The sequence below is a fragment of the Streptomyces sp. NPDC002574 genome (assembly GCF_042889545.1).
Taxonomy (GTDB): domain Bacteria; phylum Actinomycetota; class Actinomycetes; order Streptomycetales; family Streptomycetaceae; genus Actinacidiphila.
The window spans coordinates 1-55,570 of the sequence record NZ_JBIARB010000018.1 but is presented as its reverse complement, the minus strand read 5'-3'; the positions used below and the strand labels follow the sequence as shown (position 1 = coordinate 55,570).

Sequence of the window (55,570 nt, the reverse complement as noted above, 5' to 3'; positions counted from 1 at the left end):
GATCGTCCGGGCGACGTACGGGTCGAGCATGGCGTTGCCGCCGAGCCCCAGGTTCACCAGCTCGGCCCCGGCGAGGCTCGCGGCCAGGGCCGGCCAGGTACCGGTGGGGGAGTCGGCGGCGGCGCAGTGGCTGATGGAACTGCCGTGGTGGACCCAGCGCGGGCGCCCGGTCGGCCGGGGCGGCAGTACCTCGGCGTCGGCCCGCAGCCCGACCACTTCGGTACGGGTCTGCTGGGGCAGCCACAGTTCGAGGTCCTTCTCGCCCTCCGGCAGCCCCTCGAAGCGCACCCGGCCGGGCGGCCCCGGCTCCCGGCGCGCGGGCGGCGCGAAGAGGTCCGGCTTGTGCAGGACGTGACCGCACGGGGCGGGCCGCGTCCCCGCGTACACGCCGTCCACGGTCAGGTCGACCGCCCCCGCGGGCAGCGGCTCCGTGCTCCCGTCGAGCTGCCACACCGAGGTCAGCAGTTCCAGTTCGACGGCGCGGGCCGCGGTGCGGAACGCCAGCCGCACCCCGGACGGCAGCGCGGTGACCTCGTCCATGAAGGCGTCCGGGTACTGCGGGCGGGTCCAGGCGGGCAGGCGGCGCGGCAGCAGGCCGGCCTCCGTGCGCTCCAGGTCGAGGGCGCCCCGGAACTCCACGGGTCCGCCGTCGAGCGGGATCTCACGCAGGGCACGCAGCGCGGTTGTCACGATTTCTCCCTGCCCGCGACCTGTGCCCGGTACACGGGGTGACCGGCTCCGGTGGGGGACGGCGGACCTGCCGTTCCCCACCGGCGCGGGTCAGGGGATCAGGACGACCTTGCCCGTGGTGCCCCGGGTCTCCAGCGCGGTGTGGGCCGCGGCGGCGTCCACGAGCGGGAAGCGGTGGACGCCCGGCCGCAGCCGTCCGGCCGCCGCCTCGGCCAGGGCCGCCTCCTCCAGGGCGCGCAGTCCGCCGGGGCCCCCGGCCCGTGCCATGGCCGGGCCGAGGACGACCGCCGAGGTGATGCCTCGTGCCGCCCGTTCCTCGTCGGACAGTTCCCGTGCCCCGCCGGAGGCCCACCCGTAGACCACGTGCCGCCCGCCCCGGCCGAGCAGGTCCACCGCCCCGCGCCCGAGATCCCCGGAGACCGCGTCGAAGACGACGGTGGCGGCCCGCCCGCCCAGGGCGGCCCGGGCGGAGTCCGTCCAGCCGTCGGCCGTGTAGTCGACGGCCGCGTCGGCGCCGAGCTCCCGGACCCGTGCGGTCTTCGCAGGGCCGCCGGCGAGGCCGAGCACGGTGGCCCCCGCATTCCGGGCGGCCTGGACGAGCAGGGTGCCGATGCCGCCGGCCGCCGCGGTCACGACGGCGACGTCGTCGGGGCCGACCGGTGCCTGGCGCAGGATGCCCATCGCCGTACGCCCGGTGCCGACCATGGCCACGGCCTCGGCGAAGCCCAGTCCGTCCTGCAGTACGTGGGGCCTGTCGACGGCGGTCACCGCGCGTTCGGCGTAGCCGCCGGGCACCATCCCCAGGTGGGCGACGACACGCCGGCCGAGCCACTCGCGGCCGACGCCCTCCCCGACGGCGTCGACGGTGCCGGCGACCTCGCGGCCGGGGACGGTCGGCAGGGCGGGCAGCGGGTACGGGCCGTCGAAGTCGCCCGAGCGCAGTGCGGTGTCGATCAGGTGGACCCCGGCGGCGGCGACCGCGATCCGCACCTGACCCGGGCCGGGCTCGGGGTCCTCGGTCCTCTCGTACCTCAGGTTGGCGGCCGGGCCGAACGCGTGGAGACGGATGGCGTGCACGAAGTGCCCCCTACGGAGATGCGCGGAAACGTGAGCGGGCGGCCGGACCGGGTCCGCACCGCCCACTGTTCGTCCTCAACCGGGGTTGAGGTCAACCGCGTCACGCCAGGATCTTCGTCTTGGCCCGCTGGTACTCCTCCTCGCTGAGGTGGCCGTTGCTCTTGAGGTCGGCGAGCTTGGCGAGCTGGTCGACCGGGCTCCCGGCCGCGCCGTGCGGCCCCGCGGCGGCCGTACCCGAACCGCCCGCGGCGGCGTCGCGGACGTACTGCTTGAAGGCCGCGTCCGCCTCCTTGACCTGCTTCTGGTCCCGTTCGGCCATGCTCTTGCCGCGGGCGATCACGTAGACCAGCACGCCGAGGAAGGGCAGGAAGATGAGGACGATGATCCAGCCGGCCTTGGCCCACCCGCCCAGCGAGTGGTCACGGAAGAGGTCGCCGATGATCCGGAAGAGCAGGAAGAACCACAGCACCCAGCAGAAGATCAGGAGCATGGTCCAGAACAGGTTCAGCAACGGGTAGTCGTCCATGCCCCCAAGTGGACGACGGCCAAATGGGTCCCGCACGCCGGACGGGGCCGTCCGGGCGACGCGTCCGCCTCGGTCACACCCGCGGGAAACGGGCCTGCAGGTCCCATATCGCGGGGTTGGCGTCCAGGCCGTCGTGCATGTCGGTGAGGTCGGCGATCAGGTCGTGCAGGAAATCGCGGGCCTCGCGGCGCAGCTCCGTGTGGGCGAAGGCCAGCGGCGGCTCGTCCGGCGCCCAGTCGGCGGTGACGTCCACCCAGCCGAAACGGCGCTCGAAGCGCAGGCGGTCGGTGGACTCGGTGAAGTCCAGCTCCGCGCGCTGGGGGCGGGCCGCGCGGCCGCCGAGCGGGTCGCGGTCCAGGTGCTCGACGATGGCGCACAGCGCCCACGCGAAGTCCAGGACCGGCACCCATCCCCAGGCTGTGGACAGTTCGCGGTCGGCCTTCACGTCCGCCAGGTAGACGTCCCCGCAGAACAGGTCGTGGCGCAGTGCCCGCACGTCCGCGGTGCGGTAGTCGGTCTGCGGGGGGTCGGGGAAGCGGCGGGAGAGCGAGTAGCCGAGGTCGATCACCCGCCGATGGTACGTGGCGGCCCCGGCGGCAGGTCCTTGTGCAGGACGGCGCAGGGGCGGCCCATCTGGCGGTCCTCGCGGTGGTCCACGATCCGGTAGCCCAGCGAGGTCCAGAACGCGAGCGCGCCGGGGTTGCCGTCGAGCACCGCCAGGCGCGCGCCGTCCCGTCCGGCGGCCCTCAGCCGCGCCTCGACGCGTCCGGCGAGCTCCCGGCCCAGGCCCGCCCGCTGCCGCCCGCCGTGCACCATCAGCAGGCCGATCCAGGGGTACGGATCGAGGGGGTCCGGGTGCTCGGCCAGGGTGACGGCGATGCCGGCCAGGCTGCCGTCGGCGCCGTCGCGGGCGAGCAGCACCTCCACGGCGGGGTGCGCCAGTTCGGCGTTGAGGGCCGAGGCGACCTGCTCCGGGGTGACGTGGTCGGGGTCCGGGAAGTCCCCGCTGACGCGGTGGAAGGCGGCGTTGGAGGCGTACAGCTCCGTCAGCTCGTCGAGCAGACCGGGCGGCAGGGCGCCGTCCCGCGGGGCCAGGACTTCGAGGGGGGCGAGGGACTCGGACGAAGGCATGCCCCGCACGCTAGTCGCGTGCGGGGCACGGGGCGCCTGATGAAAGGCTCGCTCAGAGACCGACACCGAAGTCGGTGGCGATGCCGGCCAGGCCCGAGGCGTAGCCCTGGCCCACGGCGCGGAACTTCCACTCGGCGCCGCTGCGGTAGAGCTCGCCGAAGACCATGGCCGTCTCGGTGGCCGCGTCCTCGCTCAGGTCGTAGCGGGCGATCTCGGCGCCGCCCGCCTGGTTGACGATGCGGATGTAGGCGTTGCGGACCTGGCCGAAGTTCTGGGTGCGCGTCTCGGCGTCGTAGATGGAGACCGGGAAGACGATGCGGTCGACGTCGGCCGGCAGCCCGGCCAGGTTGACGTTGATCGCCTCGTCGTCGCCCACGCCCTCGCCGGTGCGGTTGTCGCCGGTGTGGACGATGGTCTGGTCGGGCGTCTGCTTGTTGTTGAAGAAGACGAAGTGGCCCTCGGAGTAGACCTTGCCGCTCGGGTTGAGGGCGATGGCGCTCGCGTCGAGGTCGAAGTCCGTGCCGGTGGTCGTGCGGACGTCCCAGCCCAGGCCGACCGTGACGGCCGTCAGGCCCGGAGCTTCCTTGGTGAGCGAGACGTTGCCGCCCTTGGACAGGCTTACAGCCATGGGAGTCCCCTCCGTGATGTCGGTCGTACGTGCCGACGATGACGCTACCTTCACAGGGGTGAACGCGGTCAGGGGCGCGCACGGTTCCTCAACGGCGCGAAAACCCTGTGACGTGGGCGCCCCCGGCCGGGATCATGGGGGCATGTCCGGATCGCTGCCGCTCGTCGTCCGCGGCTCGGTCTCCGTCCCGGAGGCCGAGCTCCAGTGGCGTTTCTCCAGGTCGTCCGGGCCGGGCGGCCAGCATGTCAACACCTCCGACAGCCAGGTGGAGCTGCGCTTCGACCTGGCCGCCACGGAGTGCCTGCCTCCGGTGTGGAAGGAACGCGCCCTGGAGCGCCTCGCGTCCCGCCTGGTGGGCGGTGTGGTGGTCGTACGGGCCTCGGAGCACCGCTCGCAGTGGCGCAACCGGGAGACGGCGCTGACCCGTCTCGCGGCGCTGCTCGCGGAGGCCACGGCGCCGCCGCCGAGGGTGCGCCGGCCGACGAAGATCCCGCGCGGGATCAACGAGCGGCGGCTGCGGGAGAAGAAGCAGCGCGGCGAGACCAAGCGCGGGCGCGACGCGCGGGGCTGGAACTGAGCCGTGCGGGCCGGGTGGCGCCGGGCCCCCGCGGGGCGCCGGTGTCAGCTCAGGTGCCGGTAGCGGCCTCGGAAGTACACCAGGGGCGCGCCGTCGGCGCTGGGCGTGCGGGCGGTCAGCACCCGTCCGACGACCAAAGTGTGGTCGCCGGCCGTGACGCGCTGGTCGGTCTCGCACTCCAGGACCGCCAGGCCGCCGCCGAGGATGGGGGCGCCGGACGCCTCGCCGCGGTAGTAGGCCACGTCCTCGAAGAGCAGGCGGTCGCTGATGCGGCCGCGCATCGCGAAGCGCCCGGCGATGTGCCGCTGGCTCTCGCTGAGCACGGAGACGGCCCACCGCGGGCAGCGCTCCAGCACGTCGTCCATCCGGGAGTCCTCGCGCAGGCTCACCAGCACCATGGGCGGGTCCAGGGAGACCGAGATGAAGGCGGTCGCGGTCATGCCGACGTCCTCGCCGTTCGGGCCGTCCTCGGGGTCGTGGGCGGTCACGAGGACGACACCCGCGGCGAGTCGGCTCATGGCGGCGCGGAAGGCTTCGCCGTCCACGACCGGGAGCTCTGGCTCGGAACCGTCGGGCACGGTCCCAGGATGCGGGATGAGGGGCGGGGAGGTGATTGACTGTGGCACGCCACGACGCTAGCCGTACCGGTGCCGCACCCGCATCGGACTTCGGATCGAGCCTGGTCCTAGGACCTCCCCCCGCACCCCGGTTCCGCCGTCCGACCCCCGCTCACCTGGCCGCTTGTGTTCAATGGGTGAAGGCAATCCCCCGGCGAGCTCTACGCTGCGTGATCGGAACACGACAATCATCTGTGACTTGAGTCACAGGTGGCATGAATTGTTGACCCTGTGTACCGGTCGTGGTGCTCGCTGTGATTCAGTTGCGGTGGGAATCGGACCACAACGGACCACAAGCAGTCTCAGGAGTTGTCGTCGAGGGCCCGGGAGAGCGCATGGACACCGAGTCGGAGCCGTATGTCCGTCTCGCGACCCTGCGCCAGGTGCACCAGGTGGTGGCGGACCTCAACACCGGGCGCAGCCTCGCCGACACCCTGCAGGCCGTCGCCGACGGGGTGGTCAAGGGCTTGGGCTTCGAACTGGCCGTGGTCAACCTCGTCCGCCCGGACGGCGACCTGGTGGTCGCCGCCGTCGCCGGGAGCGCCGCCGCCGAGGCCCTGATGGCCGGACGCGTGGGATCGCGCGCCTCCTGGGAGCGCCGGCTGACCATGGGCGAGCGCTGGGGCACGCTGCGCTTCATACCCCACCACGAGGGCTGGGTGCTGGACGGCGACGACGTCCCCGGCTGGCCCGGCGACGGACCGCTGCCCCGCTTCCCCGACGAGTGGCACCCCGAGGACCGGTTGATCGCCCCGATGTACGCCAATCCCTCCGGGGCCGGCGAACTGATCGGCGCGATCTCCGTGGACCGCCCGGTGGGCGGCCGCCGCCCTGGCCCCTGGGGCCGCGAGGCACTGCAGATGTACGCCTTCCAGGCCGCCATCGCGATCAGCAACGCGCGTCTACGCGCAAATATGCAACGCGCGCTGGTCCGCCTCGAGCGTGAGCAACAGGCGCTGCGGGCCAGCGAGGAGAGCTTCCGGCAGGCCTTCGAGTACGCCCCCAGCGGCATGGCCATCGCCGAGATGGGCGGGGACCAGCACGGCAAGCTGGTGCGGACCAACGACGCGCTGTGCCGGCTGCTCGGCCGTCCCGCGGCCCTGCTGCGCCGCCACTCCTTCTCCGACCTGGTCCACCCCGAGGACGTCGGCGTGCTGCTGCGCACCAGCGCCGAGGGCGGCCGCGCCGAGCTGCGACTGCAGCGCCGCGACGGCTCCTACCTGTGGGTCAACCTGCGCAACTCCGTCGTCGCCGACACCGCCGACGGACCCCGCTTCCTGCTCACCCACGTCGAGGACATCGAGGAGCGCAAGGGCCGCGAACTGGCCCTCGCCCACCGCGCCAGCCACGACTCGCTGACCGGCCTGCCCAACAGCGCCGAACTGCGCGCCCGGCTGTCCGGGCGGATCTGCTCCCGGCCGCAGGCCCCGGACGCCGACGGCCACACCGCGGCGGACGGGGGCGGCGACGAGTTCGCGTACAGCTACGGCTTCGACCCCATCGAGGGCGGCGTGCCGCCGCTGGCCGGCTACGACCACCACACGCACACCCTCCCGCCCGCCGACGACCCCGAGGGCGGCAAGGGCCTCGCGGTGCTCTTCTGCGACCTGGACGGCTTCAAGTCGATCAACGACCGGTTCGGCCACCACACCGGCGACGCGGTCCTCATCGAGGTCGCCCGCCGGCTCACCAGCGCCGTGCGGGACGGTGACACCGTTGCCAGGCTCGGCGGCGACGAGTTCGTCGTCCTCGCCGACGGCCTGGGCCGCGAGGACGCCGAGGACCTCGCCGTCCGGCTGCGGAACGCGATCATCCCCCCGATCCGCTTCGAGGGGCGCGCGGTCCGGGTCGGGGCGAGCTTCGGCATCGGCTGGGCGGGCTGCGGCATGACCGCCGACGAGGTGCTGCACTCCGCCGACCAGCGCATGTACATCGAGAAGCGCTCCCGCAACGGCACGCGCAGCCACCGCCGCGCGGGCTGAACGACCGCGTCCACCGCCCCCGGCTCGTCCTCCGGAACAGGGTCCGCGTCCAACCTGCGGAGTACCCGGGATCGCTCTGCCGGTTGACTCCCGCACGCATCCACCGTGCCTACGCTGGGTTACGTGCAGCGCCTCTACGACTTCCTCCGCCGGCACCCGACCTGGGTCGACACGTTCTGGGCCGTCGCCCTGCTCGGGCTGTCGTGCCTGTGGATGGCGGCGGGGAGCATCGGGACGGACTCACGGGCGACGGCCGCCACGCTGTGCGTGGCGCTGTCCCTGGTGGTGGCGCTGCGCCGCCGGGCGCCGGAGCGGATGCTGCTGGTGGCGATCCTGGTCGGCGTCCTCCAGCTGGTGGCCGATGTCCGGGTGAACCCCGGCGACTTCGCCCTGCTCGTGATCATCTACACCGTCGCCGCGAACAGCGCCCTGTGGGCGTCCCGGCTGGCGCTCATCGGCGGACTGCTGGCCTCCCCCATCGCGTCGGTGCGCTGGCCCACCGCGCACCAGAGCGGCTGGAGCCAGGTCGTCGGGGCGTTCTTCCTGGCCATCCCCTTCGCCCTGGCCTGGGTCATCGGCGACAGCCTGCGCACCCGTCGCGCCTACTACGCGGAGCTGGAGGAGCGGGCGGCCCGCCTCCATCGGGAACGCGAGGCCCAGTCGAAGGCCGCGGTGGCGGCCGAGCGCGCCCGGATCGCCCGCGAGCTGCACGACGTCGTCGCGCACAACGTCTCGGTCATGGTGGTCCAGGCCGACGGCGCCGCCTATGTGCTGGACGCCTCCCCCGAGCAGGCCAAGCAGGCCCTGGAGACCATCTCCAGCACCGGCCGCCAGGCGCTCACCGAGATGCGCCGGCTGCTGGGCCTGCTGCGGGCCGGGGACGCCGTCGGCGGGGAGTACGTGCCGCAGCCCGGCGTCGACCAGCTCGGCGACCTCGTCGAGCAGGTGCGCGGGGCCGGGCTGCCGGTGGTCTTCGAGGTCGAGGGCGACTCCCGCCCGCTGGCCAGCGGCGTGGAACTCACCGCGTACCGGATCGTCCAGGAGGCCCTGACCAACACCCGCAAGCACGGCGGCCCCGACGCGCGGGCCAATGTGCGGCTCACCTTCCGCGACAGCGAACTGGCCCTGCTGATCGAGGACGACGGGCGCGGCGCCCAGCAGGAGCTGTACGAATCGGGCGGCGAGGACGGGCAGGGCCAGGGCCTGATCGGCATGCGCGAGCGGGTCGGCATGGTCGCCGGCACCCTCGACGCCGGCCCGCGGCCCGGCGGCGGCTTCCGGATCAGCGCCGTGCTGCCCGTGAAGGCCGCGCGGTAGCCGCGGATGTGACCGACGTGACCGACGTGCCGGGAGCGGTCGGCACGGACCAGACAGCGTTCGACCAGACACAGGGAAAGAGGCACCGGTACCCATGGCGATCCGCGTGATGCTCGTCGACGACCAGGTGCTGCTGCGCACCGGCTTCCGCATGGTGCTGCAGGCGCAGCCGGACATGGAGGTCGTCGCCGAGGCGGGCGACGGCGCGGAGGCGGTGGAGACGCTGCGCACCGCAGAGGTGGACGTCGTGCTGATGGACGTCCGCATGCCGAAGCTCGACGGGGTGGAGGCGACCCGGCTGATCTGCGCCGCCCCGGACGGCACCGGGGCCCGCGTACGGGAGCCCGGCGACGGCCCCCGGGTGCTGATCCTGACCACCTTCGACCTCGACGAGTACGCCTTCTCCGCGCTCAAGGCGGGGGCCAGCGGCTTCATGCTGAAGGACGTCCCGCCGGACGAGTTGCTGGCCGCCATCCGCGCCGTCCACAGCGGCGACGCGGTCGTCGCGCCCAGCACCACCCGCCGCCTGCTGGACCGCTTCACGCCCCTGCTGCCGAGCGTGTCCCAGCCCAGCCACAAGGAGCTGGACCGGCTGACCGACCGCGAGCGCGAGGTGCTGCTGCTGGTCGCCCAGGGCCTGTCCAACGGGGAGATCGCCGCGCAGTTGGTGCTGAGCGAGGCGACCGTGAAGACGCACGTCGGCCGCATCCTCACCAAGCTCGGGCTGCGCGACCGCGTCCAGGCCGTCGTCCTGGCCTACGAGACCGGCCTCGTCCGGGCGGGCGGCGGCGCGGCATAGTGCCCGCCCGGCATCGGCCTGTACGTCGCCGATGACGACGGCGGCCCGGCCCCCGGGACGTCCGCGATCGTGCGGGGCAGCACGGTGGGCCGCGGGCCCCGCGCAAGCTGCGGCCGAGGGGGCCGGCGCTCGATGTGGTCCGCACATCGAGCAGCGCCGGGCGGCTTGCCCGGGCGGGGTGATGAAGAACGGCGACAGCGAGGACCCGCTCCACCGCCTCGGCCGGGGCACCCGGCGGCGCCCGCCCGCACCGGGCGGACGACCCGCGTACACCTGCCGTACGAACGGCTGGGGCAGCGTGACGGCCATGAACCGGGATCAGACACCGTCCGCCGCGGCCGCTCCGCGGTCCGTGGACGGGCTCATGGCACTGCTGGCCGACTGCGCGGACGCCTGGGACACCCCGGACCGCTCGGGCGACCCGGTGGCCATCCTCGACCACGGCCTCCAGGTCGCCGCGGTCCTCGCCGAGCGCCATCCCGGTGACGAGGAGCTGCAGGTCGCCGGGCTCGTCCACGACATCGGGCACTACCTGTACCCCGGGGACGAGGCCGGCCACGGCGAGCACGCCGCCGCGGCCGTCGCCGGGCTGCTGGGCGAGCGGGTGGCCCGCCTGGTCGCCCTGCACATCCCCGCCAAGCGCTATCTGGCGGCCACCGACCGCTCCCTCGCCCTCTCCCCGGAGAGCGCCCGCACCCTGGGCTGCCAGGGCGGCCCCATGACGCCGCGGGAGGCCGCCGACTTCGAGGCCGCTCCCGACTCCGAGGCGGCGGTCGCCCTGCGCCGCGCCGACGACGCGGGCAAGGTCGTGGGCCTGCGCGCACCGGGCCTCGACCACTGGCGGCCCGTGGTGGAGCGGGTCGCCGCGGCGGTCCGGGGCGTCTAGCAGCGGGCTACGACTCCTTGCGGACCTCGCGCACGTAGCCGAGGAAGTCGTCCACGGCACCGGCGACGTCGTCCGCGTCCCACTCCAGGGCGGAGGCGGCGACCGTCACCTCGGTCATGGACGTTCCCGGCGCCTCGCCCGCGGACCAGCGGCCGAAGAGCGCGCGGCGGGTCTCCTCCGCCTGCCGCACGCCCGCCTCGTTGAGCACCTCGGGCGCCTCGAGGAGCCACAGCTGGAACTGGTGGGTGTGCGGCACGTCCGGGTGCACCCGGGCCCATCCGGCCTGGGCCAGGCTCCGGCGCAGGGCCGCCGCGATCGTCTTGGCGTGGGCGACGTACTCCGGCAGCCGGGGCAGTTCGCGGTCCAGCCCGTCCAGCGCCGCCAGGACGGTCGGCCACTGCTGGAAGAGCAGGCCGCCGTAGCGGTGGCGCCAGGCGCGGGCCTCGGCGGCCGGCCCGGACGGCGCGGCCAGCGCGGCGCCCGCGACTCCTCCGAGTGATTTGTAGAACGACACGTAGACGCTGTCGGCGAGCCCCGCGATCTCCTCCAGCGGCTTCCCGAAGTGCGGCGGGCACTCCCACAGCCGGGCGCCGTCGAAGTGGACGACCGCGTCGCGCTCGCGCGCGGCCTCCACGGTCGCCGTCAGGTCCTCCCACGAGGGCAGCACGAAACCGGCGTCGCGCAGGGGGAGTTCCAGCATGAGCGTGCCGAAGGGCTCGTCCAGTTCGCGTATCTCCTGGGCGTCCGGCAGCCGCCGCGCGGTGGTCGGGTGCACGGTCCGCAGCCCGCTGAGCGCCGACAGCGCCCCGCGCTCGTGCCGCTCGGGGTGGGCCAGCGGGTGCAGGGCGACGGTCGGGTTGCCGGTGCGGCCCGCCCAGCAGCGCAGCGCGACCTGCTGCGCCATGGTGCCGGTCGGGAACCAGACCGCCTCCTCGGTGCCGAGCAGCCGGGCCACCCGCTGCTCCACCTCGGCCACGACGCCGTCGCCGTACATGTCGGTGGGGCCGTCCAGTCCGTCCCGGGCGGCCAGCCGGGCCAGCCGGTCCCGCATGGTCGGGTACTTGCCGTGCGACAGCACCTTGTCGCAGGCGTTGACGGCGGCTATCCGCCGCGCCTTCTCGTCGTCCGCAGAGGTCATGCCCCGATCCTGCCGTGCCGGAGGGCGCCGGGGAACATTCGCGTAGCATTGACGAGAACGTCCGGTACCCCCGCGAGGACTGGAACGGAAGGCAAGCCAGCGTGAACGCATCGCACTCCCCGGGGCCCGTGCCCCCCGACGTGGAGGCCCGCCCCGCGCGGCTCACGGTCGGCGTCGTCGGCGCGGGCCGGGTCGGTCCCGCGCTCGCCGCCGCGCTGCGGATGGCCGGGCACCGCCCCGTCGCCGCGTCGGGCGTCTCCGACGCCTCCCGCCGCCGGGCCGCCGCCCTGCTGCCCGACGTACCGCTCGTGGAGCCCGCCGAGGTGCTGGCCCGCGCCGAGCTGGTGCTGCTCACCGTCCCCGACGACGCGCTGCCGGACCTGGTGACCGGGCTCGCCGAGACCGGGGCGGTACGGCAGGGCCAGCTGCTGGTGCACACCTCCGGCCGGTACGGCACGGGTGTCCTGGCCCCGGCACTGCGCGCGGGCGCGCTGCCGCTCGCGCTGCACCCGGCGATGACCTTCACCGGCACCTCCGTCGATGTGCAGCGGCTGGCCGGCTGCTCCTTCGGCGTCACGGCCCCGAAGGAGCTGCGGATGGCCGCCGAGGCGCTGGTCATCGAGATGGGCGGCGAGCCGGAGTGGATCGAGGAGTCCGCCCGGCCGCTCTACCACGCGGGCCTGGCCATCGGCGCCAACCACCTGGTCACCCTCGTCGCCCAGTCCATGGAACTGCTGCGCGCCTCCGGGGTCGCCGAGCCCGGCCGCATGCTCGGCCCGCTGCTCGGCGCCGCCCTCGACAACGCGCTGCGCTCCGGCGACGCCGCACTGACCGGCCCGGTGGCCCGCGGCGACGCCGGCACGGTCGCCGCCCATCTGTCCGAACTGCGCGAGCACGCGCCGGAGATGGCGGCGTCCTATCTCGCGATGGCCCGCGCCACCGCGGACCGCGCGCTGGCGGGCGGCCTGCTGAAAGCCGAGTTCGCCGAGGCGTTGCTCGGCGTACTCGCCGACGGGGCCGGCGGAACCGGCGGCAGCGGCGGCAACGGGCCGTCCGGCGGCGGAGAACGGGGAGAGCGATGACCGAACTGGTCCACACCGCGCGCGAGCTGAGGACGGCCGTCGAGGGCCGGTCCGGCGCGACGGGCGTCGTCATGACGATGGGCGCCCTGCACGAGGGCCACGCCACCTTGATCCGTACCGCCCGCGAACGGGTCGGCGACGGCACCGTGGTGGTCACCGTCTTCGTCAACCCGCTGCAGTTCGGCCCGAGCGAGGACTTCGACCGCTACCCGCGCACCCTCGACGCCGACCTCAAGGTCGCCGAACAGGCGGGCGCGGACGTGGTGTTCGCCCCTGCCGTGGACGAGGTCTACCCGGGCGGCCGGCCCCAGGTGCGGATCGGCGCCGGGCCGATGGGCGAGCGGTACGAGGGCGCGTCGCGCCCCGGCCACTTCGACGGGATGCTCACCGTCGTCGCCAAGCTGCTCCACCTGACCCGGCCCGACGCCGCCTTCTACGGCCAGAAGGACGCCCAGCAGCTCGCGCTGATCCGGCGCATGGCCACCGACCTGAACTTCCCCGTCGAGATCGTCGGCGTCCCCACCGTGCGCGAGCCGGACGGCCTGGCCCTGTCCAGCCGTAACCGCTACCTCTCCGAGGGGGAGCGCCGTACCGCCCTGGCCCTTTCCCGCGCCCTGTTCGCCGGCCGTGACGCGGCCGGGCGGGGGCCGGAGGCCGTACGGGCCGCCGCCCGGGCGGTGCTGGACGGCGCCGAGGGCGTGAGCGTGGACTACCTCGCCCTCGCCGACCCCCGCGACTTCTCCGAGGCGCCCGCGGACCACACCGGACCCGCGGTGCTCGCGGTCGCCGCCCGGGTCGGCGCGACCCGCCTGATCGACAACCTGCCACTCGACTTCGGAGGCGCCCTGTGAGCACCACCGGCATACGGCTGCTCGCCCCCGCGCCCGGCTGGGCGCACGAGGCCGACGTGGTGGTGGTCGGGTCCGGCGTCGCCGGGCTGACGGTCGCGCTGCGCTGCGCCGCGCAGGGGGCCCGGGTCACCGTCGTGACCAAGGCCCATCTCGACGACGGCTCCACCCGCTGGGCCCAGGGCGGCATCGCCGCGGCCCTCGGCGAGGGCGACACCCCGGCGCAGCACCTGGACGACACCCTGGTGGCGGGTGCCGGGCTGTGCGACGAGGAGGCGGTCCGCGTCCTGGTCACCGAGGGACCCGACGCGGTGCGCCGGCTGATGGCGACCGGCGCGCACTTCGACACCAGCGAGACCACCGGCGAGATCCTGCTGACCCGCGAGGGCGGCCACCACCGCCGCCGCATCGCGCACGCGGGCGGCGACGCGACGGGCGCGGAGATCTCCCGGGCCCTGATCGAGGCCGTGCGCGCGGCTGGGATCGAGTTCATCGAGAACGCCCTGGTCCTGGACCTGCTCACCGACGCCGAGGGCAACACCGCCGGGGTGAGCCTGCACGTCATGGGCGCGGGGCAGCGCGACGGGGTCGGCTCGGTCCGGGCCCGGGCCGTGGTGCTGGCCACCGGCGGCATGGGCCAGGTGTTCTCCGCGACGACCAACCCGTCGGTGTCGACCGGTGACGGCGTGGCGCTGGCGCTGCGGGCCGGGGCGGAGGTCTCGGACCTGGAGTTCGTGCAGTTCCACCCGACGGTGCTGTTCCTCGGCGCGGACGCCGAGGGCCAGCAGCCGCTGGTCTCCGAGGCGGTGCGCGGCGAGGGAGCGCACCTCGTGGACGCCGACGGCGTGCGCTTCATGCAGGGGCAGCACGAGCTGGCCGAGCTGGCCCCGCGGGACATCGTCGCCAAGGGCATCATGCGCCGGATGCAGGAGACCGGCGCCGACCACATGTACCTCGACGGCCGCCACTTCGGGGCCGAGATGTGGAGCAAGCGCTTCCCCACGATCCTGGCCGCCTGCCGCGCCCACGGCATCGACCCGGTGACGGAGCCGATTCCGGTCGCCCCGGCCGCGCACCACGCCTCCGGCGGGGTGCTCACCGACCTTCACGGCCGCACGACCGTGCCGGGCCTGTACGCCTGCGGCGAGGTCGCCTGCACCGGTGTGCACGGCGCCAACCGGCTGGCGTCGAACTCCTTGCTCGAAGGGCTGGTCTTCGCCGAGCGGATCGCCGCCGACATCGCCGCCCACCCGGCGGACCCCGGTATCCCGGTGGTCCCGGCCGCCGGCCGCTTCCCGCTGCTGCCCTCCGAGGCGCGGTACGCGATCCAGCGGATCATGACGCGCGGGGCGGGTGTGCTGCGCAGCGCCGCCGGCCTGGAGGAGGCGGCCGGGGCGCTGCACCGGATGTACGCCGACGCCGCCGAGCTGCTGGAGCGCGACGGCAAGACCGCCGAGCCCTGCGTGGAGACCTGGGAGGCGTCCAACCTCTGCCTGGTCTCCAGGGTGCTCGTCGAGGCCGCCCGGCGCCGTGAGGAGACCCGCGGCTGCCACTGGCGCGAGGACCGCCCCGCGCGGGACGACGACAACTGGCGCCGGCACATCGTCGCCACCCTCGATCCCCCCGCCTCCCACGGCCTCCGGCCGGGCGGGGCGGTGCCCGCCGCACCCGCTACTCTCACCATCCGCACCACCGACACAGCGGACTTCGCCCCCGGCCCCCGGCCCGGGGGACCCCACCCGACCCGCCCTGGAACGGAGCAGCAGCGATGAGCACGCCCGACCAACCCCTCCTGCAGATCGGCGGCCCGAGCGGCGGCGGAGGCGGTGGCTGCGGTGACGGCTGCGGCTGCGGCGCCGGCGAGGAGCACGCGTACGACCCGAACGAGTGCGGTCTCGACCCGGGCCTGGCCCAGCTGCTGGCGGACGCCGACCTGGACCCGGTGCTGGTCGAGGACATCGCCCACATGGCGATCGAGGAGGACCTGGACGGCGGGGTGGACGTCACCACCGTCGCCACCGTCCCCGAGGACGCCTTCGCCACCGGCGACTTCACCGCCCGCGAGGCGGGCGTGGTGGCCGGCCTGCGGGTCGCCGAGGCGATCCTGTCCGTCGTCTGCACCGACGAGTTCGAGGTGGAGCGGCACGTCGAGGACGGCGACCGGGTCGTGGCGGGCCAGGTGCTGCTCTCCGTCCGCACCCGGACGCGGGACCTGCTGACCGCCGAGCGCAGCGCGCTCAACCTGCTGTGCCGGATGTCCGGCATCGCCACCACGACCCGCCGCTGGACGGACCTGCTGGAGGGCACCAGGGCCCGGGTCCGCGACACCCGCAAGACGACCCCGGGCCTGCGCGCGCTGGAGAAGTACGCCGTGCGCTGCGGCGGCGGCGTCAACCACCGCATGTCGCTGTCGGACGCGGCCCTGGTCAAGGACAACCACGTGGTCGCCGCGGGTGGCGTCGCGGCCGCCTTCAAGGCCGTGCGGGACGAGTTCCCGGACCTGGCCATCGAGGTCGAGGCCGACACCCTGCACCAGGTCCGGGAGGTCCTGGAGGCGGGCGCGGACCTGATCCTGCTGGACAACTTCACCCCCGCCGAGACCGAGGAGGCCGTCGCGCTGGTCGCCGGCCGCGCCGCACTGGAGTCCTCGGGCCGGATCACCCTGGAGACCGCCCGGGCCTACGCCGAGACCGGCGTGGACTACCTGGCCGTGGGCGCCCTGACCCACTCCTCGCCGATCCTCGACATTGGCCTCGACCTGCGCGCCGCGGATGCCGCCGGCCCCGCGGGCGACGGACCGGAGCGGGACTGATGCTTCTCACCATCGACGTCGGCAACACCCACACCGTGCTGGGGCTGTTCGACGGGGACGAGATCGTCGAGCACTGGCGGGTCTCCACCGACCCGCGGCGCACGGCGGACGAGCTGGCGGTCCTGATGCAGGGCCTGATGGGCATGCACCCGCTGCTCGGCGAGGAGCTCGGCGACGGCATCCACGGCATCGCGATCTGCTCCACGGTGCCCTCCGTGCTGCACGAGCTGCGCGAAGTCACCCGCCGGTACTACGGCGACGTCCCCGCCGTCCTGGTGGAGCCCGGGGTGAAGACCGGTGTCCCGGTGCTGGCCGACAACCCCAAGGAGGTCGGCTCGGACCGGATCATCAACTCGCTGGCCGCCGTGCACCTGTACGGCGGCCCGTGCATCGTCGTGGACTTCGGCACGGCCACCACCTTCGACGCGGTCACCACCCGCGGTGAGTACGCGGGCGGTGCCATCGCCCCCGGCATCGAGATCTCCGTGGACGCCCTCGGGGCGCGCGGCGCGCAGCTGCGCAAGGTCGAACTGACCCGGCCGCGCAGCGTCATCGGCAAGAACACCATCGAGGCGATGCAGTCCGGCATCCTGTACGGCTTCGCGGGCCAGGTGGACGGCGTGACCGAGCGGATGGCCCGGGAGCTCGCGGACGACCCCGACGACGTCACCGTCATCGCCACCGGCGGCCTGGCACCCCTGGTGCTGGGCGAGTCGGCGGCCATCGACGTCCACGAACCGTGGCTCACCCTCATCGGGCTGCGCCTGGTCTACGAGCGCAACGTCCAGGCGACCTGACGGGCGGCGAACGGCCGCCGGACGGCCGCCGGGGCACCCGTCGGCACGGCACGCCCGGGCATATCTGGTTACGCGTATTTTGTCCGCTTAGTACGTAAAGTCAGTGCATGCCCACGCCACACGGGTCCCGAGGCGGAATGGCGTTCAGCGCGGATGAACTGCGCGTGCTCCGGCGCGCCCTCTCAGCGGCCCTTCAGTCCAGCACCACGACCCCCACGCCCGACGATGTGCGGGACTATCTGCGTCTTGTCGAGGACGTGGACGAGGCGGCCCGGGAGGCCGGGCGGCTGCGCACCTTCCTGCTCGCGGAGCTCGCCCGCTACCGGGCGGCGCTGCCCGGCAGCGCCGCCGGCTACCTCGAACGGCTGACCGGCGCGCTCGACACGGGCTACGTCCCCGTGCCCGACGACCTCGCGGCGTTGCGCATGCTGCGCACCCACCCGTCCTCCGAGGCCGAGACGCACCGGCGATACGGCGTGCTGCGCCGCTGCGAGCACTTGGCGGAGCTCGACGTCCGCGCCCGGCTGGCGGCCCGCATCCCGGCGCCCGCCTCGCCGCCCGTCACGGCCCGCCTGGGGCGCACCAGGCTGCGGGCCCTGCCCGGCGGCCGGACCTCCGCGGACGACCCCGCGGAACGCGGCCGGGGCCAGGAGCCGAAGCCGGCGCCGCGGCCGGACCCGAGAACACCGCCCGCGGATCCCGACGCCCCCGAGCACGACGAGCCCAAGCGCAAGGTGCCGACCCCCGCGGAGATCTTCCCGCCGCGCCGTCGCACCCAGCCGCCGCCCCCGGAGCAGCTCGCCACGGGCTGATCCGGGCCGCCGGAGTCCCCCGGGCCGACCGGGCGACGGAGCCGCGCGGGGGCGTGGCTACTCTGGTCGCATGGACTACGTCTCCGCGCTCGTGCCCCCGACCGTGATGGCCATCGCGTTCACATTCCTCATCAGGACGCTGATCAAGAGCCAGGGCGGGGCCAACAAGGCCAAGGAGGACGCGGTGGTCGACGCCGCACTCGCCACCAACGCCGCCCACGCCGCCCACGCCGCTCCCGCCGCCCCGGCCCCCCGGCCGGGCGGCGCCGAACCCCGGGTCTGACGCCCGGGGTTCTCCGGCATTCCAGGGCATTCCGCCCGATTGCCACTAGTATTCGGGTGTGCCCCGTCCCCTGGGAGACCTCGAAGACTCCGTCATGACACGGGTGTGGCGCTGGAACCGCCCGGTGACGGTCCGCGAAGTGCTCGAGGATCTGCGCCGGGAGCGCTCCATCGCGTACACGACGGTCATGACCGTAATGGACAACCTTCATCAGAAGGGCTGGCTGCGCCGGGAAGCCGAAGGGCGCGCCTATCGCTATGAGGCGGTTTCCACGCGCGCCGCTTACTCCGCCGCGCTGATGCACGAGGCGTGGGCCGCGAGTGACAACCCGGCGGCGGCTCTTGTCGCCTTCTTCGGGATGATGTCGGCGGAACAGCGAGAAGCGCTCAGGGACGCAATGCGGGTCGTCCAATCCGCTGAACCCGCAGAACCCGCTGACCCCGGCGAGACGCCGGGATCGGACGGGCGATAGCGTCCGCACATGCCCGCCGCTTCAAATGACGTCACCATCCGCCGGGCGCGCACAGGTGATGTGCCGGCCGTCCGGCGACTGCTCGACGCCTATGTCCGGGACCGCATCCTGCTGGACAAGCCGACGGTCACGCTTTACGAGGACATCCAGGAGTTCTGGGTCGCGGAACGCGATCAGGACGCCGAGGTCGTCGCCTGCGGGGCGCTCCACGTCATGTGGGAGGACCTCGCCGAGGTGCGCACTCTCGCGGTCGACCCGGTCCACCACGGGCACGGCATCGGCCATCTCGTACTGGAGAAGCTGCTGCAGACCGCGCGTTGGCTGGGAGTACGGCGAATTTTCTGCCTCACCTTCGAAGTGGACTTCTTCGTGAAGCACGGCTTCGTGCAGATCGGTGAGACGCCGGTCGACGGCGATGTCTTCGGTGAGCTGCTGCGGTCAAAGGACGAGGGTGTGGCCGAGTTCCTCGACCTCGAACGAGTGAAACCGAACACCTTGGGCAACAGCCGGATGCTGTTGCATCTCTGACGCCGCTCCGCGGGCGCCTCCAGGACAACAGTATGTCCGATACGTTCCCCGGCGGAAGACCGCGTACAGCGTGATGGACCGGAGCAGTTCGGGCAAGGGGTTTGAGTTTTCCGGGAAAAGGCGGTTTGCTTTTACCGGTTATCCGTATTCGATGAAAGGGAAGCCGGTGGCACAGAAGGTTCAGGTCCTTCTTGTTGACGACCTCGACGGCGGCGAGGCGGATGAGACCGTGACGTTCGCACTCGATGGAGTGACTTACGAGATCGATCTCACCACCGACAACGCCGACAAGCTGCGCGGCCTGCTGAGCCCCTACGTGGACGGCGGCCGGCGCACCGGCGGCCGTGCGGGCCGTGGCCGCACCGTGAAGGCCGCCTCCCGCGGCGGCTCGGCGAGCCAGGACACCGCGAAGATCCGCGCCTGGGCCAAGGAGGCGGGCTACGAGGTCAACGACCGCGGCCGCGTCCCGGCGCAGATCCGCGAGGCGTACGAGAAGGAGCACGGCTGACCGGTCCGGCCGGTGCGCAGCCGGACCCGGTGGCAGGCGTTCGCCAGCGCGGACACCAGGGCCACCAGGCCGACGGGCCCCGCGGGGTCCCCGTCGGCCGGGGAGTTCCCGACCGTGAGGGCGGGCAAGTGCGGCGCGCCCGTGTGGCTGTGCCCGCCCGTTCCGGGTGGACGCAGCCACACGGGCGCGCCGTTGTTCCGCCCGGGAAGCCCCTGCACCGGCACCAGGTCCAGCGGGACGCCGGTCCACTCCAGCCAGTCCAGCAGTCCGGGGAGCTCCGCGGCCCCGCCGGCGGCCACGTAGAACCGCATGCGCGGCCCCTCCAGCGCCACCGGCCCGGTCCGCGGGGCCGGGAAGCGGTCCAGCACCTCGTACCCGGCCGCGGCGGGCACGTCGAGGGCGTCCATGCCCGTCGTGCGCCGTGCTTCCCGGATGCGCCGGATGTCCTGCGAGGCCTGCATGTCCTGCGCAACGCCGCGGACCCGGCCGCGGTTACGAGGGCCGTCACCAGGAGTACCCGGGTGCCGGTATCCCGTCACTGTCCGTGAATTCCCTGGACGCAAGCCTGTTCGCCTGTAGCAGACAGCGGGCGCGCTCCCTGCATGGACTGTCGGTGGGAGCGGGTAAGAAATACCTAGTGGGAAGGGACGACGGGCATGTCGGACAGGCGGGGCGTTCGCCCTCGGCGTACTGGATAAAGGGCTATCCGCCTGGCCTGCGGGAACATCGTCTCGCACCATCAAGTTGTGGCTGTTGTCGACGGCGCGGGGGGTAAACGACCCCGCGAGGTGTCGACGGTTGAAGTGAGCTGCCCCGCTGTGCGGGACTAGCATGCGGAAGGACAGGGAGGGGACACGCCCCTAACTGCCCGACCGCTCTGAGGAGCGATTAACGATGTTCGAGAGGTTCACCGACCGCGCGCGGCGGGTTGTCGTCCTGGCTCAGGAAGAAGCCCGGATGCTCAACCACAACTACATCGGCACCGAGCACATCCTCCTGGGCCTTATCCACGAGGGTGAGGGTGTCGCCGCTAAGGCCCTGGAGAGCCTCGGGATTTCGCTCGAGGCGGTCCGCCAGCAGGTTGAGGAGATCATCGGGCAGGGGCAGCAGGCCCCGTCCGGTCACATCCCCTTCACCCCCCGGGCCAAGAAGGTCCTGGAGCTGTCGCTCCGTGAGGCCCTCCAGCTCGGCCACAACTACATCGGTACGGAGCACATCCTGCTCGGCCTGATCCGCGAGGGCGAGGGCGTCGCCGCCCAGGTCCTCGTGAAGCTGGGCGCCGATCTGAACCGGGTGCGGCAGCAGGTCATCCAGCTGCTCTCCGGTTACCAGGGCAAGGAGGCCGCCACCGCCGGCGGTCCCGCCGAGGGCACGCCCTCGACCTCGCTCGTCCTGGACCAGTTCGGCCGCAACCTCACTCAGGCCGCTCGTGAGACCAAACTCGACCCGGTCATCGGGCGCGAGAAGGAGATCGAGCGCGTCATGCAGGTGCTGTCGCGCCGCACCAAGAACAACCCCGTCCTCATCGGCGAGCCCGGCGTCGGCAAGACCGCCGTCGTCGAGGGCCTGGCCCAGGCCATCGTCAAGGGCGAGGTCCCGGAGACGCTGAAGGACAAGCAGCTCTACACGCTTGACCTCGGTGCCCTGGTCGCGGGCTCCCGCTACCGCGGTGACTTCGAGGAGCGCCTGAAGAAGGTGCTCAAGGAGATCCGCACCCGCGGCGACATCATCCTGTTCATCGACGAACTCCACACCCTGGTGGGTGCGGGTGCCGCCGAGGGCGCGATCGACGCCGCCTCGATCCTGAAGCCGATGCTCGCCCGCGGTGAGCTGCAGACCATCGGCGCCACCACGCTCGACGAGTACCGCAAGCACCTGGAGAAGGACGCGGCGCTGGAGCGCCGCTTCCAGCCCATCCAGGTCGCGGAGCCGTCGCTGCCGCACACCATCGAGATCCTCAAGGGCCTGCGGGACCGCTACGAGGCCCACCACCGCGTGTCCATCACGGACGCTGCCCTGGTGGCCGCGGCGACCCTCGCCGACCGCTACATCTCGGACCGCTTCCTGCCGGACAAGGCGATCGACCTGATCGACGAGGCCGGTTCCCGGATGCGCATCCGCCGGATGACCGCTCCGCCGGACCTGCGCGAGTTCGACGAGAAGATCGCCGACGTGCGCCGGGAGAAGGAGTCCGCGATCGACTCCCAGGACTTCGAGAAGGCCGCCTCTCTCCGTGACAAGGAGAAGCAGCTGCTTTCCGCGAAGACCAAGCGGGAGAAGGAGTGGAAGGCCGGCGACATGGACGTCGTCGCCGAGGTCGACGAGGAGCTGATCGCCGAGGTCCTGGCCACCGCCACGGGCATCCCGGTCTTCAAGCTCACCGAGGAGGAGTCCTCGCGTCTGCTGCGCATGGAGGACGAGCTGCACAAGCGCGTCATCGGCCAGAAGGACGCGATCAAGGCCCTCTCGCAGGCCATCCGCCGCACGCGGGCCGGCCTGAAGGACCCCAAGCGCCCCGGTGGCTCGTTCATCTTCGCCGGCCCGTCCGGCGTCGGTAAGACCGAGCTCTCCAAGACGCTCGCCGAGTTCCTCTTCGGCGACGAGGACGCGCTGATCCAGCTCGACATGTCCGAGTTCAGCGAGAAGCACACCGTCTCGCGGCTCTTCGGCTCCCCGCCGGGATACGTCGGCTACGAGGAGGGCGGCCAGCTCACCGAGAAGGTGCGCCGCAAGCCGTTCTCCGTCGTCCTCTTCGACGAGGTCGAGAAGGCCCACCCGGACATCTTCAACAGCCTGCTGCAGATCCTGGAGGACGGTCGGCTGACCGACTCCCAGGGCCGGGTCGTGGACTTCAAGAACACGGTCATCATCATGACCACCAACCTCGGCACCCGGGACATCTCCAAGGGCTTCAACCTCGGCTTCGCGGCCGCGGGTGACGTCAAGACCGGGTACGAGCGGATGAAGGCCAAGGTCGGCGAGGAGCTCAAGCAGCACTTCCGCCCCGAGTTCCTGAACCGTGTCGACGACATCGTGGTCTTCCACCAGCTCAGCGAGGAAGACATCATCCAGATCGTCGACCTGATGATCGCCCGGGTGGACGAGCGCCTCAGGGACAAGGACATGGGCATCGAGCTCAGCCCCGAGGCCAAGTCGCTGCTCGCCAAGCGCGGCTACGACCCCGTGCTGGGCGCGCGGCCGCTGCGCCGGACGATCCAGCGCGAGATCGAGGACGTGCTCTCCGAGAAGATCCTCTTCGGCGAGCTGCGCACCGGCCACATCGTGGTCGTGGGCACCGAGGGCGAGGGCGAGAACATCAAGTTCACCTTCCGCGGTGAGGAGAAGGTGGCCGTCGCCGACGCCCCGCCGGTCGAGGCGGCCGGCAGCGGCGGTTCGGGCCCGAACCTCAGCAAGGACGCCTAGTCGCGCATCAATCGAACACCGGGGCCGGCCCCGTCCGTACACGAGTACGGACGGGGTCGGCTCATTTGCGTTCCCGATGAACCCACCCTTGTTGTGCTCGTCTGATTTATGGAAAGGTGAGGCCGGCTCACACACGGGAATCCTTCAGCCTTCCTTCTCCGTGGGCCGCGTCCCCCCACCCAGCTGCGTGCCCGTCGGTGGAATGGTTCGTACTTTTCCCGGCGCGGCGAACGCGGAAGGAAACGCTCGTTGAAGGATTCGTTCTCCTCGAATTCCCCGCACCCCGGCCATTTGTTCGACGTTTCGGACGAGGCCCTGTCGGTGGAGCTCAGGAACTTCTCGGGAAAGAAAGCCCTCCACCAGCCCTTCGAGGAGTTGCTGGCCCGCCATTGGCGACCGGTCTTCGAGTACGCCGAGCTGTGCGCCGTCTCCGGGCACACGGCGGGCATCCTCGCCTCGGCCGCCTTCACCCGGGTCTTCGTCGACACGCTGCGGCTGACCGGCCCCTCGTCCGCCTGGCGCCCGGAGCTGCTGGTCACCGTCCACCGCATCGCGGAGGAATGGGCCACGGACCGCCGGCGGGCCTCCCTCCACCGCGGACTGCGGCTGCGCGGCGACCAGGCCGATCCGCGCCTGGCCGTCCCGGACAACCGCCGGCTGGTCCACCGGGCGTTCCAGCGGCTCCCCGAACCGGCCCGCTGCCTGCTCTGGCACGTCGAGGTCGACGCGGAGAACGTGGCCGTGCCGGCCGCCCTCCTCGGCGTGGGCCACGAGAAGGCCGCCGGGCAGCTGGAGCTCGCGCGCACCCGCTTCCGCGAGGCCTGCGTCCAGGCCCACCGGGACCTGGCCCCGTACGAGAGCTGCCTGCAGTTCAGCCGGCTGCTGGACATCTCCATCCACCGCGGCGGCGCCGGGCTCGTGCCCGACCTGCAGCGCCACATCGCCAAGTGCGACCACTGCCGGTACGCCGCGGAGCAACTCGACCACTCCGGGGACCGTTTGGGCGCGCTGATCGCCGAGGCGGTCCTGGTCTGGGAGGCGCGGGCCTACCTCGACTCGCGCCCGGCGCGCCGGGCGGCGCGTGACAACGATGCCGCGGCCGCTGCGGCCGGTCGCCCCGGAGGTCCGGCCGGGCCCCGGCACGGCGGCAGGCGGCGGAGGCCCGGCGGGCTGCTGCGCGGCCGCGGGCGGCCGGGCGCGGCCGGCGCGACGGCCCTGGGGGTCGGCGGCGTCGTGCTGGTCGTGGCCGCCGTCGCCGGCCTCGCAGGGCTCCTGTCGGACGGCGGAACCGACGACCGGGCCTCGGCGGGCGTCTTCCCGGGCGCGTCCGTCAGCACCGCCGCTTCCGGTTCCACGTCCGCTTCCGTCCCGGCCTCGCCCACGGACTCGGCGTCCGGCGCCGTCACCGGACGGGGTTCCGGCGCTGTCACCGCCGACCCCGCGCCGGGCGGCGGGCTGCGGGGGCGGCTGCGCAACCAGGGCAGCGACCTGTGCGTCGACCTCACCGGGCGCGGCACGGTCCTGGGCACCACGGCGCGTACCGCGGTGTGCGACTCCGGGGCCACCCAGTTCTGGACGTACGAGCGGGACGGGCTGCTGCGCAGCGTCGCCGAGCCCTCGTACTGCCTGAACTCGCACCGGGGCGCGGCGCTCGAACTGGGACTGTGCACCGCCTCGTTCGTCACCGGTGCCGAGGATGTGCGCTACGACCTGACCCTCACCGGCGATCTCGTACCGCGCTGGAACCAGCAGCTGGCCGTCGCGCCGGACGGTGGGCAGGCCGGCGCCCGGGTCGTCCTCGCACCGCGCGACGGCCGCTCCGCCCAGCGCTGGTCGCTCGACGCCTCGTTCGAGCCGTCGCGCTTCCGGTCCGTCGCCTTCGGCCGCGCGCCCGTCGTGCTCGCCGCACTGAATTCCGCAGAAGAAAGGCCGTGAGGGCTTTTCCCGATGCGTGGCGCAGGCCACGGGACTTTGGTCCCCAGGGGCGGCCCTTCGTCCTTCGGGGGCCATTTCCTTTGGTCCTGCGGGCGGTGACCTGACCCACGTGACCTGGGACACGTACGAAGGGCAATAGGGGAAGCCGGCCCGGTGGAACGGGGAGCCGGGCGGCATGGAGCGAAATTCCTACGATGCCGCATAGTGGATGCGGGGGTTTGTCCTCGCCAGGAATGCCGGGTTACCTGTGAATCGCGGCCGACAACCGCGAGACTTATCCGGCTATTCCCGCGAGGTATTGCGCATGCTCAAGCCCAACTTCTCCAACTCCGTCATCCGCGGCCGCGGCGCCGCCGTGACCGCCGGCGTCGTGGCGTCGCTGGCGCTCGGCGCGGCGGGCACGGCTTCGGCCGCGACCCAGGACGCGGGGCTGCTGGGGATGGGTGCGGCGGGCAAGCTGGCGAAGGCCACCCGTGCCCAGGCCGACGTGCAGCAGCGCGCCGCCGTGGCCGGCAAGGCCGACCGCCATGCGCGCACCCAGCTGCACGTGGCGCACCAGGAGCGGCTCTCCGTCGCCTGGATGAAGCCCGTCAAGCACTACCAGCTCTCGGCCGGCTACATGAAGAACGGTGCGCACTGGGCGCACAAGCACTCCGGCCAGGACTTCGCCGTCGCCATCGGCACCGATGTGCACGCCGTGCACAGCGGCACCGTCGTGACGGCCGGCTGGGGCGGCGCCTACGGCAACAACATCGTCATCCGCCACAGCGACAACACGTACTCGCAGTACGGCCACCTGTCGAAGATCGAGGTCCGCGTCGGCGAGCACGTGAACACCGGCGAGAAGATCGCGCTGTCCGGCAACACCGGCAACAGCACCGGCCCGCACCTGCACTTCGAGATCCGTACGACCCCGTACTACGGCTCGTCGGTGAGCCCGCTGCCCTTCCTGCGGGCCGAGGGTGTCTCGGTCTGATCCCGCGGTGACCTGTCGTCCCGGTAGGTCTCGGCGATGAGCCCCTGGGCGACCTCGAGGACGGCCGCGCGCTTCTCCTCGGGGTCGCCCTCGATGTTCTGCATCGTGAACATCCCCGCGTGCATGGCGAAGACGGCGGTGATCGAGCGGACCTGGTCGGTCAGCGGGGCCTCGGGGTCGCGCAGCAGGGCGTGCACGGCGAACATCTTGGACTTGAAGCCCTCACCGATGCTGAGGTCGCGGACCGTGGCCTGGTTCTCCTGGAGGAAGCGGAAGAGCGGGCCCGAGGTCCACAGCGCCTCGCTGTAGCGGCGCAGCACCTCGCACTTGGTCTCCAGGGTGCGGGGCTGGTCGGCCGCCCACTCGATCAGCTCGTCGACCGGGGAGGTCAGATCCTCCACGATGCCGATGAGGATGTCTTCCTTGGTCTTGAAGTGGTAGTACAGCGCCGCCTTGGTCACGTCGAGGTGCTCGGCGATCTCGCGCAGCGAGGTCTTCTCGTACCCCTGCTGGGCGAACAGTTCGAGCGCGACGTCCTGGATGCGGCGGCGCGTATCACCTCTGCGTGCGTGCGGCGTGGCCATGGGCGAACTTTAACTTACTTGACGCCCGGCTAGTAAGCGGCTTACATTCAGGATGCCCCGGGCAACTAGCCGGGCGGCAGGTAAGCAACTCACGACAAGTGCGTGACAAGTAGGGGAGCTTGTAATGGCGGACACCGCCGAGGCACCGCAGCGCAGTGTGCGCGTGGTGTTGTTCGGGCTGATGATCGCGATGCTGCTCGCGATGCTCGACAACATGATCGTCGGCACCGCGATGCCCACCATCGTCGGCGAACTGGGCGGCCTGGAACACCTGTCGTGGGTGGTCACCGCTTACACCCTCGCGACGGCCGCGTCGACGCCCATCTGGGGCAAGCTCGGCGACATGTACGGCCGCAAGGGCATCTTCATGGCGTCGATCGTGATCTTCCTGGTCGGCTCCGCGCTGTCCGGCATGGCACAGGACATGGGCCAGTTGATCGCCTTCCGCGCCGTCCAGGGCCTGGGCGCCGGCGGTCTGATCGTCGGTGTCATGGCGATCATCGGTGACCTGATCCCGCCCCGCGAGCGCGGCAAGTACCAGGGCATGATGGCCGGCGTCATGGCGGTCGCCATGATCGGCGGCCCGCTGGTCGGTGGCAGCATCACCGACAACTGGGGCTGGCGCTGGAGCTTCTACATCAACCTGCCGCTGGGCGTGGTCGCGCTCTTCGTGATCTCGGCGGTGCTGCACCTGCCGAAGAAGCGGATCAAGGCGCGCATCGACTACCTGGGCGCTTCGCTGCTCACCGTCAGCATCACCTCGCTGGTGCTGCTGACCACGTGGGGCGGCAACCAGTACGCCTGGGGCTCGGCCCAGATCCTCGGCCTGCTGGTCCTCGGCCTGGTCACGCTCGCCGCGTTCATCTACGCCGAGACCCGCGCCGCGGAGCCCGTGCTGCCGCTGCACATCTTCCGCAGCCGCAACTTCGCGCTGATCTCCGTGATCGGCTTCCTGGTCGGCTTCGTGATGTTCGGCGCGATGACCTTCCTGCCGCTGTTCCAGCAGACCGTGCAGCACGCCTCCGCCACCAACTCCGGCCTGCTGCTCCTGCCGATGCTGCTGTCGATGATGGTCGTCTCGCTCATCGCGGGCCGGGTCACCACGCAGACCGGCAAGTACAAGATCTTCCCGATCATCGGTGGTGCCCTCATCGCGGTCGGCCTCTACCTGCTGTCGACGATGGACACCGGCACCAGCCGCTTCGTCTCGGGCGTGTGGATGGCCGTGCTCGGCGCGGGCATGGGCTTCCTGATGCAGATCACGATGCTCATCGCGCAGAACAGCGTCGAGATGAAGGACATCGGCGTCGGTTCCTCGTCCTCCACCCTGTTCCGCACCATCGGCGGCTCGTTCGGTGTCGCGCTGTTCGGCGCGATCTTCGCGCACCAGGTGCAGGACTCGATGAGCGCCAGCCTCGGCAGCAGCGGTTCCGGCGCGGCGTCCGGGCCCGCCCAGATGGACATGGCGAGCCTGGCCAAGCTCCCGGAGCAGGTGCAGCAGGCCTACTTCCACGCGGTCGCCGACGGCACGCACCACGTCTTCCTGTGGGGCGCCGCGCTCAGCCTGATCGGCTTCGCCGCGGCGTTCTTCGTCAAGGAGATCCCGCTGCGCGGGGGCCCGTCCGCGAAGGCCGGCGAGGAGAAGAGCGGCGAGCAGGAGGTCGTGGCGGCCGTCGAGGCCTTCTGAGCCCCGGACCCGCCCCGTCCCGCCCGCTCCCGCTGTGACCCGTGCTCGCACGGGGGTCGCTGTCCGACCCCCGTGCGAGCATCGTCGTATGGCGGTGAACCTCCGGCTCCTGCGGCAGCTGCGGCTGGCCAAGGACGCGATGGACCGCGACTGGGCCCAGCCGCTGGACCTGGACGCGGTGGCCGCGCACGCCGGTTACTCCCGCTACCACTTCGTGCGCTCCTTCAAGGCGGTGTACGGCGAGACGCCCGGGCAGTACCTGAGCCGGCGCCGCATCGAGCGCGCGCAGGAGATGCTGCGCACGGCGGACCTGGCGGTCACCGAGATCTGCACGCTCGTCGGCTTCTCCAGCCTGGGCACCTTCTCCAGCCGCTTCAAGCAGCACACCGGGCTCACCCCGACCGAGTACCGCGGCAAGCACCTCGGCCGCGGCGCCGCCCTGATACCCGGGTGCTACGCGCTGTTCTGGGCCGGCGGATTCCGCAATTCCGGAGAAGCGCCGTGAGACGGCCCGCGCCTAGCGTGGAGGGGCAAGCACGCGACCCCCTCAGGAGCAGGTCATGACCACTGGGATCACCGGTATCTCCATCGTCACCGTCTGGGTGCAGGACCAGGAACGGGCCAAGGAGTTCTACACCGACAAGCTCGGCTTCGAGGTGCGCACGGACATGAGCATGGGGGCGATGCGCTGGCTGACCGTGGGCCCCAAGGAGCAGCCCGACGTCGAGATCACCCTCATGGTGCCCGGGCCGCCCGCGCTCGACCCCGAATCCGCCGAGCAGCTCAGGGCGCTGGTCGCCAAGGGCGTCCTCGGCGCGGGCGTGCTCCGCACCGACGACATCCACGCCACCTACCGCGACCTCAAGGGCAAGGGCGTCACGTTCCTCCAGGAACCCCAGGAGCGACCCTACGGCACCGAGGCGATCATGCGGGACGACTCCGGCAACTGGTTCAGCCTCACCCAGCGCCGCGACGGGCTGGACCTCAGCAAGGACTGGGCGGACGGCACGCAGGAGCAGATCGACGGCTGAGGCTCGGGCCCGGGCCGGCCGGGCAGGGGCCTAGTCGCGGGGGAGCAGGAGCCGGGCGACGGCGCCGCCGCCGGCGGAGTCGGGGGCGTTGCGGAAGGTCAGGCGGGCGCCGAGGACGCGGGTCTGGCCGGTGGCGATGGTGAGCCCCAGGCCGTGACCACCGCCGGCACGGTCGCTGCTGCCGGTGCGGAAGCGGCTCGGGCCGTCGTGGAGCAGGTCCTCGGGGAAGCCCGGGCCGTGGTCGCGGATCTCCAGGTAGGGGCCGTCGACCGTGACCTCGATGGGCGCCCGGCCGTGCCGGGCCGCGTTGCCGAGCAGGTTGGCCAGCACGCGTTCCAGGCGCCGGGGGTCGGTGCGCACGACGGCGTCGTCGCGTATGTCGACGGTGGCCGCGGGCACCACCGCGGCGACCCGGCGGCGCACGAAGTCGCCGAGCGCGACGTCCTGGAGGTCGGCCTGCTCGGCGGCGCCGTCGAGCCGGGCGACCTCCAGCACGTCCTCGACCAGGGTGCGCAGCGCCTGCGCCCGGTCCCGCACCAGCTCCGCGGGGCGGCCCGGCGGCAGCAGTTCGGCGGCGGTGACCAGACCGGTCACCGGGGTGCGCAGTTCGTGGGCGATGTCGGCGGTGACCCGGCGTTCGGCCTCCAGCCGTCCGGCCAGGGCGTCCGCCATGGCGTCCACCGCGCGCGCGAGTTCGTCCGTCTCGTCGCGGACCCGGCCCCCGATGGCCTCCCGCACCCGGACCCGGGTCTCCCCGTCGGCCACCCGGCCCGCCGCCACGGCGGCCTTGCGGAGCCGGCGGGACAGCTGGCCGCCGATGAGCACGCCGAGCGCGGTGCCGCCGACCACGACCGCCGTGGAGCCGATGACGAGCGCCTGGTCCAGGTCCTCCAGGACCGAGAAGCGGTCGGTGAAGGTGGTCTTCAGCGAGAGGATCTTGCCGTCCGCGAGCGGGGTCTCGGCCCACACCATCGGCGCGCCGCCGGTGTCGGCGACGAAGGTGGCCCGCTTGCCCTCGCGCGCCAGCCGCTTCAGCGGGGCCGGCAGGGCCGGGTCGTTCAGCTGGGCGTCGATGGTGAGCCGGCCGGTGGACTCGTAGATCCGCTGCGCGAACTGCACCCGCTCGTTCTGCACGTCACGGGAGTTCTCGATCATGCTGGCGCGGGCCGCGTTGTGCACCACCAGGCTCAGGACGAGCGCGACCAGGGCCGACACCACCGCGATCGCCGCGCACACCTTCCAGCGCAGACCGACCTTCGGCAGGGGGCGGAGCCCGGCCGCCCGGCGCGCGATCACCGGGCTCAGCCCCGCAACTTGTAGCCGAAGCCGCGGACCGTCTCGATCCGGTCCTGGCCGACCTTGGCGCGCAGCCGCTGCACATGGACGTCCACGACGCGTGTGTCGCCGCCCCACGCGTAGTCCCAGACCCGCTCCAGCAGCCGGTCCCGGGACAGCACGGTGCCCGGCGCCGCCGAGAACTCCAGCAGCAGCCGCATCTCCGTCGGGGTCAGCGCCAGCCGCTCGCCGCCGCGCCGCACCTCCATGCCCTCCGGGTCCACCTCCAGGTCGCCGAAGGCCAGCACCCCGGCCCCGGCCGGCTCCTCGCCGGCCGCGGCCAGCCGGAAGCGGCGCAGCACGGCCCGCATCCGGGCGGTGAGCACGGCCCCGTCGAAGGGCTTGGTCACGTAGTCGTCGGCGCCCGCCTCCAGGCCGAGCACCACGTCGATCGCGTCGGCCCGCGCAGACAGCATGATCACCGGCACCGTGGACTCGTCCCGGATGCGCCGGCACAGGCTCACCCCGTCCAGCCCCGGCACCATGACGTCCAGCAGCGCCAGGTCGGGCCGGCGGGCGCGGAACGCGTCCAGCCCGGACAGGCCGTCGGGCACGGCCGTGACCTCGAAGCCGTCCCGCTCCAGCGCCAGCGTGGTGGCCTCGCGGATGACGTCGTCGTCCTCGACGAACAGGACGTGCGTGTCAGCCATGGGACGTGCCCTCGTCGCCGGCCTCGTAGTCGCGATGACTGAAGGAGATCTCGTCGAAGCGCGTCCCGTTCCACCGGTAGGTGGTGATGTCCTCGCCGGAGGGGTTCGACACGGCGTCCTGCGGCTCGTACACCTGGTGGGTGACCTTCAGGCTGCCGTCGCTGATCTCGGCGTAGACGGGGGGCTGCTCGTCGGCGAAGACGTTGACGTACTTCCCGTGCTCCCGGCGGTAGACGTACGCGCCGATGCCCACCCCGTCGCCGCAGGTCGAGACGGTGACGACGAGGTCGGCCGCGCCCCTGCCGGTCAGGTCGCCGTAGCGGTCGTCGACGGGGTACAGGATCTCCTGGTCTTGGACGGCCGGCACCGGTGTCCGCGCCGCGGGCACGGTCCCGGTGCCGCCGTCGCGGACGGTCGATCCGGGGACGGACGAGGCGGCCACGCACGCCACCAGCCGGGCGCGGATGTCCTCGGCGACCTTGGGGTCGGACTTCACCAGGCGCACCGCGTCCGCGACGGGCGTACGGGCCGGACTCGGGGTGACACCGCCGCCGACGGCCTTGCGCGCCGGCGCCGTCGGTACCGCACTGGTGAACAGCGGCGCCGGCACCGGGAGCGCCGAGGACAGGACGGTGCCCTCCTCCCGCACGCCGCCGGCGTCACGGCAGCTGGTCACGGCGACGAGCGCCGACCCGCACACCGCTACCGCGGCGACGGCGGCGCCGACCGGGACTATGCTGCGGCGCACACACCCTCCGTCCTGACGTCCCCGGACCCTTCGGGCCCCTCGGACTTTCCGTACCCGTTGCTCTGCCCCTCGAGGTCGGCGCGCAGTCGCGCCAGCGCCCGGTGCAGTGTGCTCTTCACGGTACCCACCGACATGCCGAGAGCGTGCGCCGTCTCCTCCGTGCTCAGCTGCCGGTAGTGGCGCAGCAGGACCACCTGGCGCTGCTTCGGCGCCAGGCCCTGCAGCGCGTCCAGCAGCATGGCACGGTCCGCGCGCTGCTCGGAGCCGTCGTCGACGGCGCCCTCGGGCAGCTCGGGGGTCGGCACCTCCTCCAGGCGCCGGGCCCGCCACCACTCGGTACGGGTGTTGATCATCACTCGGCGCATGTAGGCGTCGGCGAGGTTCTTGTCGGCGATGTCGTCCCACCGCGGGTAGGTGCGGGCGAGCGCGGTCTGGACGAGGTCCTGCGCGTCGATCGGGTCCGGGACGAGGCGGCGGGCGCTGCGCAGCAGGGCGTCCTGACGGCTCCGTACGTACTCCTCGAAGTCCATCACCTGGGCTGACCCCTGGGCGTTCGCCCCCATGGCGTCCCTCCGCTCCGTGCGTTCCATCACGACGCGGCCGACGCTACGGAGGGCATGTACGGCTTTCGCCACCGCAGCCGCACAGCGGCCGCACAGGAACCCATCGGTTGTGTAACGACCGGACTTTCCGGGTAGGGGAACGGGCTCAGCCCGGCAGCCGGTACACCCCGCCCGCCAAGGGCTCCACCAGACCGTCGGAGACCAGCCCGTCCAGGGCGCGGGCGCGCTGCACCGGCTCGTGCCAGACCGCGTCCAGGGCCGCCTGCGGCACTGGAGCGGTCGCGTCGCGCAGTACCGCCAGCAGCTTGCCCCGGACCTGCCGGTCGGTTCCCGCGTACGTCTGGCCGCGGCGCGGCGGGCCCTCGTGCGCGGGAGAGCCGGCCAGCCGCCAGGCGCACTGCTTGGCGATGGGGCAGCGCACGCACTCCGGGCCGCGCGCGGTGCAGATGAGGGCGCCCAGTTCCATCGTGGCCGCGGCCCAGCGGGCGGCGGTGGCCTCGTCGGCGGGGAGCAGCCGCTGGGCGACCTTGCGCTCGGCGGCCGTCGTGGCGTTCGGCGGGTACTCCACGCCGGTCACCGCGCGCGCGAACACCCGCCGCACATTGGTGTCCAGCACCGCGTGCCGCTGTCCGTACGCGAACGAGGCCACGGCCGCGGCCGTGTACTCGCCGATGCCCGGAAGGGCCAGCAACTCGGCGTGCTCGGTGGGGACATGGCCGTCGTGGAGATGCGCGATCGCGGTCGCGGCGGCGTGCAGCCGCAGGGCCCGGCGCGGATAGCCCAGCCGGCCCCACGCGCGGACCGCCTCGCCGGGCGGTTCGGCGGCGAGCGCCGCCGGATCGGGCCAGCGCTCCAGCCACTGCTCGTACACCGGCAGCACCCGCGAGACCGGTGTCTGCTGCAGCATGAACTCGCTCACCATGACGCCCCAGGCGCCTGCCTCGGGGCGGCGCCACGGAAGGTCCCGGGCGTTCTCGTCGAACCAGTCGATCACGGGGGAGTGAAGATCACGGTGCTCGCTCATAGCGTCACCGATCCTACGGCCCCGGAACCCGCCCGGCGGGCAGGGGAGATCTGCTGATCAATCACACAAGTTGCCTGCGTGCCGCGCGTGCCTTGGTCCGATTCAAGGGAAAGCGCATAAGGTTTGCGCGTGGGCTCTGTGCGCAATCCCGTGGGACCTCTCCCGTCCTCCATCTACTGGCGACGACGGGCTGTTGTGCTGCTCCTCCTCCTGGTGATCACCGCGTTGGTGGTGTGGGCCGTCAACTTCCGTGACGGGGGCGGCGGGAACAGGGCGGGCGGTCCCGGCGGCCACACCCCCGTGCCCTCCATCACACCCGGTCCCTCCGCCAGCGGCCCGCTCAACAGCTCCCGCCCCGGCGGCTCGGTCGGCGGCGGCTCCTCCGACGGCGGTTCCACCGACGGGGCCGGTGACTCCGGTGCCACGGACGGCAGTTCGTCCGGCGGTGACACCGGTGACACCGGCGGCAGCGGCGCGGACAGCGGTACGGGTGCGGACGGCGGCTCGGCGTCCGGCGGCACGGACGGTGGTTCCACCGACGGCGGCGGCGTTTCCGGCAGCGGCGGCAGCGGCAGCGGAGGCGGCGCGCAGCTGCCCGCCGGGTCCAGCCTCCCCGACTGCACCTCCTCGTCGGTCACGCTCAGCCTGCGCAGCGAGCACAACTCCTACGAGCCCGGTGAGAAGCCCACGTTCACGCTGACCGCCACCAACTCCTCGGCTGTCAGCTGCAAGCTGGACTTCGGGGCGACCGCGGCCGTCTTCACCGTCTCCGACGTGGACGACAACCACCGCTGGGCGAGCGACGACTGCCCCAGGAGCCGCTCCGGTTACCTGCTGCAGGTGCCGGCGAACAGCTCGACCACCTACGAGCTGCGCTGGGACCGCACCACCAGCGCGCCGCAGTGTGCGACCCCCAAGGTCCGGACCGCGCCGCTGGGCACCTACCTCGTCGAGGCGCGGCTGCCGGGCTTCCAGCCCAAGCAGACGTCCTTCGTCCTGAAGGACGCCTGACCGACACGGGCGTCAGGACGGCCGGCGCACCGGCCCGGGACATCCCGGGCGGCGGGCGCCGGCCCGACCGTCAGACGTAGCGCTCCAGGATCGAGGACTCCGCCAGGCGCGACAGGCCCTCGCGGACCGAGCGGGCGCGGGCCTCACCGACACCGTCGACGGTCTGCAGATCGTCCACGCTGGCCGCGAGCAGCTTCTGCAGCCCGCCGAAGTGCTCCACCAGGCGCTCCACGATCGTGTTCGGCAGCCGCGGCACCTTGGCCAGCAGCCGGTAGCCGCGCGGCGAGACCGCGGAGTCCAGCGCCTCGGGGGAACCGGCGTAACCCAGCGCCCTTGCCACGGTGGGTAGTTCGAGCAGTTCGCCCTGGGGGAGCGAGTCCAGCTCGGACAGCGCCTCGCTGACCGTGCGGCTGCGCTTGGCGGTCGGCTCGGGCACGTAGTCGCGCACGACCAGCTCACGCTCGGGCTCGACGCCCGCGATCAGCTCGTCCAGCTGGAGCGAGAGCAGCCGGCCGTCGGTGCCCAGCTCGACCACGTACTCCGCGATCTCGGTGGCGATGCGGCGCACCATCTCCAGGCGCTGGGCGACCGCGGTGACGTCACGGACCGTGACCAGGTCCTCGATCTCCAGGGCGGACAGCGTGCCCGCGACCTCGTCCAGCCGCAGCTTGTAGCGCTCCAGGGTGGCCAGCGCCTGGTTGGCGCGGGAGAGGATCGCCGCGGAGTCCTCCAGGACCCGGCGCTGACCGTCGACGTACAGCGCGATCAGCCGCATCGACTGGCTGACGGAGACCACCGGGAAACCGGTCTGGATGGAGACCCGCTGCGCGGTGCGGTGGCGGGTGCCGGTCTCCTCCGTGGGGATCGCGGCGTCCGGGACGAGCTGGACACCGGCCCGCAGGATCTTGGTGATGTCCTTGTCGAGGATGAGGGCGCCGTCGAGCTTGCACAGCTCGCGCAGGCGCGTCGCGGAGAACTCGACGTCCAGTACAAAACCGCCGGTGCACAGCGACTCGACGAGCTTGTCCATGCCCAGGACGATCAGGCCGCCGGTGTTGCCGCGCAGGACCCGTTCCAGGCCGTCGCGCAGGCTGGTGCCGGGAGCCACGGCGCTCAGGGAGGCGCGCATCAGGCTGTCAGTACCGGAGCCCTCGCGACCCCAGGCTTTGCCGGGAGCTGCCGCCCGGTCATTGGCTGCCACTGCTCTCCTCCGGTCGTACGGATGCCCGGATGGGCGAGACCAGGGCAAAGTTTACCGTCGGAAGGCTCACGGACGGGGGGCCCTCTTGGGCAGGACGCGCAAGGCGTCCCCTATGTCCGTCACTTCCGTCACCTTCATCCCCGCCGGAATCCTGCCCGGGTCCGGCGGGACGAGGGCGTGGGTGAAGCCCAGCCGGGCCGCCTCGGCTAGCCGCCGCTGCACCCCGGTGACCCGCCTGACCTCGCCCGCCAGGCCCACCTCGCCCACGGCGACCAGGTTCTTCGGCAGCGGGGTGTCGATCGCGGCGCTGGCCAGCGCCAGGGCCACGGCGAGGTCCGCGGCGGGCTCGCCGAGCTTCACACCGCCGACGGTGGCGGTGTAGATGTCCTGCTTGCCGATCGACCGGATGCGTCCGCGCTGCTCCAGCACCGCGAGCATCATCGACACGCGCGAGGTCTCCAGACCGGAGGTCGTGCGGCGCGGCGAGGGGATCTGGGTGTCCACGGTCAGCGCCTGCACCTCGGCGACCAGCGGGCGCTTGCCCTCCAGCGTGACCGTCAGACAGGTGCCGGGCACCGGCTCGTCGCGCCGGGTCAGGAACAGGCCCGAGGGGTCGGCGAGGCCCGTGATGCCCTCGTCGTGGAGTTCGAAGCAGCCGACCTCGTCGGTGGCGCCGTAGCGGTTCTTGATCCCGCGGATCAGCCGCAGGCGGGCGTGCCGGTCGCCCTCGAAGGACAGCACCACGTCCACCAGGTGCTCCAGCAGCCGCGGACCGGCGATCGCGCCGTCCTTGGTGACGTGGCCGACGAGCAGCGTCGACATGCCGCGCTCCTTCGACGCCCGGATCAGCGCGCCGGCGACCTCGCGGACCTGGGCCATGCCGCCGGGGGCGCCGTCGATCTCCGGCGAGGCCACGGTCTGCACCGAGTCCAGGACCAGCAGCGCCGGCTTGACGTCGTCCAGGTGCCCCAGCACCGCCGAGAGGTCGGTCTCGGCGGCGAGGTAGAGATGGTCGGACAGGGCGCCGATGCGGTCGGCCCGCAGCCGTACCTGCGACGCGGACTCCTCACCGGTCACATAGAGCGTGCGCGCCTGGGGCCCGGCCGCCTTCGCGGCGACGTCCAGCAGCAGCGTCGACTTGCCGACGCCCGGCTCCCCCGCGAGCAGCACCACCGCGCCGGGGACCAGCCCGCCGCCCAGCACCCGGTCCAGCTCCGGCACGCCCGTGCCGCGCGCGGTCGCCTGGCGGCCGTCCACCTGCCCGATGGGCTTCGCCGGCGTCGTCACCCGGCCGGCCGCGGTGGTACGCACCGGTGAGGCGCCGCCGTACTCCTCGATCGTGCCCCACGCCTGGCACTCGCCACAGCGGCCGAGCCATTTGACGGTCGTCCAGCCGCACTCAGTACAGCGGTAGGACGGTCGGTCCTTTGATGCGGGGCGAGTCCGGGCAGCCATGCCGTGCACGGTATCGGTAACCACCGACAGTGCAGGCAGCGCTTGCAGCGCCGACAGCGCCGACAGTGCTGCCGGCGCTGGAGGTGCCCGCATCGCCGCCGTCCCGTGGCCGCGCTCGTCCGCCGCCGTCCCCGTTTCCCGCCGCGGAGCGCTCGCGCACACGCCCGATCCATCGCCCCGGAGGGTGATCGGGGTGTGCTCTTTCGGGCGGGATCACCACCCAATTGGGTTAAAGCCCGCCGTGACGGCTGAGGGTGTACGGACCGTGGGCCTACCGTCACGGAGTGATGAGCAGCAGGCCTGAGACACCCTCGCAGACAACCGGCGCGCACCGCCGACACCGCGCGCCGGTCCAGCGCGGCCGCGCCGCGGCGGGCGGCGGGGCCGGCCCGGCGGCGGGACGGCGCCGGCCCCGGCCGAACGGCACGCTGCCCTCGCAGCCGCCCGCCCACTACGAGCCGTACCTGGACGGGCTGTTCACCTACTGCCTGTCGGTCCTGTGCGAGCACGACGCCGCGGCCGTGGCCCTCGGCGACGTGTTGGCGGTCGCCGAGCGGCAGCGCGCCCGGCTGCGCAACCCCGAACTGCGCCGCCCCTGGCTGTACGCGCTGGCCCGCTGGGCCTGCCTGCGCACGCTGGCCGACGGCCGCCCGGCGTCGGTGAAGGCCTCCGCCGAGGTGGCCGCCCGGCGCCGCGGCGAGCTGTCCGCGCTGGCCTGGCCCGAGGCGGCCGGCACGACGCCGGAGCAGCGCGAGGTGCTGGAGCTCGCGGTACGCCACCAGCTGGCCCCGCACGAGGTCGCGCTGGTCGTCGGCCTGGAGCCGGACGCCACCCGGGCGCTGCTCGCGCAGGCCGCCTGCGAGGTGGAGCGGACCCGGGCCGCCCTCGCCGTCGTCGAACTGGGCAACTGCCCGGCGGTCGCCCGGCTCGCGGGGGACGCCCGGGTGCTGCTCGGCACGGCCCTGCGCCGCGAGCTGGTCCACCACGTCGACGTCTGCTCGCACTGCCGGCTGACCGCGGAGCGCGCGGTCGCCGCCGGCCCGTGGCCCGGTCTGGCGACCACCGCGGCGACCGCCGTGCTGGCCACCATCGAGGCGCCGCGCTCGGCCGCGTACGCCGCCCTGCTGCACGCCATGCGCGGCGGCATCGGGCGGGCCCGCCAGAGCACTCCGCGCTTCGACCGGCGCGGCTTCCCCATGGACCTGAAGGAACGCACCGCGCGCCGCGCCCGGATGCGGCACCGCGCGGTGACCTCCACCGTCGTGGCGGCCGTGGTGGCGGCCCCGGTGCTGGCGCTGTGGGCGGCGTACCACGGGGCGCCGCTGGCCCCTGAGCAGAAGGGGGAAGGTTCCTTCACCGCGGCGGACGGCGACGGGCTGGAGGGCTTCCCGTACGAGAAGGCCGGTGCCGCGGGCAGCGCGGAGCGTGGGCGTTCCCAGCGCGGCGGCCCCGGACGGCTGTCGGTGTCGGTCGCCTCGGCCTCCCCCGCGGCGCCGGACGCCTCCCCGTCGGCCGGCGGGCACGATGCGGCGTCGCCGTCGAGCCGTGCCACGAAGGGCGCGGACGTGGACGCGGGCGGTGACCACGGCGGCCGCCCCGCCCACCGTGAGGGACGGCTCGTCGTCGCCGCTCGCACCGAGGGCGACGTGACCGTCATCACGCTCAAGGCGGAGGGCGACCGGGCCGTGCGTTGGTCCGCCGCGCGCTCGGCGCCCTGGCTGCACCTCAGCCGGCGGCGCGGCATGCTGCGGCCGGGGGACTCCACGACGATCACGGTGTCGGTGGACCGCGACCGGGAGCCGGCGGGCGCGTGGACCGCGCGGATCGTCTTCGACCCGTCGGGCGGTGTCGTCACGATCTACGGGACGGGAGCCCCGTCGCAGCCCCCGTCCCCCGACCCCTCGCCCAAGCCGTCGACGTCTCCCACGCCGGATCCCTCGCCGTCCGGCTCGCCCAGCGGCGAGCCGTCCGGATCCCCGTCGTCCTAACCCTCCGCCCGGCCCTGCCCCTGGCCGTGTCCCGGGGCCGGGTCGGCCGGGTGCGGTGCCATCGGCAGCAGCGAGGCGAGACGCTGCTCGCAGAGCTCGACGAGCGCCGCGTACGCCTGCGTGCCCATGAGTTCGGTCAGTTCCGCGCGGTACGAGACGTAGACCGGGTCGCCCGCGCCGTGCGCCGAGCGCGCGCCGGTGCACCACCAGTGCAGATCATGGCCGCCCGGGCCCCAGCCGCGCCGGTCGTACTCACCGATGGAGATCTGCAGCACGCGCGTGTCGTCGGGCCGGTCGATCCAGTCGTACGTCCGGCGGATCGGCAGCTGCCAGCAGACGTCCGGCTTGGTCTCCAGCGGCTCGCGGCCCTCCTTGAGGGCCAGCAGGTGCAGCGCGCAGCCGGCGCCGGCCGCGAAGCCGGGGCGGTTGAGGAAGACACAGGCGCCCTTGTGGCGCCGGGTCTGCCGGTCCCCGTCCTCGTTGACCTCGGTCCAGCCGCCCTTGTCGCCCTCCTGCGCGGCGACGTCGTGGAACTGCCACAGCTCGGGGGAGAGCCGGTCCACGTGCCCGGCCACCCGCTTCTCGTCGTCGTCGTCCGAGAAGTGCGCGCCCAGGGTGCAGCATCCGTCACTCGCGCGACCCTCCTGGATGCCCTCGCAGCCGCGCCCGAAGATGCAGTTCCAGCGCGAGGTGAGCCAGGTCAGGTCGCAGCGGAAGATCTGTTCGTCGTCGGCCGGATCGGGGAACTCCACCCATGCACGGGGGAAGTCGAGGCCGACCTCGTCCTCGATGACCGGGTGTTCCTGCCGCTTCGTCGCCTTTTTCGCCTTCGCCACGATGTCAGGGTAAGCATGTGGAGCTTGTTCGGTGGTCACCCGCGCGGCAGCGCGCACCCCGCATGTCCCGGGAAACTACCCGGAGCAGTAGGTTTCCGGGCATGAGACTCGGTGTCCTCGACGTGGGTTCCAATACCGTCCACCTGCTGGTCATGGACGCGCATCCTGGCGCGCGTCCGCTTCCCGCCTATTCCCACAAGGCGGAGCTGCGACTGGCGGAGCTGCTGGACGACCGGGGCGCTATTTGCGAGGACGGTGTCCGTCGGCTGATCTCCCAGGTCGCCGAGGCCCTGGTGGTCGCCGAGGACAAGGGCGTCGAGGAGGTCCTGCCGTTCGCGACCTCAGCGGTCCGCGAGGCGGCCAACGGCGACGAGGTGCTGGCCCGGGTGGCCGAGCAGACCGGCGTCGACCTCACCGTGCTCTCCGGCGAGGACGAGGCGCGGCTGACCTTCCTGGCCGCCCGTCGCTGGTTCGGGTGGTCCGCCGGGCGGCTGTTGATGCTCGACATCGGCGGCGGCTCCCTGGAGGTCGCCTACGGCATGGACGAGGAGCCGGTCGCCGCCGTCTCGCTGCCGCTCGGCGCGGGCCGGCTCACCAGCGGATGGCTGCCCGGCGACCCGCCGGCCGGCGAGGACGTCCGCTCGCTGCGCAAGCACGTACGGGCCGAGATCGCCCGCACCGTCGCCGGGTTCAGCCGCATCGGCGCGCCCGACCACGTCGTCGGCACCTCCAAGACCTTCAAGCAGCTCGCCCGCATCGCCGGCGCCGCCCGCTCCGCCGAGGGGCTGTACATCCAGCGCACGCTGACCCGGAAGTCGCTCGCCGAGTGGGTCCCCCGGCTCGCGGCGATGACCGAGGGTGCCCGCAAGCAGCTGCCCGGCGTCTCGGAGGGCCGCGCACGGCAGTTGCTCGCCGGTGCCCTCGTCGCCGACGCGGCGATGGACCTGTACGGCGTGACGGAACTGGAGATCTGCCCCTGGGCGCTGCGCGAGGGCGTGATCCTGCGACGGCTGGACCTCATGGTCAGCGAGCGGGTCTGACCCGCCGGGAGCCCCTTGGGACGCCGTCGGGACCCCGCGCGCCGGGCCTCCCGCGCCGTGTCGATCGCGTCACGTCGGCCCGGTGCGATGTGCCGTTCGGCGGACCGGCCGCCGTACGCTGTTCCCCGTGGCAGCCCCTGACCCTGTGGACCCGAACGAACACACCGTGCGCGTACCCGATGCGAAGGTCGCGCTGTCCACGGCGTCCGTGTACCCCGAGTCGACGGCGACGGCCTTCGAGATCGCGGCCCGGCTCGGGTACGACGGCGTCGAGGTCATGGTGTGGACCGACCCGGTCAGCCAGGACGTCGAGGCACTGCGCCGGTTGTCGGACTACCACGGCATGCCGGTGCTCGCGGTGCACGCGCCCTGCCTGCTGATCACGCAGCGCGTCTGGTCGACCGACCCGTGGGTGAAGCTCCAGCGGGCCCGCGCGGCCGCGGAGAAGCTCGGCGCGTCGACGGTCGTCGTCCACCCGCCCTTCCGGTGGCAGCGCGCGTACGCGCGGGACTTCGTCTCCGGCATCTGGCGGATGGCGAACGAGACGGACGTGCGCTTCGCGGTGGAGAACATGTACCCGTGGCGCTACCGCGACCGCGAGATGCTCGCGTACGCCCCCGACTGGGACCCCACCGGCGAGGACTACCGGCACTTCACCATCGACCTGTCGCACACGGCCACCGCCCGCACCGAGACGATGGAGATGCTCGGGCGCATGGGCGACCGGCTCGGCCACGTGCACCTCGCCGACGGCAGCGGCTCCGGCAAGGACGAGCACCTGGTGCCCGGGCGCGGTACTCAGCCGTGTGCCGAACTGCTGGAACGGCTCGCCACCGGCGGTTTCGACGGGCACGTGGTGATCGAGGTGAACACCCGGCGCGCGATGTCCGCCGCCGAGCGGGAGGCCGACCTCGCGGAGGCGCTGGCCTTCACCCGGCTGCACCTGGCCGCCGCGGCGCAGGTGGGCTGATGCCCAAGGGCCCGGACGACGCCGAGCCCCCGGGGCGCGCGGCCACCGGACGGCGCGGCCGCGGACGCCCTGCCGGAGCGCGGTCGGGCACGGCCGAGACCCGGGACCGCATCCTGGCCGCCGCGCGCGAGGAGTTCTCCGCCCGCGGCTACGACAAGACCTCGATCCGCTCGATCGCCCGCTCGGCGGGTGTGGACGCGGCCCTGGTGCACCACTACTTCGGGGCCAAGGAGCAGGTTTTCGAGTCGTCCATCGAGATGACCTTCGAGCCGGCGTTCGGCGTCCCCGACGTCCTGGCGGTCGGCCCGGACGGCGTGGGCGAGCGGCTCGCCCGCTTCTTCGTGAGCGTCTGGGAGAACCCGGTCACCCGGGCCCCCATGCTGGCCGTGTTGCGCTCGGCGGTCACCAACGAGACCGCCGCGAGCGTGCTGCGCGGCATCGTCCTGCGGCGGATGCTGGAGCGCGTGGCGGGGGAGCTGAAGGTCCCCGACCCGCGGCTGCGCGCCGAGCTCGCCGCCTCCCAGATGATCGGCATCGCGATGATGCGTTACGTCATGCGCATCGAGCCGCTGGCGTCGGCGGACATGGAGGAGGTCGTCCGCCTCGTCGCCCCGACCCTCCAGCGCTACCTGGCCGACCCCGATCCCGGCGCCGCCACCGGGTGACGGCGCCCCCGGTGTGCGAGGCTTCCATTCCGTGGACCTCGCGTCCGCAATACGGACACACCGTCCCCGGCGGCGGCCCGGGCAGTACGCTCGAAGGCTCCAGGATGGAAACGTAGGGAGTGGTCCCCGTGCCCGAGCTGAGGTCCCGCACAGTCACCCACGGCCGCAACATGGCAGGCGCGCGCGCCCTCATGCGGGCCTCGGGCGTAGCGAGCGAGGACATCGGCAAGCCGATCATCGCCGTGGCCAACAGCTTCACGGAGTTCGTGCCCGGGCACACCCACCTGCAGCCCGTGGGCCGCATCGTGAGCGAGGCGATCAAGGCCGCGGGCGCCGTGCCGCGCGAGTTCAACACCATCGCCGTCGACGACGGCATCGCCATGGGCCACGGCGGCATGCTCTACTCGCTGCCCTCCCGCGACCTGATCGCCGACTCCGTCGAGTACATGGTCGAGGCGCACTGCGCCGACGCGCTGATCTGCATCTCCAACTGCGACAAGATCACCCCGGGCATGCTGATGGCCGCCCTGCGGCTCAACATCCCCACCGTCTTCGTCTCCGGCGGCCCCATGGAGGCCGGCCGCGCGACGCTCGTCGACGGCACCGTGCGCACCCTGGACCTCATCGACGCGATCGCCGACGCCGTCAACGACAAGATCTCCGACGAGGACATCCTCCGCATCGAGGAGAACGCCTGCCCCACCTGCGGCTCGTGTTCGGGCATGTTCACCGCCAACTCGATGAACTGCCTCACCGAGGCGATCGGCCTGTCCCTGCCCGGCAACGGCTCGGTCCTGGCCACCCACACCGCCCGCAAGGGGCTGTACGAGGACGCCGGCCGCACGGTCGTGGACATCACCCGGCGCTACTACGAGCAGGACGACGAGTCCGTGCTGCCGCGCTCGATCGCCACGTTCGAGGCCTTCGAGAACGCCATGGCCCTCGACATCGCCATGGGCGGCTCCACCAACACGATCCTCCACCTGCTCGCCGCCGCCCAGGAGGCGGGCGTCCCCTTCGGCCTGACCGACATCGACGCCGTCTCGCGGCGCGTGCCGTGCCTGGCCAAGGTCGCTCCCAACGTCGCGAAGAACCGCACGTACTACATGGAGGACGTGCACCGCGCCGGCGGCATCCCCGCCCTGCTCGGCGAACTCCACCGGGCCGGCCTGCTCAACGAGGACGTCCACTCCGTCCACTCCCCGTCGCTCGCCGACTGGCTCAAGACCTGGGACGTCCGCGGCGGCTCCCCCTCCGCGGAGGCCGAGGAACTCTGGCACGCCGCCCCCGGCTGCGTCCGCTCCGCCGAGGCCTTCTCCCAGTCCGAGCGCTGGGAGGCCCTGGACACCGACGCCGCCGAGGGCTGTATCCGCTCCGCCGAGCACGCGTACTCCAAGGACGGCGGCCTCGCCGTGCTCCGCGGCAACCTCGCCGTCGACGGCTGCGTGGTGAAGACCGCCGGCGTCGACGAGTCCATCTGGACCTTCGAGGGACCGGCCGTGGTCTGCGAGTCCCAGGAGGAGGCCGTCGACAAGATCCTCCGCAAGGAGATCACGGAGGGCGACGTCGTCGTCATCCGCTACGAGGGCCCCAAGGGCGGCCCCGGCATGCAGGAGATGCTCTACCCCACCTCCTTCCTCAAGGGCCGCGGCCTCGGCAAGAGCTGCGCCCTCATCACCGACGGCCGCTTCTCCGGCGGCACTTCGGGCCTCTCCATCGGCCACGCGTCCCCCGAGGCGGCCTCCGGCGGCACGATCGCCCTCGTCGAGGACGGCGACCGCATCCGGATCGACATCCCCGGCCGCACCATCGAACTCCTGGTCACCGACGAGGACCTGGCCGCACGCCGCGCCGCCCTCGGCGGCGTCTACGCCCCGGCGGGACGCGAGCGCAAGGTCTCCCTGGCGCTCAAGGCCTACGCGGCGATGGCGACCAGCGCCGACAAGGGCGCCGTCCGCGACGTCGGCAAGCTCGACGGCTGACCGACCCCGCCGCCGACGCCCTCGACCCCTTCCGCCCTCACCAGCGGGAGGGGTCCTTCGCGTCCACGGCGAACACGGTGCCGTCGGGCGCGGTCGCGAACACCTTGCCGTCGGCGACGACGGGGGAGGGGGGCGACTCCGTGTTGCCCATGACCGTGCCCAGCCGCGGCGCGGTCTGGCCGACGAAGGTGCCGCGTTCGGCGTCGACAGCCAGCACCCGCCCGTCGGACGAGGAGAAGTAGAGACGGTCACCCACCGCGACGGGCAGGGAGCCGTGGCTCACCGAGGACTCCAGACGCCACCGTTGGGCCTGTTCGGCCGGGAGTCCCGGACGAGAGGTGTCGACGGCCACCAGCGCCCCTCCATATGCGAGGACGTACACCGTGCCGCCCTGCACCACCGCCAGCGCGGCGTCCAGGGGGCCGGTGAGCGGTACACGGCGCAGGGACCAGCCGGCGGTGTCCATCCGTACGACCGCGTCGGTGCGCGAGTAGTCGTCCATGGCCGTGAGGAACAGGTCGGTCCCCGAACCCCCGATCGGCGTGAGCTGGCCCTCGAACTCCCGCTGCCGCCGCACGGATCCGTCGTCCGGGTCCACGACGCTCACCAGCGTGCGCCGGCCGTTGCCCGTGCCCTCGACGGCGTAAAGGGGATCCGTATCTCCGTACCGGACGAAGAACGGATGCATGTGGCCGCGCAGCTTCTTGCGCCAGCGCTCCTTGCCCGTGACCCCGTCCACCGCGGTCACGACATCGCCGGGACCGCCGAGGAGCACGGTCCCCCCGGTGTCGTAGAACGCTCCCTCGGAGGCGGAGACGTCCAGGGACCAGCGCCTGCCGCCGGTGGCGGGATCGAGACCGTCCAGCCGCCTGCCGTCGTCGGTGGTGACGTGGAGTACGCCGCCGTACAGGACCGGGCGCTCCGGTGCGCTGTCGGCACCACGGTCGCCACTCGTGCGGACGGCCCACTGCAGCGTGCCGTCGTCGGGGTTCAGCCGTGACGCTTCGTAACCCTTCCGCGTGCAGTACAAGGCGTGCCCGCCGTAGGAGCAGGCGGCCATCCCCCTCGATTGCCCGGCCGCCAGCGACGTCGCGGACCAGGGCTTGAAGACGACGGCGGGCGCCTTCGGACGATCCTTGCCCGCGTCCACCTGTCCCGGGGTGCCGAAGTGGCCGAGTGCCGTGAAGGCGCCGACCGCGGCCAGGGCGGTCAGTGCCGCGGCGGCGGCCACTCGCCACCGCTTGCCGCGGCGGGGCGCGGTTCCGCCGGTGAGTCCGTCCCGCGCCGCGGATGCGGCCGGGCCGCCGGGGTCGTGGTCGTGGAGGGGATGACGATGCCGCGGCGCCCGCCGGGCCGCGACCGGGTCCTCGAGGTCGAAGGAGCTGAAGGTCTGGGTGTCGTACGAGGCCGAGATCTCCCTGAGCTCCGTCATCATGGCGTCCGGGGTCGGGCGGTCGCCGGGATCCTTGGCGAGGCATCGCTCGATGAGTGGCCGCAGGTCGTCCGGTATGCCCTCCAACTGCGGCTCTTCGTGCACTACTTGGTAGGCCACGATGTACGGGCTGTCCGAGTTGAACGGGCTGCGCCCCGTCGCGGCGTGCACGAGAACGCTCGCCATGGCGAAGACGTCGGCGGCCGGCCCGACCGACTTCGGCTGCCGGAACTGCTCCGGTGCCATGAAGGGCGGAGTGCCGATGAGCTTGCCGGTCTCCGTGCGGAGGTCGCTGTCGGACGGCCGTGAGATGCCGAAGTCGATCACTTTCGGACCGTCGGCGGCCAGCAGTACGTTGCTCGGCTTCAGGTCCCGGTGCACGACGCCGACCCGGTGAATATCGCGCAACGCCTCGGCGAGGCCCGCCATCAGATACCGCACCTGAGCCGGGGCCACCGAACCGTTCCGCTTCACGAACTGGGCGAGCGTCGGGCCGGGAATGTAGAGCGTCGCCATCCATGGCCGTTCGGCGTCGGGGTCCGCGTCCACGACGGGCGCCGTGAAGGCCCCGCTGACCCGGCGCGCGGCGCCGACCTCCTGGCGGAAACGCGCTCTGAACTCGGGATCCGCCGCCAGCTCCTCGTGCACGACCTTGATGGCCAGCCGCATGCCGGAGGTGGAGCGCGACAGATGCACCACCCCCATGCCACCGGCGCCGAGCCGGCTCTCCAGGAGGTACTGCCCCGCGTATTCCGGACGTTCCGGTTCCGGACCCGTGCCGGGCCTGCCCGATGTCGGCATGACCCACCCCCGTGTGTTCGTCCGTGGCCGCAACCTACGGAGCCTAACCGATCGTCCTTACGGCGAAGACTCGGATTGCTAGCCTGCACTTGACAGAGCGTAAATGTTCACGGGGGAGGGCCAATGGCCGAGAACAGTCTTGACGTGCCCGCGGAGGCCGGGGGCGCACTCGTCGCAGCGGCTGCGACGACCGGCCTGGTGTACTACCCGGTGGCCCCGGACTGCCGTCTGAACGTCCGGAGCGGCCCCGGGACCAGCTACCAGATCGTCAGGATGCTGCCCACCGATGCCAAGGTTCCGATCTTCTGCCAGACGACGGGCACCAACGTCGCCGGCTACTACGGCACGAGCAACATCTGGGACCGCATCGGCCCCGACCAGTACGTCTCCGACGCGTACGTGCACACCGGCAGCGACGGCTTCGTCACGTCCCGCTGCTGACATCGCGTCGCCATCGACGACTCGGCTGTACGAGGTGCAGCGGTCTCCCGCGGCACCTGACCTTTGTCCCCTTCGCGAGGAGCAGGGTGTGTTGAAGACAGGCAAGAAGCGGCGCGGCCTCTTAGCAGCGGGCGCGGCCGGCGTGGCCGGAGCGGTGCTCCTGGTGCTCGGAGGGGCGGCCGACGCAGCGGCGGCCGATGTGATCTATTACCCCGTCGCCCCGGACACCCGCCTGAACGTCAGGACCGGTCCTGGGACGAGTTTCCAGATCGTCAAGATCCTTCCGTACGACGTACAGGTCCCCATCATCTGCCAGACGCCCGGTACGACGGTCGACGGCTATTACGGCACGAGCAACATCTGGGACCGGATCGCCTCGGGACAGTACGTGTCCGATGCCTACGTGCACACCGGCAGCGACGGCTACGTAGCCGGCCGCTGCGGCTGACCCCTGGCCCGTGCGGTCCCCCCGCCCAGGGGTCGGGGGACCGCACCGTGGGGAAGACAACCGGCATGACCTCACAGCCGACGCACCGCCGCGTGTTCGCCCAGTCGTTCAACGCCGTGGCCGCGCAGTACGCCGCCGCGCGCCCGGGATACCCCGGTGAGATGTTCGACGCCGTCGAGGAGATGGCGGGCCGCACCCTCGCGGGCGCGGTCGTGCTGGACGTCGGGGCCGGGACGGGGATAGCCACCGCGCTGCTGCGGGGGCGCGGGGCGCACGTGACGGCGGTGGAGCCCGGATCGGGGATGGCGGCGCAACTGCGGGCCGGGCAGCCGGGAGTGCCGCTTGTGCGCGGGGACGGGAACACCCTGCCGTTCGCCGCCGGCGTCGCCGACTTCGTGACGTACGCGCAGGCGTGGCACTGGACGGACCCGGCGCGCTCGGCGCCGGAGGCGGCGCGCGTGCTGCGGCCGGGCGGCGCGTTCGCGCTGTGGTGGAACCTGCCGGACACCGACGTGCCGTGGATCGTGGAGCAGGAGGCCCGGCTCGCCGCCCGCGTGCCCGGGCACCACGAGTTCGGCCTGGGCGGTGACGCCGAGAGCGTGCTGCTCTCGCTCGGTCCCGGCCTCGGGCTGAGACCGCTCTCCCGTCTGCTCCGCTGGACCCGCACGGTCCCCGTGGACACGCACCTGGCGATGCTGGGCAGCCGGTCGTACTTCGCCGTGATGGATCCGGACGCGGCCGCCCGGCTGCTGGCGGAGGAGCGGCGCGAGCTGCTGGCGCTCTTCCCGGACGGCCTGGTCGTCGAGCCGTACCGGGTCGCGCTGACCGTCGCCGTGAAGGACGGGACGGACTAGCCGGCCCGGCGGGACGCCGCCACCGATCCGACGACACCGACGACGCCCGCGACGAGCGCCCCACGCCACAGGCCGTCCCAGAGGCTGCCGAAGAAGCCCTCGGAGGTGAGGATCTGGCGCATCACGAGGTCGGTGACGAGCAGCATGCCGCCCGGTACGAGCGCCACGCGCCAGGGGTGCTCGGCCGCCCAGCGGCGGATGCGGCGGTCGGAACGCGGTCCGCGTCCCGTCACCGCCCCGGCGCCGCCGACGAGGAAGAAGAGCATCAGGGCGACGGAGCAGGCCCCGGCGACCACGCCGAATCCGAAGTCGCCGCCGACGGCGGACACGGCCAGGGAGACCCCGCCGCCGATGGCGCCGACCGCGGCGGCGGGCCGCCAGGGGCCGAGGGTGGCCGAGGCCAGCGCCAGTTGACGCTTCTCACCGCGGGTCACGTCCCGTGACGGACGGGATGGATCGGTAGAACGGCTCATACCGCCACGGTCGCCCGGGGTCGCGCCGGAAGCCATAGGGGATGTCCCTGAGTCGGCCCGGAGCCGGTGTCAGGGCCGGGACCCGGCAGGCGGCCGGGATCCCGGGCCGTGGGGCGCCCGGGATCCCGGCCGCCGCACGGCCCGGTCGCACCGGTCGCTCAGGCCGGCGCCCGCTGCACGCGTACCGGTGTCACCCCCTCCTCGTTGTGCCGCTCGGCCCAGCCGGCCAGCGCCATGCCGCAGGCGTGGTCCAGGTGCCGCAGCCGCCGCAGGTCGAGTTCCAGGGCGCGGTTCCGCGGGAGCGCCTCCAACTGGTCGAGCAGTTTGGGCAGGCGCAGGAAGGTGGCGCTGCCCAGGACACGCACGACGATCGGTCCGCCGCCCCGGTCGTCGATCTCGACGTGGGTGTGGGAGGTCTCCCACGCCGCCTTGACCACGGCCGTCAGCAGCCCGACCAGCACGCCCTCGAACATGTTGGTGACGACGATGGCGACTGCCGTCACCACCAGGACGACGGCCTCGCCCCGGTGCTCCCGCCACAGCGGCACCAGCGCGCGGAACGGGACGAGCTTGCAGCCCGCGTGTACCAGCACGCCCGCCAGGGCCGCGACCGGGATCACGCCGAGCGCGGCCGGCAGCAGCGCGGCGAACAGCAGCAGCCACACCCCGTGCAGCACCCGGGACGCCTTGGTACGGGCGCCCGCTTGGACGTTGGCGGCGCTGCGCACGATCACGGCGGTCATCGGCAGGGCTCCGAGTGCCCCGCAGAGGGCGTTGCCCGCGCCCTGTGCGATCAGTTCCCTGTCGTAGTCGGTGCGCGGCCCGTCGTGCAGCCGGTCCACCGCGGCGGCGCTGAACAGGCTCTCGGCGGAGGCGATCAGCGTGAACGCCAGCACCGTGCCGATCATCGACACACTCGCCAGCTGTGCGAACTGCCCGGCACCCGGCGGCTGTACGGCGTCGAGCAGCCCCCGGACCTCGACCCGGGCGACCGGCAGCCGGAGCAGCACCGCCGCCGCCGTGGCGAGCGCGACCGCGGCCAGCGGCCCGGGCAGCACGCGCGTGGCGCCCGGGACGCGGGGCCACAGCACCAGGACGGCGATCGTGCCGACCCCGAGGGCGAGGGCGGCGAGCGCCGCGCCGGAGCCGAACACGTCGCCGGCGAGTCCGGCGACCCCGGCGATCTTGGCGGGGCCGGAGGCGGGGGCCTTGACGTCCGCCAACGCGTACACCTGCCCCGCGATCAGCACCAGCCCGATCCCGGCGAGCATCCCCTGCACGACGGCGAGGGAGATCGCCCGGAACCAGCGGCCGAACCGCAGCGCGCCCATGAGCATCTGCAGCACGCCCGCGGTGAGTACGAGCACACCGAGCGCCGGCAGCCCGAACTCCCGCACGGCCTCGAGGACCAGGACGGTGAGTCCGGCCGCCGGGCCGGACACCTGGAGGCTGCTGCCCGGCAGCAGCCCCGTGAACAGTCCGCCCACGATGCCGGTGACGAGACCGAGTTCGGCCGGCACCCCGGAGGCCACGGCGACCCCCACGCACAGGGGCAGGGCGACCAGGAAGACGACGAGCGAGGCCGTGAGGTCGGCGCGCAACGTCGCGGGCCGGGCCGGGACACCCCGGATCCGGCGGATCACCGGGGAGGGAAGGTGTCGGCGGACGGGACGGGCGCGGACCCCGGTGCGGGGACGACGAAGGAGCCGGGTTCGGAGCCGGAATCGGTCAAGGAGCCCGGATCGGTGACGGGACGTGCCGGCGGGACATCGCGGGCAGCGTCGATGAAGGTCTTCATTTCGGGTGGCCTCCATTGCGCCCCGGCGCCCGGCGACGGGCGGGGGCGTGCGGGGTCGAACTGTGTGGGGGGTCGGGAGTCCGCGGCGGTGCCCGGACGGCCGCACGCGGCAGCGGTCCGCGGGACGTCGTCGAAACGGGACGTCAGACGGTGACGGGCGGCGTCGCGGCCTGGTCCGTCAGCAGCGGAACACCTGGAGGAAGACCGGAAGTTCGCCGGATCTGGTCAGCGGGACGGCCTGGCGTGCGGTGCGCGGCGCAGCGACACCGACGGACGTCCGCCCGTCGGCGGTCAGGCCCGGAGCGGCGGCAGCGACGCCGGTGCGCGGGGCCGGTGACGGGACGCCGAGCGCCCCGGGCACCACGAGGCGCAGGCCGTTGCCCTCGTGGCGGTGGATCAGGCACTGCCGCTGCTCGGCCCGCTCGTGCGCGGCGCCGACTCCCACCGCGCGCACTGCCGTGGGCGCGGGCTCCGCGGCGGCACAGCCGATGGCGAGGAACAGGGAGAGCAGCAGTCCGGCGCCGACGGCGACGAAGCGCACAACTCCCTTGCTCCAGCTCATCGTTGCCCCCACCCCGAGATGTCGCGGTCTCCATTCTGCCCGGTCGGCTCCCCCATTGTGCAAGCTCATGAGGTTAACGCAGCGTAAATGATCCGTCACTCGAATGGATGTACTCGGCGCTCCTTGACGGGCGGCCATCACGGGAGCAGTATTCACCGCATGATGAATAAAGCCGAGGACCCCGCCGCACCGGCTCCGGGTCCCGCCGTCCACGCCGCCGGCCTGACCGTGCTGCGCGGCGGCCGCACCGTCCTGGACGGCCTCGACTTCACCGTCCCGCGCGGTGAGATCACCGGACTGCTCGGCCCCAGCGGCTGCGGCAAGTCGACCCTCATGCGCGCCGTCGTCGGCACCCAGGCCCGCGTCAGCGGCACCCTCGACGTGCTCGGCCGGCCCGGCGGACACCGCGACCTGCGCCCCCGGATCGGATACGTGACCCAGGCACCGTCCGTCTACCTCGATCTGACGATCCGGCAGAACCTCGACTACTTCGCCGCGGTCCTCGGCGGCGACGCCCGCGACCACGTCGACCGGGCCATCGCCGACGTCGACCTCACCTCGCACGCCGGGGCGCTGGCGGGCAACCTCTCCGGGGGACAGCTCAACCGCGTCTCGCTGGCCGTCGCCCTGCTCGGCTCGCCCGAACTCCTCGTCCTGGACGAGCCCACCGTCGGCCTGGACCCCGTCCTCCGCCGCGACCTGTGGGAGCTCTTCCACCGACTCGCCGCCGAACGCGGCGCCACCCTCATCGTCTCCAGCCACGTCATGGACGAGGCCGAGCGCTGCCACCGCCTGCTCCTCATGCGCGAGGGGCGCATCCTCGCGCAGGGCAGCCCCGACTCCCTGCGCTCCCGAACCGGCGCCGCCACCGTCGAGGAGGCCTTCCTGCGCCTCGTCGACGAGGCGTCCGGCCGCACGGCCCCGCACCCCGCGACCCCGAACGAGGCCGAGGAGGCCGTCCGATGAGCACGCACCGCACCCTCGCCACCGCCCGCCGCGTGCTGCTCCAGCTGCGCCACGACCCACGCACCATCGCCCTCATGGTCGTCGTCCCCTGCGTACTGCTCACGCTGCTGTCCTGGGTCTACGACGCCAGCCCCCGCACCTTCGACACCGTCGGCGCCTCGCTGCTCGGCATCTTCCCGCTCATCACGATGTTCCTGGTCACGTCCATCGCCACCCTTCGCGAGCGGACCTCCGGCACCCTGGAGCGCCTCCTGTCGATGCCGCTCGGCAAGGGCGACCTGCTGGCCGGGTACGCGCTCGCCTTCGGCGCCGTCGCGGTCGTCCAGGCGGTACTGGCCACCGGCCTCGCCGTCCTCGTCCTCGGCCTGAACGTCACCGGGTCCGCCTGGCTGCTCCTTGTGGTCGCCCTCGCCGACGCCTGCCTCGGCACCGCCCTCGGTCTCTTCGTCAGCGCCTTCGCCGCCAGCGAGTTCCAGGCCGTGCAGTTCATGCCCGCCGTACTGCTGCCGCAGCTCCTCCTGTGCGGACTGCTCATGCCCCGCGGCCGGATGCAGCCCGTCCTGGAGGCCGTCTCCAATGTGCTGCCCATGTCCTACGCCGTCGACGGCATGCAGCAGGTCCTCACCCACACCGACATCACCGGCGACTTCCTCCGCGACCTCGCCGTCGTCGCGGGAAGCGCCGCCATCGCCCTGGCACTCGGCGCCGCGACCCTGCGCCGCCGCACCGCCTGACCCGACGCGCCCGACCGCACCGTGGACAGCGACCCCGCGGCCGCCGTCCCCGGTGCGAAGATGGCCGCATGACCCAGAAAGTCGCCGTGCTCGGCACCGGGAAGATCGGCGAGGCCCTGCTCTCCGGCATGCTCCGCGCCGGCTGGAAGCCGGAAAACCTCCTGGTCACCGCCCGCCGCCCGGCCCGCGCCGAGGAACTGCGCGCCCGCTACGGCGTCGACGCCGTCTCCAACCACGAGGCCGCCAAGGCCGCGGACACCCTCATCCTCGCCGTCAAGCCGCAGGACATGTCCGCCCTCCTGGACGAGCTGGCCCCGCACCTCGCCGCCGACCGGCTCGTCATCAGCGCCGCGGCCGGCGTGCCGACCTCCTTCTTCGAAGAACGCCTCGCCGCCGGCATCGCGGTCGTCCGCGTCATGCCCAACACCCCCGTCCTCGTCGACGAGGGCATGTCGGTCATCTCCGCGGGCAGCCACGCGCGCGAGGAGCACCTCGTCCGCACCGAGGACATCTTCCAGCCGGTCGGCAAGACCCTGCGCATCCCCGAGTACCAGCAGGACGCCGCCACCGCGCTGTCCGGCTCCGGCCCCGCGTACTTCTACTTCCTGGTCGAGGCCATGACCGACGCCGGCATCCTCCTCGGCCTGCCCCGCGCCCAGGCGCACGACCTCATCGTGCAGTCCGCGATCGGCGCCGCTGTCATGCTCCGCGACAGCGGCGAGCACCCAGTCAAACTGCGCGAGGCAGTCACCTCCCCGGCCGGCACCACCATCAACGCCATCCGCGAGCTGGAGAAGCACGGTGTGCGCCACGCCCTGATCGCCGCACTGGAAGCCGCCCGCGACCGCAGCCGCGAGCTCGCCTCCGGCAACGGCTGACGTCCTGAGGGGACCGCCGCTCCCGGCACCCGGGGCGGCAGTCCCCTTTGTGCCGTCTCACGCGGGGGGCAGCAGCCCGATCGCCCGGTACGCCGAGTCCACCGTCGGCCGCGCCAGCGCCCGCGCGCGTTCCGCCCCCGTCCGGAGCACCCCGTCGACGTACCCCGGATCGGCCGCCAGCTCCGCGTGCCGCTCCCGCAACGGCCGCAGCTCCTCGACCACCGCCTCCGCGGTGTCCTTCTTCAGCGCCCCGTACGAGTCGTACTCCGCGGCCAGCTCCTGCGGCGGCCGTCCCGAACACGCCGACAGGATCTCCAGCAGGTTCGCCACGCCCGGCCGCTCCTCACGGTCGTACGCCACGTCCTCGCCGCTGTCGGTCACCGCCCGCATCACTTTCTTGCGGACCGCCTCCGGCTCGTCGAGCAGATAGACGATCCCGGGGCCGGTGTCGTCGGACTTCCCCATCTTCGCGGTCGGGTCCTGCAGGTTCATCACCCGCGCGGCCACCGGCGGCAGCACCGCGCGGGGCACCGCGAACACCGGCCCGTACCGCTGGTTGAAGCGCTCCGCCAGGTCCCGGGTCAGCTCCACGTGCTGCGCCTGGTCGTCTCCGACCGGCACCTCGTCCGTCCGGTACGCCAGGATGTCCGCCGCCATGAGCACCGGATACGTCAGCAGCGACAGCCGCACGCTGCCGCCGCGGCGCTGCTCCTGGGCGGCCTTCTCCTTGTACTGGATCATCCGCCGCATCTCCCCGTCCGTGGCGGCGCACTCCAGGAGGTAGGCCAGACGGGCGTGTTCGTCCACATGGCTCTGGACGAAGAGGGTGCACACCGCCGGGTCCAGTCCCGCCGCGAGCAGCAGGGTCGCGGCCTGCCGGCTGAGCCGGCGCACCCGGGCGGGATCGTGGTCCACCGTCAGCGCGTGCAGATCCACCACGCAGAAGAGGGACTCGGCCTGGTGCTGGTTCACCGCGGCCCACTGCCGAACAGCCCCCAGGTAGTTGCCCAGGGTCAGGTGCCCGGTCGGCTTGATCCCGCTGAAGACCCGCGTCATCTCTGTCTCCTCCTGCTGTCGTCCGGCGTGCCGGACCCGTCGACCCGGCGGCCCGCAGGGGAAACACAGACGGCCGCCGGAGCGGCGGCCGTTGGGTGCATGCGCAGTGGGGTCGGCCGCCTCAGGCGGCCCACCACAGGTTCGTGTGCGCATGCGTGGTCATGTCCTGACGGTAGCCCTCAAACGCGTTGCCGGCCACAGGTTTGAAGCACGTGAGGGCGTGGTGTAGTGTTCTCTAGCTGCCTCGGACGGGTCACCTTCCAACGGCAGCCACTCAAGCCGCCCGGCGGCAACCCACTACTGCACTCTTTCCCTGCGGGGTCGATTTCGGCGTGCCGAAATTCGGTCCGAATGGCTCGATTATGAGTCGCGGAGGGAATCCGCTAAAGTAGTGGACACGCCGGAAGGCGCGAAACAAAAACCCCGCTGACTGGGGATCGGGCCGGAAACGGTCTGATAGAGTCGGAAAAGCCGGAAAGCGAAAGCCGGACGGCACACCCGCTCCAGAGGGTG

At 72.8% G+C, this 55,570-nt stretch carries 56 protein-coding genes (1 of these 56 cut by a window edge); 33 read left to right on the top strand and 23 right to left on the bottom strand.

Annotated features, from left to right (window positions below; all coding sequences use genetic code 11):
• The 6 genes from ACFYXS_RS34430 to ACFYXS_RS34405 all read right to left on the bottom strand — a co-directional run.
• Positions 1–690 carry the 5' portion of a GDSL-type esterase/lipase family protein gene (locus ACFYXS_RS34430; RefSeq protein WP_389255474.1) on the bottom strand. It extends 492 nt beyond the left edge of the window, so only the first 690 of its 1,182 coding nucleotides appear in the window; its start codon is at positions 688–690; the stop codon falls past the left edge of the window.
• Between the two features lie 90 nt (positions 691–780).
• Positions 781–1,767, bottom strand: coding sequence for a zinc-binding dehydrogenase (locus ACFYXS_RS34425; protein WP_389255472.1), 987 nt, complete (start codon positions 1,765–1,767; stop codon positions 781–783).
• Between the two features lie 100 nt (positions 1,768–1,867).
• Complete coding sequence (locus ACFYXS_RS34420; RefSeq protein ID WP_389255470.1) at positions 1,868–2,293, bottom strand: SHOCT domain-containing protein; 426 nt, start codon at positions 2,291–2,293, stop codon at positions 1,868–1,870.
• A gap of 73 nt (positions 2,294–2,366) precedes the next feature.
• The gene (locus ACFYXS_RS34415) at positions 2,367–2,861 is read right to left on the bottom strand and encodes a hypothetical protein (protein WP_389255468.1); all 495 of its coding nucleotides are present in this window, start codon (positions 2,859–2,861) and stop codon (positions 2,367–2,369) included.
• Positions 2,858–3,424: a GNAT family N-acetyltransferase gene (locus tag ACFYXS_RS34410; RefSeq protein WP_389255466.1), complete on the bottom strand. Its 567-nt coding sequence runs from the start codon at positions 3,422–3,424 to the stop codon at positions 2,858–2,860. Before ACFYXS_RS34410 ends, ACFYXS_RS34415 begins: the two co-directional genes overlap by 4 nt.
• A 52-nt stretch (positions 3,425–3,476) precedes the next feature.
• Positions 3,477–4,052, bottom strand: a complete 576-nt coding sequence (locus ACFYXS_RS34405; RefSeq protein ID WP_389255464.1) for a TerD family protein — start codon at positions 4,050–4,052, stop codon at positions 3,477–3,479.
• A gap of 142 nt (positions 4,053–4,194) precedes the next feature.
• Here ACFYXS_RS34405 and arfB point away from each other — a divergent pair, with 142 nt between their 5' ends.
• Positions 4,195–4,629 carry an alternative ribosome rescue aminoacyl-tRNA hydrolase ArfB gene (gene arfB, locus ACFYXS_RS34400; protein ID WP_389255462.1) on the top strand — a complete coding sequence of 145 codons (435 nt, stop codon included), beginning with the start codon at positions 4,195–4,197 and terminating at the stop codon, positions 4,627–4,629.
• A gap of 44 nt (positions 4,630–4,673) precedes the next feature.
• Here the strand turns inward: arfB and ACFYXS_RS34395 are convergent, their stop codons facing one another.
• Positions 4,674–5,147 carry a flavin reductase family protein gene (locus tag ACFYXS_RS34395; RefSeq protein ID WP_389255638.1) on the bottom strand — a complete coding sequence of 158 codons (474 nt, stop codon included), beginning with the start codon at positions 5,145–5,147 and terminating at the stop codon, positions 4,674–4,676.
• A gap of 434 nt (positions 5,148–5,581) precedes the next feature.
• On the opposite strand from ACFYXS_RS34395, the gene cdgB reads away from it, so the two are divergent.
• The 4 genes from cdgB (at position 5,582) to ACFYXS_RS34375 (ending at position 10,230) form a co-directional block, all read left to right on the top strand.
• Positions 5,582–7,228 carry a diguanylate cyclase CdgB gene (gene cdgB / locus ACFYXS_RS34390; RefSeq protein ID WP_389255460.1) on the top strand — a complete coding sequence of 549 codons (1,647 nt, stop codon included), beginning with the start codon at positions 5,582–5,584 and terminating at the stop codon, positions 7,226–7,228.
• 123 nt (positions 7,229–7,351) lie between these two features.
• A complete protein-coding gene (locus tag ACFYXS_RS34385) occupies positions 7,352–8,545 on the top strand; it encodes a sensor histidine kinase (RefSeq protein WP_389255636.1) in 1,194 nt (397 codons plus the stop codon).
• A gap of 94 nt (positions 8,546–8,639) precedes the next feature.
• Entirely contained in the window at positions 8,640–9,344 is a 705-nt protein-coding gene (locus ACFYXS_RS34380; protein WP_389255458.1) for a response regulator, read from the top strand.
• Between the two features lie 307 nt (positions 9,345–9,651).
• Positions 9,652–10,230, top strand: coding sequence for an HD domain-containing protein (locus tag ACFYXS_RS34375; protein WP_389255456.1), 579 nt, complete (start codon positions 9,652–9,654; stop codon positions 10,228–10,230).
• A 7-nt stretch (positions 10,231–10,237) separates the two neighbouring features.
• Here ACFYXS_RS34375 and ACFYXS_RS34370 read toward each other — a convergent pair whose 3' ends face one another.
• Positions 10,238–11,368 (bottom strand): threonine aldolase family protein, encoded by a 1,131-nt coding sequence (locus ACFYXS_RS34370; protein WP_389255454.1) that lies wholly within the window; start codon positions 11,366–11,368, stop codon positions 10,238–10,240.
• Positions 11,369–11,469: 101 nt separating this feature from the next.
• On the opposite strand from ACFYXS_RS34370, the gene ACFYXS_RS34365 reads away from it, so the two are divergent.
• The 10 genes from ACFYXS_RS34365 to ACFYXS_RS34320 all read left to right on the top strand — a co-directional run bounded on the left by ACFYXS_RS34365 (position 11,470) and on the right by ACFYXS_RS34320 (position 19,510).
• Positions 11,470–12,450, top strand: a complete 981-nt coding sequence (locus tag ACFYXS_RS34365) for a Rossmann-like and DUF2520 domain-containing protein (protein ID WP_389255452.1) — start codon at positions 11,470–11,472, stop codon at positions 12,448–12,450.
• Positions 12,447–13,301, top strand: coding sequence for a pantoate--beta-alanine ligase (gene panC, locus ACFYXS_RS34360; protein ID WP_389255450.1), 855 nt, complete (start codon positions 12,447–12,449; stop codon positions 13,299–13,301). Before ACFYXS_RS34365 ends, panC begins: the two co-directional genes overlap by 4 nt.
• Positions 13,298–15,070: an L-aspartate oxidase gene (locus tag ACFYXS_RS34355; protein ID WP_389255448.1), complete on the top strand. Its 1,773-nt coding sequence runs from the start codon at positions 13,298–13,300 to the stop codon at positions 15,068–15,070. The genes panC and ACFYXS_RS34355 overlap by 4 nt, the downstream gene beginning before the upstream one ends.
• Positions 15,067–16,110, top strand: a complete 1,044-nt coding sequence (nadC, locus tag ACFYXS_RS34350; protein WP_389255446.1) for a carboxylating nicotinate-nucleotide diphosphorylase — start codon at positions 15,067–15,069, stop codon at positions 16,108–16,110. The genes ACFYXS_RS34355 and nadC overlap by 4 nt, the downstream gene beginning before the upstream one ends.
• Positions 16,110–16,907 (top strand): type III pantothenate kinase, encoded by a 798-nt coding sequence (locus tag ACFYXS_RS34345; protein WP_389255444.1) that lies wholly within the window; start codon positions 16,110–16,112, stop codon positions 16,905–16,907. The genes nadC and ACFYXS_RS34345 overlap by 1 nt, the downstream gene beginning before the upstream one ends.
• Before the next feature lie 107 nt (positions 16,908–17,014).
• A complete protein-coding gene (locus ACFYXS_RS34340; protein ID WP_389255442.1) occupies positions 17,015–17,719 on the top strand; it encodes a hypothetical protein in 705 nt (234 codons plus the stop codon).
• A 70-nt stretch (positions 17,720–17,789) separates the two neighbouring features.
• A complete protein-coding gene (locus tag ACFYXS_RS34335) occupies positions 17,790–18,002 on the top strand; it encodes a hypothetical protein (protein ID WP_389255440.1) in 213 nt (70 codons plus the stop codon).
• Between the two features lie 58 nt (positions 18,003–18,060).
• The gene (locus ACFYXS_RS34330) at positions 18,061–18,474 is read left to right on the top strand and encodes a BlaI/MecI/CopY family transcriptional regulator (RefSeq protein ID WP_319663573.1); all 414 of its coding nucleotides are present in this window, start codon (positions 18,061–18,063) and stop codon (positions 18,472–18,474) included.
• Between the two features lie 9 nt (positions 18,475–18,483).
• Positions 18,484–19,002, top strand: coding sequence for an amino-acid N-acetyltransferase (locus ACFYXS_RS34325; protein ID WP_389255438.1), 519 nt, complete (start codon positions 18,484–18,486; stop codon positions 19,000–19,002).
• Between the two features lie 166 nt (positions 19,003–19,168).
• Positions 19,169–19,510 (top strand): Lsr2 family protein, encoded by a 342-nt coding sequence (locus ACFYXS_RS34320; protein WP_319663575.1) that lies wholly within the window; start codon positions 19,169–19,171, stop codon positions 19,508–19,510.
• On the opposite strand, the gene ACFYXS_RS34315 is transcribed toward ACFYXS_RS34320, so the two are convergent.
• Positions 19,441–19,971, bottom strand: a complete 531-nt coding sequence (locus ACFYXS_RS34315; protein WP_389255436.1) for a hypothetical protein — start codon at positions 19,969–19,971, stop codon at positions 19,441–19,443. The genes ACFYXS_RS34320 and ACFYXS_RS34315 overlap by 70 nt on opposite strands.
• Positions 19,972–20,404: 433 nt before the next feature.
• On the opposite strand from ACFYXS_RS34315, the gene ACFYXS_RS34310 reads away from it, so the two are divergent.
• From ACFYXS_RS34310 to ACFYXS_RS34300, 3 genes are all read left to right on the top strand, one after another.
• The gene (locus ACFYXS_RS34310) at positions 20,405–22,933 is read left to right on the top strand and encodes an ATP-dependent Clp protease ATP-binding subunit (protein ID WP_384292779.1); all 2,529 of its coding nucleotides are present in this window, start codon (positions 20,405–20,407) and stop codon (positions 22,931–22,933) included.
• Between the two features lie 249 nt (positions 22,934–23,182).
• Complete coding sequence (locus tag ACFYXS_RS34305; protein ID WP_389255434.1) at positions 23,183–24,868, top strand: ricin-type beta-trefoil lectin domain protein; 1,686 nt, start codon at positions 23,183–23,185, stop codon at positions 24,866–24,868.
• A gap of 304 nt (positions 24,869–25,172) precedes the next feature.
• The gene (locus tag ACFYXS_RS34300; RefSeq protein ID WP_389255432.1) at positions 25,173–25,844 is read left to right on the top strand and encodes a M23 family metallopeptidase; all 672 of its coding nucleotides are present in this window, start codon (positions 25,173–25,175) and stop codon (positions 25,842–25,844) included.
• Here ACFYXS_RS34300 and ACFYXS_RS34295 read toward each other — a convergent pair.
• On the bottom strand, positions 25,787–26,428 hold the full coding sequence (locus ACFYXS_RS34295) for a TetR/AcrR family transcriptional regulator (RefSeq protein ID WP_389255430.1): 642 nt from the start codon (positions 26,426–26,428) through the stop codon (positions 25,787–25,789). The two genes, ACFYXS_RS34300 and ACFYXS_RS34295, sit on opposite strands and share 58 nt — an antisense overlap.
• Positions 26,429–26,552: 124 nt before the next feature.
• Here ACFYXS_RS34295 and ACFYXS_RS34290 point away from each other — a divergent pair, with 124 nt between their 5' ends.
• The 3 genes from ACFYXS_RS34290 (at position 26,553) to ACFYXS_RS34280 (ending at position 29,146) form a co-directional block, all read left to right on the top strand.
• Positions 26,553–28,115 carry an MDR family MFS transporter gene (locus ACFYXS_RS34290; RefSeq protein WP_389255428.1) on the top strand — a complete coding sequence of 521 codons (1,563 nt, stop codon included), beginning with the start codon at positions 26,553–26,555 and terminating at the stop codon, positions 28,113–28,115.
• A gap of 88 nt (positions 28,116–28,203) precedes the next feature.
• Positions 28,204–28,620 (top strand): helix-turn-helix transcriptional regulator, encoded by a 417-nt coding sequence (locus ACFYXS_RS34285; protein ID WP_389255426.1) that lies wholly within the window; start codon positions 28,204–28,206, stop codon positions 28,618–28,620.
• Positions 28,621–28,675: 55 nt separating this feature from the next.
• A complete protein-coding gene (locus ACFYXS_RS34280) occupies positions 28,676–29,146 on the top strand; it encodes a VOC family protein (RefSeq protein ID WP_389255424.1) in 471 nt (156 codons plus the stop codon).
• Between the two features lie 30 nt (positions 29,147–29,176).
• Here the strand turns inward: ACFYXS_RS34280 and ACFYXS_RS34275 are convergent, their stop codons facing one another.
• The 5 genes from ACFYXS_RS34275 to ACFYXS_RS34255 all read right to left on the bottom strand — a co-directional run bounded on the left by ACFYXS_RS34275 (position 29,177) and on the right by ACFYXS_RS34255 (position 33,466).
• The gene (locus tag ACFYXS_RS34275) at positions 29,177–30,442 is read right to left on the bottom strand and encodes an ATP-binding protein (RefSeq protein WP_389255422.1); all 1,266 of its coding nucleotides are present in this window, start codon (positions 30,440–30,442) and stop codon (positions 29,177–29,179) included.
• Positions 30,443–30,447: 5 nt separating this feature from the next.
• On the bottom strand, positions 30,448–31,131 hold the full coding sequence (gene cseB, locus ACFYXS_RS34270; RefSeq protein ID WP_389255420.1) for a two-component system response regulator CseB: 684 nt from the start codon (positions 31,129–31,131) through the stop codon (positions 30,448–30,450).
• Positions 31,124–31,879: a hypothetical protein gene (locus tag ACFYXS_RS34265; protein ID WP_389255418.1), complete on the bottom strand. Its 756-nt coding sequence runs from the start codon at positions 31,877–31,879 to the stop codon at positions 31,124–31,126. Before ACFYXS_RS34265 ends, cseB begins: the two co-directional genes overlap by 8 nt.
• Positions 31,864–32,469, bottom strand: coding sequence for a SigE family RNA polymerase sigma factor (locus ACFYXS_RS34260; RefSeq protein WP_389255416.1), 606 nt, complete (start codon positions 32,467–32,469; stop codon positions 31,864–31,866). Before ACFYXS_RS34260 ends, ACFYXS_RS34265 begins: the two co-directional genes overlap by 16 nt.
• A gap of 118 nt (positions 32,470–32,587) precedes the next feature.
• On the bottom strand, positions 32,588–33,466 hold the full coding sequence (locus ACFYXS_RS34255) for an A/G-specific adenine glycosylase (protein WP_389255414.1): 879 nt from the start codon (positions 33,464–33,466) through the stop codon (positions 32,588–32,590).
• A 195-nt stretch (positions 33,467–33,661) separates the two neighbouring features.
• On the opposite strand from ACFYXS_RS34255, the gene ACFYXS_RS34250 reads away from it, so the two are divergent.
• A complete protein-coding gene (locus ACFYXS_RS34250) occupies positions 33,662–34,477 on the top strand; it encodes a hypothetical protein (RefSeq protein ID WP_389255412.1) in 816 nt (271 codons plus the stop codon).
• Positions 34,478–34,547: 70 nt separating this feature from the next.
• Here ACFYXS_RS34250 and disA read toward each other — a convergent pair whose 3' ends face one another.
• Positions 34,548–35,678 (bottom strand): DNA integrity scanning diadenylate cyclase DisA, encoded by a 1,131-nt coding sequence (gene disA, locus ACFYXS_RS34245; protein ID WP_319663590.1) that lies wholly within the window; start codon positions 35,676–35,678, stop codon positions 34,548–34,550.
• Between the two features lie 66 nt (positions 35,679–35,744).
• On the bottom strand, positions 35,745–37,133 hold the full coding sequence (radA, locus tag ACFYXS_RS34240) for a DNA repair protein RadA (protein ID WP_389255634.1): 1,389 nt from the start codon (positions 37,131–37,133) through the stop codon (positions 35,745–35,747).
• Positions 37,134–37,420: 287 nt separating this feature from the next.
• On the opposite strand from radA, the gene ACFYXS_RS34235 reads away from it, so the two are divergent.
• Positions 37,421–39,121 (top strand): sigma-70 family RNA polymerase sigma factor, encoded by a 1,701-nt coding sequence (locus tag ACFYXS_RS34235; protein ID WP_389255410.1) that lies wholly within the window; start codon positions 37,421–37,423, stop codon positions 39,119–39,121.
• Here ACFYXS_RS34235 and ACFYXS_RS34230 read toward each other — a convergent pair.
• Positions 39,118–39,957, bottom strand: coding sequence for a hypothetical protein (locus ACFYXS_RS34230; RefSeq protein WP_389255408.1), 840 nt, complete (start codon positions 39,955–39,957; stop codon positions 39,118–39,120). The genes ACFYXS_RS34235 and ACFYXS_RS34230 overlap by 4 nt on opposite strands.
• A gap of 101 nt (positions 39,958–40,058) precedes the next feature.
• On the opposite strand from ACFYXS_RS34230, the gene ACFYXS_RS34225 reads away from it, so the two are divergent.
• The 4 genes from ACFYXS_RS34225 to ilvD all read left to right on the top strand — a co-directional run bounded on the left by ACFYXS_RS34225 (position 40,059) and on the right by ilvD (position 44,614).
• A complete protein-coding gene (locus tag ACFYXS_RS34225) occupies positions 40,059–40,997 on the top strand; it encodes a Ppx/GppA family phosphatase (protein ID WP_389255406.1) in 939 nt (312 codons plus the stop codon).
• 166 nt (positions 40,998–41,163) lie between these two features.
• Positions 41,164–41,967 carry a sugar phosphate isomerase/epimerase family protein gene (locus tag ACFYXS_RS34220; RefSeq protein ID WP_389255404.1) on the top strand — a complete coding sequence of 268 codons (804 nt, stop codon included), beginning with the start codon at positions 41,164–41,166 and terminating at the stop codon, positions 41,965–41,967.
• Positions 41,967–42,632, top strand: coding sequence for a TetR family transcriptional regulator (locus ACFYXS_RS34215; protein WP_389255402.1), 666 nt, complete (start codon positions 41,967–41,969; stop codon positions 42,630–42,632). Before ACFYXS_RS34220 ends, ACFYXS_RS34215 begins: the two co-directional genes overlap by 1 nt.
• A gap of 128 nt (positions 42,633–42,760) precedes the next feature.
• Complete coding sequence (gene ilvD, locus ACFYXS_RS34210; RefSeq protein WP_389255400.1) at positions 42,761–44,614, top strand: dihydroxy-acid dehydratase; 1,854 nt, start codon at positions 42,761–42,763, stop codon at positions 44,612–44,614.
• A gap of 37 nt (positions 44,615–44,651) precedes the next feature.
• Here the strand turns inward: ilvD and ACFYXS_RS34205 are convergent, their stop codons facing one another.
• Positions 44,652–46,847 (bottom strand): serine/threonine-protein kinase, encoded by a 2,196-nt coding sequence (locus ACFYXS_RS34205; protein ID WP_389255398.1) that lies wholly within the window; start codon positions 46,845–46,847, stop codon positions 44,652–44,654.
• Positions 46,848–46,970: 123 nt separating this feature from the next.
• On the opposite strand from ACFYXS_RS34205, the gene ACFYXS_RS34200 reads away from it, so the two are divergent.
• From ACFYXS_RS34200 to ACFYXS_RS34190, 3 genes are all read left to right on the top strand, one after another.
• Entirely contained in the window at positions 46,971–47,288 is a 318-nt protein-coding gene (locus ACFYXS_RS34200; RefSeq protein WP_389255396.1) for an SH3 domain-containing protein, read from the top strand.
• Positions 47,289–47,430: 142 nt separating this feature from the next.
• Entirely contained in the window at positions 47,431–47,736 is a 306-nt protein-coding gene (locus ACFYXS_RS34195; protein ID WP_389255632.1) for an SH3 domain-containing protein, read from the top strand.
• 65 nt (positions 47,737–47,801) lie between these two features.
• Positions 47,802–48,590 (top strand): class I SAM-dependent methyltransferase, encoded by a 789-nt coding sequence (locus tag ACFYXS_RS34190; protein ID WP_389255394.1) that lies wholly within the window; start codon positions 47,802–47,804, stop codon positions 48,588–48,590.
• Here ACFYXS_RS34190 and ACFYXS_RS34185 read toward each other — a convergent pair.
• The 3 genes from ACFYXS_RS34185 to ACFYXS_RS34175 all read right to left on the bottom strand — a co-directional run bounded on the left by ACFYXS_RS34185 (position 48,587) and on the right by ACFYXS_RS34175 (position 51,423).
• Complete coding sequence (locus ACFYXS_RS34185) at positions 48,587–49,063, bottom strand: hypothetical protein (protein ID WP_389255392.1); 477 nt, start codon at positions 49,061–49,063, stop codon at positions 48,587–48,589. The genes ACFYXS_RS34190 and ACFYXS_RS34185 overlap by 4 nt on opposite strands.
• 158 nt (positions 49,064–49,221) lie before the next feature.
• Positions 49,222–50,706: a SulP family inorganic anion transporter gene (locus ACFYXS_RS34180; protein ID WP_389255390.1), complete on the bottom strand. Its 1,485-nt coding sequence runs from the start codon at positions 50,704–50,706 to the stop codon at positions 49,222–49,224.
• Positions 50,707–51,039: 333 nt separating this feature from the next.
• Positions 51,040–51,423, bottom strand: coding sequence for a hypothetical protein (locus ACFYXS_RS34175; protein ID WP_389255388.1), 384 nt, complete (start codon positions 51,421–51,423; stop codon positions 51,040–51,042).
• A 159-nt stretch (positions 51,424–51,582) separates the two neighbouring features.
• On the opposite strand from ACFYXS_RS34175, the gene ACFYXS_RS34170 reads away from it, so the two are divergent.
• From ACFYXS_RS34170 to proC, 3 genes are all read left to right on the top strand, one after another.
• On the top strand, positions 51,583–52,389 hold the full coding sequence (locus ACFYXS_RS34170) for an ABC transporter ATP-binding protein (RefSeq protein WP_389255386.1): 807 nt from the start codon (positions 51,583–51,585) through the stop codon (positions 52,387–52,389).
• On the top strand, positions 52,386–53,123 hold the full coding sequence (locus ACFYXS_RS34165) for an ABC transporter permease (RefSeq protein ID WP_389255384.1): 738 nt from the start codon (positions 52,386–52,388) through the stop codon (positions 53,121–53,123). Before ACFYXS_RS34170 ends, ACFYXS_RS34165 begins: the two co-directional genes overlap by 4 nt.
• Positions 53,124–53,191: 68 nt before the next feature.
• Positions 53,192–54,001 (top strand): pyrroline-5-carboxylate reductase, encoded by an 810-nt coding sequence (gene proC / locus ACFYXS_RS34160; protein ID WP_389255382.1) that lies wholly within the window; start codon positions 53,192–53,194, stop codon positions 53,999–54,001.
• Positions 54,002–54,058: 57 nt separating this feature from the next.
• Here proC and trpS read toward each other — a convergent pair whose 3' ends face one another.
• Positions 54,059–55,057 (bottom strand): tryptophan--tRNA ligase, encoded by a 999-nt coding sequence (gene trpS / locus ACFYXS_RS34155; protein ID WP_389255380.1) that lies wholly within the window; start codon positions 55,055–55,057, stop codon positions 54,059–54,061.
• Positions 55,058–55,570 lie beyond the last annotated feature (513 nt).

Bases quoted from the DNA above. Each gene is read 5' to 3' on its own strand.
- cdgB (WP_389255460.1), top strand. From the start codon at position 5,582: ATGGACACCGAGTCGGAGCCGTATGTCCGTCTCGCGACCCTGCGCCAG.
- proC (WP_389255382.1), top strand. From the start codon at position 53,192: ATGACCCAGAAAGTCGCCGTGCTCGGCACCGGGAAGATCGGCGAGGCC.
- ACFYXS_RS34175 (WP_389255388.1), bottom strand. From the start codon at position 51,423: ATGAGCTGGAGCAAGGGAGTTGTGCGCTTCGTCGCCGTCGGCGCCGGA.
- ACFYXS_RS34235 (WP_389255410.1), top strand. From the start codon at position 37,421: ATGAGCAGCAGGCCTGAGACACCCTCGCAGACAACCGGCGCGCACCGC.
- ACFYXS_RS34300 (WP_389255432.1), top strand. From the start codon at position 25,173: ATGCTCAAGCCCAACTTCTCCAACTCCGTCATCCGCGGCCGCGGCGCC.
- ACFYXS_RS34310 (WP_384292779.1), top strand. From the start codon at position 20,405: ATGTTCGAGAGGTTCACCGACCGCGCGCGGCGGGTTGTCGTCCTGGCT.
- ACFYXS_RS34170 (WP_389255386.1), top strand. From the start codon at position 51,583: ATGATGAATAAAGCCGAGGACCCCGCCGCACCGGCTCCGGGTCCCGCC.
- ACFYXS_RS34200 (WP_389255396.1), top strand. From the start codon at position 46,971: ATGGCCGAGAACAGTCTTGACGTGCCCGCGGAGGCCGGGGGCGCACTC.
- ACFYXS_RS34420 (WP_389255470.1), bottom strand. From the start codon at position 2,293: ATGGACGACTACCCGTTGCTGAACCTGTTCTGGACCATGCTCCTGATC.
- radA (WP_389255634.1), bottom strand. From the start codon at position 37,133: ATGGCTGCCCGGACTCGCCCCGCATCAAAGGACCGACCGTCCTACCGC.
- ACFYXS_RS34380 (WP_389255458.1), top strand. From the start codon at position 8,640: ATGGCGATCCGCGTGATGCTCGTCGACGACCAGGTGCTGCTGCGCACC.
- ACFYXS_RS34335 (WP_389255440.1), top strand. From the start codon at position 17,790: ATGGACTACGTCTCCGCGCTCGTGCCCCCGACCGTGATGGCCATCGCG.
- ACFYXS_RS34375 (WP_389255456.1), top strand. From the start codon at position 9,652: ATGAACCGGGATCAGACACCGTCCGCCGCGGCCGCTCCGCGGTCCGTG.
- ACFYXS_RS34190 (WP_389255394.1), top strand. From the start codon at position 47,802: ATGACCTCACAGCCGACGCACCGCCGCGTGTTCGCCCAGTCGTTCAAC.
- ACFYXS_RS34260 (WP_389255416.1), bottom strand. From the start codon at position 32,469: ATGGAACGCACGGAGCGGAGGGACGCCATGGGGGCGAACGCCCAGGGG.
- arfB (WP_389255462.1), top strand. From the start codon at position 4,195: ATGTCCGGATCGCTGCCGCTCGTCGTCCGCGGCTCGGTCTCCGTCCCG.
- ACFYXS_RS34315 (WP_389255436.1), bottom strand. From the start codon at position 19,971: ATGCAGGCCTCGCAGGACATCCGGCGCATCCGGGAAGCACGGCGCACG.
- ACFYXS_RS34280 (WP_389255424.1), top strand. From the start codon at position 28,676: ATGACCACTGGGATCACCGGTATCTCCATCGTCACCGTCTGGGTGCAG.
- ACFYXS_RS34340 (WP_389255442.1), top strand. From the start codon at position 17,015: ATGCCCACGCCACACGGGTCCCGAGGCGGAATGGCGTTCAGCGCGGAT.
- cseB (WP_389255420.1), bottom strand. From the start codon at position 31,131: ATGGCTGACACGCACGTCCTGTTCGTCGAGGACGACGACGTCATCCGC.
- ACFYXS_RS34370 (WP_389255454.1), bottom strand. From the start codon at position 11,368: ATGACCTCTGCGGACGACGAGAAGGCGCGGCGGATAGCCGCCGTCAAC.
- panC (WP_389255450.1), top strand. From the start codon at position 12,447: ATGACCGAACTGGTCCACACCGCGCGCGAGCTGAGGACGGCCGTCGAG.
- ACFYXS_RS34255 (WP_389255414.1), bottom strand. From the start codon at position 33,466: ATGAGCGAGCACCGTGATCTTCACTCCCCCGTGATCGACTGGTTCGAC.
- trpS (WP_389255380.1), bottom strand. From the start codon at position 55,057: ATGACGCGGGTCTTCAGCGGGATCAAGCCGACCGGGCACCTGACCCTG.
- ACFYXS_RS34205 (WP_389255398.1), bottom strand. From the start codon at position 46,847: ATGCCGACATCGGGCAGGCCCGGCACGGGTCCGGAACCGGAACGTCCG.
- ACFYXS_RS34395 (WP_389255638.1), bottom strand. From the start codon at position 5,147: ATGAGCCGACTCGCCGCGGGTGTCGTCCTCGTGACCGCCCACGACCCC.
- ACFYXS_RS34290 (WP_389255428.1), top strand. From the start codon at position 26,553: ATGGCGGACACCGCCGAGGCACCGCAGCGCAGTGTGCGCGTGGTGTTG.
- nadC (WP_389255446.1), top strand. From the start codon at position 15,067: ATGAGCACGCCCGACCAACCCCTCCTGCAGATCGGCGGCCCGAGCGGC.
- ACFYXS_RS34345 (WP_389255444.1), top strand. From the start codon at position 16,110: ATGCTTCTCACCATCGACGTCGGCAACACCCACACCGTGCTGGGGCTG.
- ACFYXS_RS34410 (WP_389255466.1), bottom strand. From the start codon at position 3,424: ATGCCTTCGTCCGAGTCCCTCGCCCCCCTCGAAGTCCTGGCCCCGCGG.
- ACFYXS_RS34215 (WP_389255402.1), top strand. From the start codon at position 41,967: ATGCCCAAGGGCCCGGACGACGCCGAGCCCCCGGGGCGCGCGGCCACC.
- ACFYXS_RS34165 (WP_389255384.1), top strand. From the start codon at position 52,386: ATGAGCACGCACCGCACCCTCGCCACCGCCCGCCGCGTGCTGCTCCAG.
- ACFYXS_RS34285 (WP_389255426.1), top strand. From the start codon at position 28,204: ATGGCGGTGAACCTCCGGCTCCTGCGGCAGCTGCGGCTGGCCAAGGAC.
- ACFYXS_RS34185 (WP_389255392.1), bottom strand. From the start codon at position 49,063: ATGAGCCGTTCTACCGATCCATCCCGTCCGTCACGGGACGTGACCCGC.
- ACFYXS_RS34405 (WP_389255464.1), bottom strand. From the start codon at position 4,052: ATGGCTGTAAGCCTGTCCAAGGGCGGCAACGTCTCGCTCACCAAGGAA.
- ACFYXS_RS34225 (WP_389255406.1), top strand. From the start codon at position 40,059: ATGAGACTCGGTGTCCTCGACGTGGGTTCCAATACCGTCCACCTGCTG.
- ACFYXS_RS34295 (WP_389255430.1), bottom strand. From the start codon at position 26,428: ATGGCCACGCCGCACGCACGCAGAGGTGATACGCGCCGCCGCATCCAG.
- ACFYXS_RS34325 (WP_389255438.1), top strand. From the start codon at position 18,484: ATGCCCGCCGCTTCAAATGACGTCACCATCCGCCGGGCGCGCACAGGT.